51 protein-coding genes and 12 pseudogenes (1 of these 63 running past the window's edge) are annotated in these 57671 nt (G+C 43.6%); 28 read left to right on the forward strand and 35 right to left on the reverse strand.

The window, feature by feature from the left end; translation table 11 throughout:
• Positions 1-152: 152 nt before the first annotated feature.
• The 3 genes and pseudogenes from JCM15907_RS08255 to JCM15907_RS08265 all read right to left on the reverse strand — a co-directional run bounded on the left by JCM15907_RS08255 (position 153) and on the right by JCM15907_RS08265 (position 2761).
• Complete coding sequence (locus JCM15907_RS08255) at positions 153-1193, reverse strand: hypothetical protein (protein ID WP_025843443.1); 1041 nt, start codon at positions 1191-1193, stop codon at positions 153-155.
• Positions 1194-2066: 873 nt separating this feature from the next.
• Positions 2067-2456, reverse strand: a pseudogene (locus JCM15907_RS11495) (AAA family ATPase); the annotation flags it as partial.
• A complete protein-coding gene (locus tag JCM15907_RS08265; RefSeq protein WP_025843444.1) occupies positions 2453-2761 on the reverse strand; it encodes a DUF3853 family protein in 309 nt (102 codons plus the stop codon). The pseudogene JCM15907_RS11495 and the gene JCM15907_RS08265, both read right to left, overlap by 4 nt.
• 386 nt (positions 2762-3147) lie before the next feature.
• Here JCM15907_RS08265 and JCM15907_RS08270 point away from each other — a divergent pair, with 386 nt between their 5' ends.
• The 10 genes and pseudogenes from JCM15907_RS08270 (at position 3148) to JCM15907_RS11520 (ending at position 13297) form a co-directional block, all read left to right on the forward strand.
• Positions 3148-6408 (forward strand): N-6 DNA methylase, encoded by a 3261-nt coding sequence (locus JCM15907_RS08270; RefSeq protein WP_025843445.1) that lies wholly within the window; start codon positions 3148-3150, stop codon positions 6406-6408.
• A gap of 26 nt (positions 6409-6434) precedes the next feature.
• Positions 6435-6941, forward strand: a complete 507-nt coding sequence (locus tag JCM15907_RS11500; protein WP_025843446.1) for a restriction endonuclease subunit S — start codon at positions 6435-6437, stop codon at positions 6939-6941.
• Positions 6942-7005: 64 nt separating this feature from the next.
• Positions 7006-7868 (forward strand): annotated as a pseudogene (locus tag JCM15907_RS11505) (5'-nucleotidase).
• Between the two features lie 654 nt (positions 7869-8522).
• Positions 8523-8891 carry a hypothetical protein gene (locus JCM15907_RS12880; protein ID WP_148297500.1) on the forward strand — a complete coding sequence of 123 codons (369 nt, stop codon included), beginning with the start codon at positions 8523-8525 and terminating at the stop codon, positions 8889-8891.
• A complete protein-coding gene (locus JCM15907_RS08290) occupies positions 8878-9270 on the forward strand; it encodes a hypothetical protein (RefSeq protein ID WP_025843447.1) in 393 nt (130 codons plus the stop codon). The genes JCM15907_RS12880 and JCM15907_RS08290 overlap by 14 nt, the downstream gene beginning before the upstream one ends.
• Positions 9267-9570 (forward strand): annotated as a pseudogene (locus JCM15907_RS14005) (bifunctional DNA primase/helicase); the annotation flags it as partial. The gene JCM15907_RS08290 and the pseudogene JCM15907_RS14005, both read left to right, overlap by 4 nt.
• A gap of 143 nt (positions 9571-9713) precedes the next feature.
• Positions 9714-11318: a toprim domain-containing protein gene (locus JCM15907_RS11510; RefSeq protein WP_370664415.1), complete on the forward strand. Its 1605-nt coding sequence runs from the start codon at positions 9714-9716 to the stop codon at positions 11316-11318.
• Positions 11306-11671: a helix-turn-helix domain-containing protein gene (locus tag JCM15907_RS11515; protein WP_025843448.1), complete on the forward strand. Its 366-nt coding sequence runs from the start codon at positions 11306-11308 to the stop codon at positions 11669-11671. The genes JCM15907_RS11510 and JCM15907_RS11515 overlap by 13 nt, the downstream gene beginning before the upstream one ends.
• Before the next feature lie 65 nt (positions 11672-11736).
• The gene (locus JCM15907_RS08305; protein WP_018964971.1) at positions 11737-12510 is read left to right on the forward strand and encodes a type IV toxin-antitoxin system AbiEi family antitoxin domain-containing protein; all 774 of its coding nucleotides are present in this window, start codon (positions 11737-11739) and stop codon (positions 12508-12510) included.
• A pseudogene (locus tag JCM15907_RS11520) lies at positions 12507-13297 on the forward strand (nucleotidyl transferase AbiEii/AbiGii toxin family protein). The gene JCM15907_RS08305 and the pseudogene JCM15907_RS11520 overlap by 4 nt, the downstream one beginning before the upstream one ends.
• Before the next feature lie 173 nt (positions 13298-13470).
• On the opposite strand, the pseudogene JCM15907_RS08320 reads toward JCM15907_RS11520, so the two are convergent.
• The 3 genes and pseudogenes from JCM15907_RS08320 to JCM15907_RS08335 all read right to left on the reverse strand — a co-directional run.
• Positions 13471-14769: pseudogene (locus JCM15907_RS08320) on the reverse strand (helicase-related protein); the annotation flags it as partial.
• A gap of 239 nt (positions 14770-15008) precedes the next feature.
• Positions 15009-16265 (reverse strand): MobV family relaxase, encoded by a 1257-nt coding sequence (mobV, locus tag JCM15907_RS08325; RefSeq protein WP_025843450.1) that lies wholly within the window; start codon positions 16263-16265, stop codon positions 15009-15011.
• A gap of 329 nt (positions 16266-16594) precedes the next feature.
• The gene (locus JCM15907_RS08335; RefSeq protein ID WP_023939355.1) at positions 16595-17524 is read right to left on the reverse strand and encodes a DUF8464 domain-containing protein; all 930 of its coding nucleotides are present in this window, start codon (positions 17522-17524) and stop codon (positions 16595-16597) included.
• Positions 17525-17704: 180 nt separating this feature from the next.
• Between JCM15907_RS08335 and JCM15907_RS13050 the strand changes: the two genes are divergently transcribed.
• From JCM15907_RS13050 to JCM15907_RS08385, 9 genes are all read left to right on the forward strand, one after another.
• The gene (locus JCM15907_RS13050; protein WP_023939356.1) at positions 17705-18064 is read left to right on the forward strand and encodes a hypothetical protein; all 360 of its coding nucleotides are present in this window, start codon (positions 17705-17707) and stop codon (positions 18062-18064) included.
• Positions 18065-18215: 151 nt separating this feature from the next.
• Positions 18216-18494 (forward strand): helix-turn-helix domain-containing protein, encoded by a 279-nt coding sequence (locus JCM15907_RS08350; RefSeq protein WP_006948555.1) that lies wholly within the window; start codon positions 18216-18218, stop codon positions 18492-18494.
• A gap of 2 nt (positions 18495-18496) precedes the next feature.
• Positions 18497-18784, forward strand: a complete 288-nt coding sequence (locus tag JCM15907_RS08355) for a helix-turn-helix domain-containing protein (RefSeq protein ID WP_025843452.1) — start codon at positions 18497-18499, stop codon at positions 18782-18784.
• A gap of 90 nt (positions 18785-18874) precedes the next feature.
• A complete protein-coding gene (locus tag JCM15907_RS11530) occupies positions 18875-19267 on the forward strand; it encodes a VOC family protein (RefSeq protein WP_036885645.1) in 393 nt (130 codons plus the stop codon).
• A 38-nt stretch (positions 19268-19305) separates the two neighbouring features.
• Positions 19306-19575 carry a helix-hairpin-helix domain-containing protein gene (locus JCM15907_RS08365; protein WP_025843453.1) on the forward strand — a complete coding sequence of 90 codons (270 nt, stop codon included), beginning with the start codon at positions 19306-19308 and terminating at the stop codon, positions 19573-19575.
• A gap of 107 nt (positions 19576-19682) precedes the next feature.
• Positions 19683-20183: a hypothetical protein gene (locus JCM15907_RS08370; RefSeq protein WP_024990992.1), complete on the forward strand. Its 501-nt coding sequence runs from the start codon at positions 19683-19685 to the stop codon at positions 20181-20183.
• Positions 20184-20199: 16 nt separating this feature from the next.
• Positions 20200-20793, forward strand: coding sequence for a type 1 glutamine amidotransferase family protein (locus JCM15907_RS08375; RefSeq protein ID WP_370664417.1), 594 nt, complete (start codon positions 20200-20202; stop codon positions 20791-20793).
• Between the two features lie 26 nt (positions 20794-20819).
• The gene (locus JCM15907_RS08380; protein WP_006948561.1) at positions 20820-21221 is read left to right on the forward strand and encodes an SRPBCC family protein; all 402 of its coding nucleotides are present in this window, start codon (positions 20820-20822) and stop codon (positions 21219-21221) included.
• Positions 21218-21661 carry a GNAT family N-acetyltransferase gene (locus tag JCM15907_RS08385; protein WP_023939364.1) on the forward strand — a complete coding sequence of 148 codons (444 nt, stop codon included), beginning with the start codon at positions 21218-21220 and terminating at the stop codon, positions 21659-21661. Before JCM15907_RS08380 ends, JCM15907_RS08385 begins: the two co-directional genes overlap by 4 nt.
• A 51-nt stretch (positions 21662-21712) precedes the next feature.
• Here the strand turns inward: JCM15907_RS08385 and JCM15907_RS08390 are convergent, their stop codons facing one another.
• The 3 genes and pseudogenes from JCM15907_RS08390 to JCM15907_RS08400 all read right to left on the reverse strand — a co-directional run.
• Positions 21713-22888, reverse strand: coding sequence for a site-specific integrase (locus tag JCM15907_RS08390; RefSeq protein WP_025843454.1), 1176 nt, complete (start codon positions 22886-22888; stop codon positions 21713-21715).
• Positions 22889-22892: 4 nt separating this feature from the next.
• Positions 22893-24122, reverse strand: a complete 1230-nt coding sequence (locus tag JCM15907_RS08395) for a site-specific integrase (protein WP_025843455.1) — start codon at positions 24120-24122, stop codon at positions 22893-22895.
• A 296-nt stretch (positions 24123-24418) separates the two neighbouring features.
• A pseudogene (locus JCM15907_RS08400) lies at positions 24419-24625 on the reverse strand (hypothetical protein); the annotation flags it as partial.
• A 271-nt stretch (positions 24626-24896) separates the two neighbouring features.
• On the opposite strand from JCM15907_RS08400, the pseudogene JCM15907_RS11535 reads away from it, so the two are divergent.
• The 3 genes and pseudogenes from JCM15907_RS11535 (at position 24897) to JCM15907_RS12685 (ending at position 27086) form a co-directional block, all read left to right on the forward strand.
• A pseudogene (locus JCM15907_RS11535) lies at positions 24897-26115 on the forward strand (tyrosine-type recombinase/integrase).
• A gap of 35 nt (positions 26116-26150) precedes the next feature.
• Positions 26151-26621, forward strand: coding sequence for a DUF1896 domain-containing protein (locus tag JCM15907_RS08410; RefSeq protein WP_025843457.1), 471 nt, complete (start codon positions 26151-26153; stop codon positions 26619-26621).
• A 135-nt stretch (positions 26622-26756) separates the two neighbouring features.
• On the forward strand, positions 26757-27086 hold the full coding sequence (locus JCM15907_RS12685) for a hypothetical protein (RefSeq protein WP_081773840.1): 330 nt from the start codon (positions 26757-26759) through the stop codon (positions 27084-27086).
• A gap of 73 nt (positions 27087-27159) precedes the next feature.
• Here JCM15907_RS12685 and JCM15907_RS08420 read toward each other — a convergent pair whose 3' ends face one another.
• Complete coding sequence (locus tag JCM15907_RS08420; RefSeq protein ID WP_025843459.1) at positions 27160-27654, reverse strand: hypothetical protein; 495 nt, start codon at positions 27652-27654, stop codon at positions 27160-27162.
• A gap of 470 nt (positions 27655-28124) precedes the next feature.
• Here JCM15907_RS08420 and JCM15907_RS08425 point away from each other — a divergent pair, with 470 nt between their 5' ends.
• From JCM15907_RS08425 to JCM15907_RS08435, 3 genes are read left to right on the forward strand one after another with little or no spacing between them, the layout of a single operon-like run.
• Positions 28125-28556, forward strand: a complete 432-nt coding sequence (locus JCM15907_RS08425; protein ID WP_025843460.1) for a hypothetical protein — start codon at positions 28125-28127, stop codon at positions 28554-28556.
• A gap of 7 nt (positions 28557-28563) precedes the next feature.
• Entirely contained in the window at positions 28564-28863 is a 300-nt protein-coding gene (locus tag JCM15907_RS08430) for a hypothetical protein (protein ID WP_025843461.1), read from the forward strand.
• Positions 28864-28884: 21 nt separating this feature from the next.
• Complete coding sequence (locus JCM15907_RS08435; RefSeq protein WP_025843462.1) at positions 28885-29301, forward strand: PcfK-like family protein; 417 nt, start codon at positions 28885-28887, stop codon at positions 29299-29301.
• Positions 29302-29487: 186 nt separating this feature from the next.
• Here JCM15907_RS08435 and JCM15907_RS12885 read toward each other — a convergent pair whose 3' ends face one another.
• The 17 genes and pseudogenes from JCM15907_RS12885 to JCM15907_RS11560 all read right to left on the reverse strand — a co-directional run bounded on the left by JCM15907_RS12885 (position 29488) and on the right by JCM15907_RS11560 (position 44696).
• The gene (locus JCM15907_RS12885) at positions 29488-30939 is read right to left on the reverse strand and encodes an ATP synthase F0 subunit B (RefSeq protein ID WP_148297501.1); all 1452 of its coding nucleotides are present in this window, start codon (positions 30937-30939) and stop codon (positions 29488-29490) included.
• A 1266-nt stretch (positions 30940-32205) separates the two neighbouring features.
• Positions 32206-32727 carry a hypothetical protein gene (locus JCM15907_RS08445; protein ID WP_148297502.1) on the reverse strand — a complete coding sequence of 174 codons (522 nt, stop codon included), beginning with the start codon at positions 32725-32727 and terminating at the stop codon, positions 32206-32208.
• Between the two features lie 369 nt (positions 32728-33096).
• Positions 33097-33566 (reverse strand): annotated as a pseudogene (locus JCM15907_RS12690) (glycoside hydrolase family protein).
• Complete coding sequence (locus JCM15907_RS08455; RefSeq protein ID WP_025843466.1) at positions 33553-34035, reverse strand: DUF3872 domain-containing protein; 483 nt, start codon at positions 34033-34035, stop codon at positions 33553-33555. The pseudogene JCM15907_RS12690 and the gene JCM15907_RS08455 overlap by 14 nt, the downstream one beginning before the upstream one ends.
• 14 nt (positions 34036-34049) lie before the next feature.
• Positions 34050-34622, reverse strand: a pseudogene (locus tag JCM15907_RS11540) (conjugal transfer protein TraO).
• Complete coding sequence (gene traN / locus JCM15907_RS11545) at positions 34622-35563, reverse strand: conjugative transposon protein TraN (RefSeq protein ID WP_036885647.1); 942 nt, start codon at positions 35561-35563, stop codon at positions 34622-34624. The pseudogene JCM15907_RS11540 and the gene traN overlap by 1 nt, the downstream one beginning before the upstream one ends.
• A gap of 33 nt (positions 35564-35596) precedes the next feature.
• Positions 35597-36823 (reverse strand): annotated as a pseudogene (gene traM / locus JCM15907_RS11550) (conjugative transposon protein TraM).
• Positions 36795-37034, reverse strand: coding sequence for a hypothetical protein (locus tag JCM15907_RS12695; RefSeq protein ID WP_242396875.1), 240 nt, complete (start codon positions 37032-37034; stop codon positions 36795-36797). Before JCM15907_RS12695 ends, traM begins: the two are co-directional and overlap by 29 nt.
• A 60-nt stretch (positions 37035-37094) precedes the next feature.
• Entirely contained in the window at positions 37095-37718 is a 624-nt protein-coding gene (gene traK / locus JCM15907_RS08475; RefSeq protein WP_025843467.1) for a conjugative transposon protein TraK, read from the reverse strand.
• A gap of 24 nt (positions 37719-37742) precedes the next feature.
• Positions 37743-38786, reverse strand: coding sequence for a conjugative transposon protein TraJ (traJ, locus tag JCM15907_RS08480; RefSeq protein ID WP_025843468.1), 1044 nt, complete (start codon positions 38784-38786; stop codon positions 37743-37745).
• Between the two features lie 3 nt (positions 38787-38789).
• On the reverse strand, positions 38790-39419 hold the full coding sequence (locus JCM15907_RS08485; protein ID WP_025843469.1) for a DUF4141 domain-containing protein: 630 nt from the start codon (positions 39417-39419) through the stop codon (positions 38790-38792).
• A gap of 21 nt (positions 39420-39440) precedes the next feature.
• Positions 39441-41943, reverse strand: a pseudogene (locus JCM15907_RS11555) (TraG family conjugative transposon ATPase).
• Positions 41940-42272, reverse strand: coding sequence for a DUF4133 domain-containing protein (locus JCM15907_RS08495; RefSeq protein WP_025843470.1), 333 nt, complete (start codon positions 42270-42272; stop codon positions 41940-41942). The pseudogene JCM15907_RS11555 and the gene JCM15907_RS08495 overlap by 4 nt, the downstream one beginning before the upstream one ends.
• On the reverse strand, positions 42272-42574 hold the full coding sequence (locus JCM15907_RS08500; RefSeq protein WP_025843471.1) for a DUF4134 domain-containing protein: 303 nt from the start codon (positions 42572-42574) through the stop codon (positions 42272-42274). The genes JCM15907_RS08495 and JCM15907_RS08500 overlap by 1 nt, the downstream gene beginning before the upstream one ends.
• Positions 42575-42722: 148 nt before the next feature.
• A complete protein-coding gene (locus tag JCM15907_RS08505) occupies positions 42723-43448 on the reverse strand; it encodes a hypothetical protein (protein WP_051522455.1) in 726 nt (241 codons plus the stop codon).
• On the reverse strand, positions 43448-43909 hold the full coding sequence (locus JCM15907_RS08510) for a DUF3408 domain-containing protein (protein ID WP_025843473.1): 462 nt from the start codon (positions 43907-43909) through the stop codon (positions 43448-43450). The genes JCM15907_RS08505 and JCM15907_RS08510 overlap by 1 nt, the downstream gene beginning before the upstream one ends.
• Positions 43910-43958: 49 nt before the next feature.
• Positions 43959-44696: a ParA family protein gene (locus JCM15907_RS11560; RefSeq protein ID WP_370664416.1), complete on the reverse strand. Its 738-nt coding sequence runs from the start codon at positions 44694-44696 to the stop codon at positions 43959-43961.
• 548 nt (positions 44697-45244) lie between these two features.
• Between JCM15907_RS11560 and JCM15907_RS08520 the strand changes: the two genes are divergently transcribed.
• From JCM15907_RS08520 to mobC, 3 genes and pseudogenes are all read left to right on the forward strand, one after another.
• Positions 45245-45625 (forward strand): plasmid mobilization protein, encoded by a 381-nt coding sequence (locus tag JCM15907_RS08520; RefSeq protein WP_025843474.1) that lies wholly within the window; start codon positions 45245-45247, stop codon positions 45623-45625.
• Positions 45622-46905 carry a conjugal transfer protein MobB gene (gene mobB, locus JCM15907_RS08525; RefSeq protein ID WP_025843475.1) on the forward strand — a complete coding sequence of 428 codons (1284 nt, stop codon included), beginning with the start codon at positions 45622-45624 and terminating at the stop codon, positions 46903-46905. The genes JCM15907_RS08520 and mobB overlap by 4 nt, the downstream gene beginning before the upstream one ends.
• Before the next feature lie 48 nt (positions 46906-46953).
• Positions 46954-48866: pseudogene (gene mobC / locus JCM15907_RS11565) on the forward strand (conjugal transfer protein MobC).
• A 307-nt stretch (positions 48867-49173) separates the two neighbouring features.
• Here the strand turns inward: mobC and JCM15907_RS08535 are convergent.
• The 8 genes from JCM15907_RS08535 to JCM15907_RS08570 all read right to left on the reverse strand — a co-directional run.
• Positions 49174-50292: a hypothetical protein gene (locus JCM15907_RS08535; RefSeq protein WP_025843476.1), complete on the reverse strand. Its 1119-nt coding sequence runs from the start codon at positions 50290-50292 to the stop codon at positions 49174-49176.
• A gap of 77 nt (positions 50293-50369) precedes the next feature.
• Positions 50370-51848 carry a protein kinase domain-containing protein gene (locus JCM15907_RS08540; RefSeq protein ID WP_025843477.1) on the reverse strand — a complete coding sequence of 493 codons (1479 nt, stop codon included), beginning with the start codon at positions 51846-51848 and terminating at the stop codon, positions 50370-50372.
• The gene (locus JCM15907_RS08545; protein WP_159099935.1) at positions 51848-52906 is read right to left on the reverse strand and encodes a PP2C family serine/threonine-protein phosphatase; all 1059 of its coding nucleotides are present in this window, start codon (positions 52904-52906) and stop codon (positions 51848-51850) included. The genes JCM15907_RS08540 and JCM15907_RS08545 overlap by 1 nt, the downstream gene beginning before the upstream one ends.
• Before the next feature lie 467 nt (positions 52907-53373).
• The gene (locus tag JCM15907_RS08550) at positions 53374-54054 is read right to left on the reverse strand and encodes a vWA domain-containing protein (protein WP_025843479.1); all 681 of its coding nucleotides are present in this window, start codon (positions 54052-54054) and stop codon (positions 53374-53376) included.
• 75 nt (positions 54055-54129) lie between these two features.
• Positions 54130-55080 (reverse strand): hypothetical protein, encoded by a 951-nt coding sequence (locus tag JCM15907_RS08555; RefSeq protein ID WP_025843480.1) that lies wholly within the window; start codon positions 55078-55080, stop codon positions 54130-54132.
• Between the two features lie 19 nt (positions 55081-55099).
• Positions 55100-56305, reverse strand: a complete 1206-nt coding sequence (locus JCM15907_RS08560; protein ID WP_025843481.1) for a hypothetical protein — start codon at positions 56303-56305, stop codon at positions 55100-55102.
• On the reverse strand, positions 56302-57435 hold the full coding sequence (locus JCM15907_RS08565; protein WP_148297503.1) for a hypothetical protein: 1134 nt from the start codon (positions 57433-57435) through the stop codon (positions 56302-56304). The genes JCM15907_RS08560 and JCM15907_RS08565 overlap by 4 nt, the downstream gene beginning before the upstream one ends.
• Positions 57372-57671 carry the 3' end of an FtsK/SpoIIIE domain-containing protein gene (locus JCM15907_RS08570; protein ID WP_036885648.1) on the reverse strand. 1332 nt of this gene lie beyond the right edge of the window, so 300 of the gene's 1632 nt are visible here — the last part of the coding sequence; its start codon lies beyond the right edge, outside the window — the gene reads right to left on this strand; its stop codon occupies positions 57372-57374. Before JCM15907_RS08570 ends, JCM15907_RS08565 begins: the two co-directional genes overlap by 64 nt.

The following is a 57671-nucleotide window of genomic DNA, read 5'->3' on the forward strand; positions in this document are numbered from 1 at the left end:
GAGAGGAGCTATATTCTGCCATATTACCCCTAATAATGACAATGAGGGAGAACGAAAACATTTGAGCATAAAAAAGAGGCTCTCTTTATTTTAAGAGAGCCTCTTTTTCAATATTAGGAGTACGTGTTGTATACACCTAAAAATTATATAGGTTATTTGATAACCTCACGCTTTACGACGTAGACAGAGTGAGCTTCGCCATTTTTTGAACCATCGTTCAGATCAATAACTTCTCCATTTTTCCAGAGTTTGGATATTTCGTTTTCGCTTCCTGCGACATATGCATTTCCATCTATAGCAAATACGGAATAAGCTATAGCACTCTTTTCAGGATGACCAAGAGTGTTCGCAAGTTCTCCATTTTTCCAGAGTTTGGCTTCGAAACGATCTTCTTTAAGTTCAAATCCTGCTACATATACATCGTTTCCATCAACCGAGATTGAGTGGCTTCCTGCATATCCTGGAGCTTTGGTTAGATGGGTAACTTCACCATTTTTCCAAAATTTGGCTATGTAGCTTTTATTCTCTTCCTCACCCTCTTCCTCATATCCTGTAGCATAGGTATTGTTATTGGCAATAGATACAGAGAAGATTTCAGCATAGTTTGTGCCATTGGTTAGAGTAGTAGCTGTACCGTTTTTCCAAATTGTAGCTACTCTTTTATTATTACTATTATACTCGTACCCTCCTACATATACATCATTACCAGAAACAAATACAGAGTAAGCTTGGGCAACTTTTTCTCCATTAGTCAAGTTCGTAGCTGTGCCATTTTTCCAGAGCATCGCTTTCCTTCCATCCCACCCAGCTACATATACATCACTTCCAGAGATAAATACAGAAAAAGCTATAGCATCTTCGTTACCATTAGTTAGGTAAGAGGCTACGCCATTTTTCCATAATGTAGCAACTTGTTTATTTCCTTCTTTCTGATATCCAGCTACGTAGACATCATTGCCAGAAACAGATACCGAGACGCCTTGGGCGGACTTTGACCCATCGGTCAAAGGGATAGCTTCACCATTTTTCCAAAGCATAGCTATTTGGGATTGTTCGCTGATTACTTCATACCCAGTAGCATATACATCGTAGGTGTATTCCTTGTTCACTTCTTTGATATTCGGTTTGCAAGCAAATAGACCTATTGCTGCGGCTATCAATATTGCCGCTGTTTTTAAACTACTTCTTTTCATATTGCATTATCTTTTTTAATGAATAAATCGAATCTGTTTTTGATGTTCTAAACATGCTAAATTGCATCATAGTGAAAAGCTATTTTCCACAAGAGAAAAAGTTTTTTGTATAAAAGAGAGAGTGTGCAATGTCGATAAAAAGGTGCTTTTTCGACTTCTATATCTAATATTCTGTCCAACACTTATCTTTTGTATGAGTGCCATTTTATTAGTTGATTTTGTTGTTGTAGCAATAGTTTGTTTAATGCTTTTGTTATTTCAGTGACGAAGATAAAAAAATAAAAACAAATATTGGATATGGATATCTAATTATTGAGATAAAATCTATGTTCGTAGTACGATAAAATACTTATTGACTCTTTCAAATGTTAAAGTAAGATTGTCTTACTCCCACCTCTTTATTGCATTTTTTATGTGGTATAAGTCTCATTTGCTTATCTATTGTGATGATTTGTGTCAGATTTATTGATGGCTTTTCTGTTGTGAGATTTTATCAAAAAAGATGAAACGCATCGGTGTGCGAAACATTTTTCTTGAATTAATATGAAATTTTGATTGGCAGAGAGTATGTAGGGAGTGTTGAGTTTAGTGGGTGTTTTGTAAGCTCCTATTAATTGCTATGACTTGTTTACAAGCCTTTTCTATTGTAATTAGTCGTCCCTTAAAAAATCATCTAATCACTGATATTCAATATATTATATTGAAAAAACCTTTGTCAAATCTGCAAGCTTTCTTATCTTTATAGTGAGAAACTTGCAGATTTTAGATAGTGTCCTCAAAAAGTGTGTAAGCTCCATTGTTCTTAGTTTGTTTTTTTGTTCTTACCTCAAAGTTAAGAGCTACGGGGCTTACACACTTTTTGAGGACAGTATCTTGGTTGGGATCGGCGATGGCTCGGAGGTGGCTGAACTTCAATCGCTCGGGTTCTCGGTCGAGCGGTAGCCCTGCCAGCCTTAGGATGCGTTGCATCACCAGCTGGCAGTGGTAGGGGCTTTGCTCGGTGTCGAAGTAGAGGATATTGCGCTTGCTCTCGGGAAAGTACGCCCGATATTCCAACACCTGATGACCAGCGAGGGCTGAGGCAACCAAGGCACTCACATTGAAAGTTTTCTTTGCCTTGGCTTTCCCTGTCGAGACACTGAAGTTGCCCAGTGTACCGATGGTGGCATCGTCCACACGCAGTAGGATGGGCGGTAGGCTGAACTTGTCCGTCACCCGAATGAGCGACTGTTGCCAGATGCTTTCGTAGTCTGGTGCATTCATATTCGTCCTCCTGTTTTGCGACCTGCCAACTCAAGGGCAAGCTCAGCGTCCACGATAATCTTACGCCCTACCTGCGTGATGGCTCGGTCTATCTTGCCACTCTGCTTGATGCGATTGGCGGTGGGGAGGCTACAGCCGAAAAGGCGAGCGATGCCCGATAATCCATACACATAGCGTTTTTGTTCTTTGGAGGGGCTTGCCTCCGTGGTGGTATTGCTTGGCTGCGAGCCGTGGAGAGCAAGGAAGAGCAATTCCTCGCCAGTCATCTGCCATACGGGCTTGCCCAAAAGTTCTTCTAAAATCATACTTCATTGCAGTTTTATGGTGAATACTTTTGCCCTTGCGCTTCGGGCTATTCGTCAGCTCTGACACTGCGAAAGTATGAGCTAATTCGTTGTCTATGAAATGGTAGGGAGGTCGCAGGATATACAAGGAAAAGGTAGGAAATCAGAGCCCCTCACACATCCACCCTTAACACGCATTTTGACACAAAAAGAGGCTCGCAGAGCATCACAGCCCCCGAGCCTCTCGCCATGTTTCGCCTTCTCCGAACCCCACCTCTTGGTTTTCAGTGTTAAATAGGGAAATCCCCTCGCCCCTCTGCTCATAACTTCGTACCTTTGTAACAGCTTTGAAGTGTATAACGAGTGGTTTGGTTACTTTGTGAGCTACTCTAGAACGATAAGATAGAATGATAAGAATAGATAATCTCCGAGATCTACTCGGATATATAGGTTATAAGAAGTCTGCTGGCAAAAAAGAAGAGGTTTGGAGTATTGATTTCCCTCATATCAATAGCTCCATTTCTGTTGATTTTTCAGCAAAACACATTATCTATCCATCTGGATTGAAAGCATACCGAGAAACGACTACAAACTTTTCATCTCCCGAGAATTTTGTAGTATTAGAATGTATCACCAGATTGCTTTCATTGGGCTATACTCCCCATCAGATAGAGCTAGAAAAGCCAATGCCAGGGGGACACTCCGACACAGGAGGCTATTGTGATATTCTCATTAAAGACAATGACGGCAATGAGTTTCTTCTGATTGAGTGTAAAACAGCTGATGATGGTAGTTCTAAAGAATTTTCAAAGGCTTGGCATCGTATGAATGAAGATGGTGGACAGCTTTTTAATTATTTCAATAGCTATCGCAAAGCCAAAGCACTTTGTTTGTATGCTTCAGATTGGCAAGGTGAAGAGTGTATTTATCAGAGTTATATTGTCTCAATGGAAGATAATGAAGAATATCTGCGAGCAGACAACAAACTCAAGGGCTACAGTAAGGTTGCAGAGGAGAGAGGAGGAAAGGAAGAGTATTTCAAGATTTGGAAGAATACCTACGACAGAGATTATAGCACTGTAGGAATTTTTGAGGTCGGGATTTCTCCTTTTACAATAGGCAAGCGACAACTTTCTGTTGCCGATTTGAGGGATGCCGATGGTGTAGAAATTCAGAAGAAATACCACGAATATGCTACCATTATGCGTCAGCACAATGTTTCGGGGAGAGAAAACGCTTTCGATAAACTAGTGAATCTCTTTTTGGTAAAGATTGTGGACGAAGCACAACATGCTGACAATTTACAATTCTATTGGCGTGGTGCAGCTCATGACGACTATTACAACCTACAAGACCGCTTACAACTGATGTATAGCCGTGGTATGAAGGAGTTTTTGGGCGAAGAGGTGACTTATATTGACAACAAAACCATTGCTGATAGTTTTTATTTGTTCAAGAATGACCCCGATGCCACAAAAGAGAAGATTTTGGACTACTTTCAGCAACTCAAGTTTTATACAAACAATGATTTTGCCTTTCTAGATGTCCATAATCAGATACTCTTTCGGCAGAATGCAGAAATACTCAAAAAAGTGGTACGCATGCTTCAAGATATGCGTTTGCGTACAGACAAGCCCAATCAATTCTTAGGAGATCTTTTTGAGGGCTTCTTGGATCAGGGAGTCAAGCAAAGTGAAGGACAGTTCTTCACCCCAATGCCTATTGTACGCTTTATCATATCTTCTTTGCCTTTGGAGGCTATCAATGATTCTAAACAAGTGCCTCGGGTTATTGACTATGCTTGTGGGGCTGGACACTTTCTGAATGAATATGCCGAGCAGGTCAAGAATGTTGTGACTAAATCGGGGAAAGAAGCCAAGCCTTATTATTGTGAGATTTATGGGGTAGAAAAGGAGTATCGACTATCTAAGGTTGCCAAAGTCTCAGCGTTCATGTATGGGCAAGATGAAATTAATATCGTTTATCAGGACGCCCTACGCCCACACCCAGAGGTAAAAGAAGGGTCTTTTTTTGTCTTAGTAGCCAATCCACCGTATAGTGTCAAGGGATTTTTAGAGACGCTCAGTGAGGAAGAGCGGGCAAGTTTCAAACTTTCTCAATATGTCTCAGACATTAATGCTAACAATTCTATTGAAGTATTCTTCATAGAGCGTGCCGCACAGCTGCTAGCACCAGGAGGTGTTGCGGGTATTATCCTGCCTTCTTCTGTTCTTTCAAATGGAAATATCTACTCCAGAGCACGAGAAATTATTTTACAGGAGTTTGATGTCGTTGCTATCGTCGAGTTTGGTAGTGGCACATTTGGCAAGACTGGGACAAATACGCTTACTCTGTTTCTGCGGAAGAAAAATGATAAAGTGCGCATGGCGGAGCATTACCGCCATCGCGTGCAAACTTGGTGTCGGGGTGACTTTAGTAAAGATGGAGTGTTTGCTGATGCGCATCTATTGGACGACTATTGCAGGATGCAGGGAATAGAACGAGGAGTTTATACCTCCTTGTTTGAAACATCTCCACAAGAAGATCTTTGGGCGCACGAACTGTTTAGGGCTTATAGAAATAAATATGCTAATGATACAGAAGCCAAGAGGATAGCTAAAAAGAAAATCACCAAGAAATATACTGCAGAGCAGAAACAAGAAGAAATCGAAGCATATATCCTAAAGTCTATCCGCTCTATCGAGATGGAGAAGCTTTATTATTATCTTCTTGCTAAAAGCAATCCGCTCCCTACGCTCATTGTCAAAAGCCCCACAGACAAAGCGGAAATTAAACGCTTTCTCGGTTATGAGTGGAGCACCCGAAAGGGGGACGAAGGTATCAAGTATTTGAATACTTCGGTGCAGGGCGAAGACGAGGTGTTAACTCGAAAAGGACTGGACAGCATCCAAACACCACTCTTTAACCCCAAAGACTTAGACGACACGAGCCGCATCAATACTTTGGTGCGAAGCTACTACTTGGGAGAGCCTATACCTGTCTCGGAAAAGTTAAGTTCTTACTGCTCCACCATACGCATGGAGGAAATGATAGACTTTAAGAGAACGGAGTTTGATATGACAATATCAATCTCTCAAACAAAACATAAGGTTAGCATTTCAAGTAAGTATCCTATTGTTCGTATAGAAGACTTTCCTACTGTTATACGGAAAGGAACGTCTATAACGAAGAAAAAAGCAAAGGAAGGAGAATATAAAGTAGTTGCAGGTGGAATAGACTATGCTTATACTCATAGTGAGTACAATAGACCAGAACATACCATAACAATAAGTGCTTCTGGTGCAAATGCAGGATATGTGAATTATTGGAGTGAAAAGATTTTTGCTTCAGATTGTACTACTATAAATGTAGGTGAGATCGTATCAACTCTCTACATATACAATTACTTAAAGTCAAAGCAGAATGATATATTCTCATTAGCTCGAGGAGCAGCACAGCCTCATGTCTATCCCGATGACGTTAAAGATTTTCCAATTCCCCTTCCCCCTCCCGAAGTCCAACAGCAGATTGTAGATGAATGTGCTAAGGTGGATGCAGAATATGAAACCTCTCGCATGGCTATCGAAGACTATCGTCAGCGTATCTCTAAGATATTCACTGATTTAGAGGTAATTATCAACAATAAAATGGGGGGGGTAAATGGCTGATTATTAGTGATATAGGAGAAGTTAAGATGTGCAAGAGGATATTCAAAGAACAAACGTCTCCTTTTGGAGAGGTGCCGTTTTTCAAAATTGGAACTTTTGGAAATATCCCAGATGCCTATATATCAGTTTCTGTTTATGAAGAGTATAAGCAAAAGTATCCTTATCCCCAAAAAGGAGAAGTTTTGATTTCTGCAGCAGGTACTATTGGCAAGGCTGTCGTATATAAGGGAGAGGCTGCATACTATCAAGACTCCAATATTGTTTGGGTGAGCCATGATGAGAGCAAGGTCAAAAATTCATACCTCTATTATGTGTACCAGAATATCAAATGGGAACCGACAACAGGAGGAACAATACCTCGTCTCTATAATAAAGATTTAGGTGCAACAAAAATACCAGTTCCCCCTCTTCATATTCAAGACGATATAGTCTCGGAAATTGAGAATTATAAAGCCAAAATAGCCGAAGCGCAAGCTATTATGGATGGTTGTTCTGCTCGTAAAGCAGCCATTCTCAACAAATATCTGATGTGAGATTATGTCATACCCAATAGAGAAAAAACTTGTCATAGCCGTTTCATCAAGTGCTTTATTTGATATGCAAGCGTCTGATGCTATCTTCAGGCAAGACGGAGAAAAAGCTTATAGAGAGTATCAGCAGAAGAATATAGATATTCCCTTGGAAACAGGTGTCGCTTTCCCTTTTGTGAAAAGCTTTTGAGTCTAAATACCTCTTTTCCTGAGGAGCAACCAATAGAGGTGATTCTATTTTCTAAAAATAGTCCAGAAACAGGCTTAAGGGCATTTCGTTCGATTCAGCATTACGAACTAAATATATCTCGAGCATGCTTTTCCTCTGGCAACTCGAATCATCAATACCTTCCAGCGTTCAATTCTACGCTCTTCTTAACTACCAATATAAAAGATGCAAGAGAAGCACTAGCTAATGGAATTACTGCAGGAGTTGTAGGGAAACAAGAGGTACATGATTCGAATGAAGAAGGACTTTGTTTAGCATTTGACTTTGATGGAGTCATAGCAGATGATAGCTCAGAGAAGGTCTATAAAGAACGGGGATTGGAGACTTATCAAGAGTATGAGAAAGTATATGGAACTCACCCCTTAGGCTCTGGACCTATTGCAGATCTTCTAAAGAGAATTTCATCATTCCAGAAATTAGAACGTATCAAACAGCAAAACGATCCACACTACAATAGGTTATTGAGAACCGCTATTGTTACAGCTCGTAATGCTCCTGCTCATGAGAGAGTTGTTTTTACACTACTCAGTTTAGGGGTCGAGGTTGACGAAGTCTTTTTTATGGGTGGAGTAGAGAAAGCAAGATTGCTGAATATTCTAAAGCCGCATATTTTCTTTGATGACCAGACTACTCATCTTGAAAATATAAAAAACATTGCAGGGGTACACATCCCTTTTGGGATAGCAAATGCCAATGTTTAGCTATCGGTCCCAATGATAGTATTGAACTCAACTCGCAAGCATTTCTTGTAAGTTGGTTGTGCGAAGAAATAGGATACTCCTAAACAACAACTCCACCCAAGGTTGCTGTCTTGGATGGAGGTTTTTATTGCTTGCAAGTTTTTGGGTGTAGAAAAGGGTGTAAATTGCGCAACTCACTGATTTACACCCTTATTTGCGGAGAGAGAGGATAATGAACTATATTCTTCAACTCCTTGTATCGTAATCTTTTAGTCCTTTTTTCTTCTTTTGGTGTAGCCAAATTGTAGCCACCAGAGAGTTCTTAGAGAGTACTCATAGATACTGCTATTGGAAATACTCACTTGTATTTCTTTGGCTCAAAAGTACTCAAAACAGGAACACTTTCCAAACTATTTGATAGGAAATATTTTATCAGCCTCTTGGCTACAATTTTCAGTGCACGGTGCAAGCCTTATATATATTTGCAAAAACGTTGCACTTGATGCTGGAATCTGCATGAGCTTTTCTCTATGGAACTTTGCAGTAAAAAATATAAATACTTGTACGATGCCCAAAAAGAAATGCCCCAAAATGGAAGAACAAGGATGCCTGTTTATTGTCTGTCCAACTTTAGAAATGAGACTTCGAGCTTCATCTAACCTCAAGAGAGTTGCAATGAATGCAAACATGGAATACTCCAATTTTATCAAAGCTTGTAAGTTAGAGAGCAATCTCAATCTTCGCACCTATCTAAAGTGTGCAAAGGCATTTGACAAGGAGGTTGTTTTACTTCATCTCCCTTCAGGCTTTGTGGAATCTATTACGACTCCTCAGAAACATCAATGGTTCTCTACTATCGAACAAAGAGATCTCATGGAGATTGTACGCAAGCTATTCCAAATAGACACAGAAGTTATACTTTTTCATATTGAGCACTTTGTGCATCAAATGAAAGAGCAAGGAGATGATGAGAGCATGAAGCAACTATTCGCATCATTGTTTGAAGTTGTACAGAAACTTTTGAAGAATTATGGACACAAATAACCCACTATCGTTGCTTGATGAAGTCAGAGCTCTTAGTGAAGACATCAGACAGGTGACAGGCTTCATTCTGGAACTCAAACGTGATTACTCGGTCCTGGAGGATAAAATAGAATTGAATAGTTCTGATGTTCTTCGCCTTTTGGGCATCTCGAAAGCATCATTGGCGCGTTGGCGAGAAGCTAAAGTTATTCCCTATCGCTACCTGTCGAGCAATCATGTGGTTTATCCTTTTAAGGGCTTATATCTTGCTATCAAGACGGGACGAGCAACTTTCAAGGGCTTTCGCAGGTTAGAAGCTTTGCAGAGAATGAATGCTTACAAAGATGGTATCATTAAAGGCTATATGGAAGAGGATACGGTAATATTTGAAGAACTATGAATCTGAAAGAAGAAATCTTAGCTCGCACCAATCGAGGGTTAGAAGTTTTCTGCTTTTATATGCCGATTGACTTCGTGCCCAAACGTAACTTTAGAAATCCTCTGTACGACGATAGGCGTGCCTCCTGCAATATATATTTGGATGCTAAAACGCAGTGTTACCGTATGAAAGACTTTGGTAATGATATGTATTCGGGAGACTGTTTTTGGTTTGCTGCTACTATTTTGGGATTAGATGTAAAAACAGATTTTCGTAAGGTCTTGGAGTGTATTATTGAAGATCTACATTTGAATATCTCAGATGATAGTAGTGAAAGGAAGAGATATTTGCCACGTCCCTCTCCCCCTGTTATCAAGCCTAAGCGACCTATAACAAGCACAGAGCACCTCAAGCGATTCAAGTTATACGAACAAGCTTTTACAAATGAAGAACTAAAATCCTGAATGCGTTATGGCATCAACAATAAGACCCTTGAACGCTTCCATGTTCGCTCCTTGGCTCGTTATGAGTCCATTTCATCTCAAGGGAAGCCCTACTTCCTACAATCCTCTCTGGAGGAGCCGATGTTTGCCTATATATTGGGAGATTTTGTAAAACTCTATCGCCCCAAGAGTAAAGTACGCTTTCTTTATGGAGGAGAGAAAACAGAGGATTATATTTTTGGATTTGAGCAGCTCCCCAGTAAGGGAGATGTACTCTTCATTACGGGAGGAGAGAAAGATGTACTCACTCTTGCTGCTCATCATTTTCATGCTATTTGCTTTAACAGTGAAACGGCTCTTATTCCTGAGCCCACTATCGAAAGTTTACAACTCAGATTTCGACACATTATCCTCCTTTATGACACGGATGAAACAGGACAAAGAGAAGCCGAACGCCAGGCAGAATTACTCTCTCATCGCAACGTGTTGAGCTTGACTCTACCTTTGGCAGGGAGCAAAAATGAGAAAGATATATCAGACTTTTTCGCTTCGGGTAAAACTGAGGCAGAGCTTAGAGCCCTGATAACTCATAGGCTATCGGAAATATATACACAAACAATGATGATGCTACGTTCTTGTGAGATAGATTATGACAACCCGCCGGATGCTTCCAAAGCCATAGTGTCCGTAAAAGGTGTCCCCCTTGGAACACAAGATAATCTTCTCTGTGTTACGGGAGGTGAGGGCACAGGGAAAAGCAATTATATCTCGGCTATTCTTTCCGGAGCCCTTGGCATAGAGCGTTTGAATCCCGAACAAACCTTGGTCTTGGAGATTACAGCTAACCCCAAAGGTTTGGCTGTATTGCATTACGACACAGAACAATCGGAAGCTCAGCTGTATAAGAATTTAGGCAAGACCTTACGAAGGGCTTCTTTATCAACTGTACCTGAATTTTATCACTCGTTATACCTTGCCTCCTTCTCTCGAAAAGATCGTCTCAAACTGATTCGCGAGAGTATGGATTTGTTTCACCACAAACATGGAGGTATTCATCTGGTTGTAATTGATGGTATTGCAGATCTCATACGCTCGGCCAATGACGAAAGTGAGAGTATTGCCATAGTAGATGACCTCTATCGTTTAGCCGGGGTTTATAATACTTGCATTATTTGTGTGCTTCACTTCGTTCCCAATGGTATCAAACTCCGCGGTCATATCGGCTCAGAATTACAACGTAAGGCAGCTGGCATTTTATCTATTGAGAAAGATGATGACCCAGAATATTCGGTGGTAAAGGCTCTGAAGGTAAGAGATGGAAGTCCTTTGGATGTGCCGATGATACTTTTTGGCTGGGACAAGGATTTAGATATGCACGTTTATCGAGGGGAGAAATCAAAGGAGGAGAAGGAGAAGCGTAAGGCCGATGAACTTATTGCTGTTGTGCGAGAAGCGTTTAAGCATAGCCACAGACTTTCATATCAAGAACTCTGTGAGGTGCTGATGCGAGAGATGGAAATCAAGGAACGTACTGCCAAGAAGTATATTGCTTATATGAGGGAGCAGGAAATTCTGACTCAGGATACAAGTGGGTATTATCAAAGAGGAGAGTTATGTCGAATTTAGAGAATCAAACCGAAGAACTCTGGCAAAAACGCTTGTTTGAACGTATTTTATCTCTGGAAGAAAAAGTCGACCATCTGCTCGTTCTACAAGAGCAATGGGTCGACACAAAGATTCACCCTCCCTTAAAGCCCGAGTATCTTGACATTATCGATGTATCTAAACTTCTTAAAGTGGAACAGAAGACTGTCTACAACTGGGTTTGGTCTGGTAAAATACCCTATCTTAAGGCTAATGGACGATTACTCTTTAAGCGAAATGAGATTGATGAGATGCTAGAAAACGATAGAATATTGGGGAAGATGTTGCAACAAATAGAATATCAGAAGTTTGCATGCTCGGACTTAATTGTCTAAATTTGCAAATGGGGACGAAAAGTGTCCCTATTTGCAAATTTGAACAATAGGTGGATTGCCTGAAGATGGTTTACGGAACTTTTATTGAAAGTGTGCTTGCAGAGGGACGACTAACATTCTCTCGCGAGGAACTAATTAGTCGTGGAGTATCTCCTGAGTTAGTAAAGAGAACTATCTCTAGATATACTCAGCTGGGTAAACTATATTCTATCAGACAAGGTTTTTATGCAATTGTTACTCCAGAGTTTAGTACTCAGAATAGAGTACCAGAGGTGTTATTCATTGATGACTTAATGAAATATCTACATACTCCCTACTATGTTTCTCTATTATCTGCCGCAGCTTTACATGGTGCCGGTCATCAACAACCAATGAGTTTCTTTGTAACACAATCAGGCACAAAAATTAGGAATATTGAGACAGGAAAGCATTTGATAGATTTTACTTTATCCCAACATTGGGAAAGTGAGTCCGTTATGTCATTAAAAACAAGAACGGGATATATCCAAGTTTCCACACCAGAAGCAACAATCTTCGATTTGGTTATATCTCAAAAGAAAATCGGTTTAGGGAGAAGTATTGAGGTTATTCAAGAACTGACTGATATTATACAAAAGTCTAAAATGAGATCACTAGTTCGTTTCTACCCTGTTGCGATACGACAAAGAGTAGGGTACATCTTGGACTTCATTGGTGTAGATTCAACAATAATAGAATCTTCTCTAAAATCTGAAATCCTACATAAGGTGCCTTTTTCTCTGTCTAAACCAAGAGTTGGTACAGCTGACGAAAAGTGGAAGGTTATAATGAATGAGACAATAACAACGGATATCCTATGATTCCTCAAAGATATATTATAGAGTGGCGACATATAGCTCCGTGGACAAATGATGCCAGGTAGAGCAGGATTTGGTAATTAGTCGAGCTTTAGTTGAGATGTTTCAATCTGAGCTGTTGCGCAATGCTTTGGCTTTCCGAGGAGGAACAGCCTTGCATAAGCTATTTATTGCTCCCCAAGTGAGATACTCTGAGGACATTGATTTAGTTCAAATCTCATCAGAGCCCATAAAGCCAATCCTTATGGAAATCCGTAAGCGGTTAGCATTCTTAGGGACAAAACGTGTCGTTAAGCAACACATTCATAACAACACGATATTGTATCGATTTGAATCAGAGATGCCTCCTATTGTCAATCTCAGACTTAAAATAGAAATCAATACACGAGAGCACTTCAGTGTTCTGGGACTACAAGACTTCCCTTTTCGTGTTGAGAATTCATGGTTTTCAGGAGAGACCACCATCAATACATACAAATTAGAAGAGTTATTAGGAACAAAGTTGCGTGCATTGTATCAACGTCGCAAAGGTCGAGATCTCTTTGATTTGTATTGGTCTCTCAAGCAAGGAAATGTTGATTTAGAACAAGTATTGGCTTGTTACCAAAAGTATATGGAGTTTGTCGTAGACAAAGTCCCTTCTAAAAAACAGTTCTTAGCGAATATGGAAGATAAGATGCAGGACGAGGAGTTCCTCTCAGATATGAGAGCTATTATTCGTCCAGGGATAAATTACTCTCCGCAGGAGGCTTGGACACTGGTAAAAGAGAAACTAGTTGATTTGTTATAATGAATCTTGGCACAATCATTAGTAAAACAAATTGTGGCAAGCCTTTACTATTAGGCTTGCCACAATTTATTTTTATATTTTCCACTTGGGCTTAGAGATTACCACACGACTCATGATGCCCGGGTTTTCTGGCTCGCTCTTCTTAGGAGCATGCATAGAGGACTGCGGCGTTGTCATGTGTTGGGCAAAGTGTGAGTAGACTCTTGCGTTGCCCCTTGAGAGGTCGTGTTTTGTACTCCTCCTTGTCCTTGCCTCTTCTTCTCTCCATCTTTGATTTCTTCCTTCTCAGGCTCAGGCGGAGCAAGCTCTAAGGCAATTTTTCGGTCGAGTTCGGCAGCTTGTCCTTTGAGCAAACGCAGTTCGTTCTCCTTCTTCCACGATCCATTGGCAATTGTCGTGTACACCCCAATATCTGCCGTCGCCTTGGCAAGTTCCTTCTCATGTGTCTCAATGACCTTAGGGATACGTTCGAGGGCATTGACAAAGTTAGCACAGGCAAGTTTAGGATCACTGGCGAGCTTACCATTGTTATAGGTGTAATAGATACCTTCCTGCCCTTTGACAAAAAATCGATTGGACGACATCTGAAAGAGGTCTTTCATGGAGCTTTCTGTCTTTACCATGATAGAGAAACCGTAAATCTCTCCGATTTTGTGGTGTTCACCGTTGGTGCGGGCTTTCTCTTCAATCTCCCGCAAGCGTGCTACCATCGTCTTGATGTCGGCACCCTCTTCTATGCCTTTGAGGACAAGTTTATTGATGGGATTGCCTTCTTCATCACGCTGTACTCGGCTCTCAAATGTCACCATATCGGCTTTTGCCTCTTCAACACGCCCCGTGTGATACTCCACTGAGTGCTGCATCTCAGCCAATTTACCGCTGGCGGCATCACGCTCTTTGAGAAAGGTCTTACGCTCTGACTCAAGAGCTGTTATCTTCTTATCAAGCTTGGCTTTCTCCAAAAGGTCTGTATTACCCGAGAGTACGGCCACATATTCCGAGAAGTTCATACCGCTATCCTCGTCCATAGAACCCTCGTCAATCGTACGAGAGCCGAGCGTATTTGTCTTGAGCTGATTGATGAAGAGCTGCTTGTTGTGCAGGAGATTGAACTTATAGCTATCTAATGAACGCTCAACGGCATAGATAATGACATCAACCTTATTGTCGGCAAACTCTTTGGCCACAAGGTTCCCCTTACGGATAGCCCGTCCGTTGCGCTGCTCAAGGTCTGAAGGACGCCAAGGCGTATCGAGATGATGAATCGCTACCGCTCGCTGTTGGGCATTAACTCCCGTTCCAAGCATTTCGGTGGACCCGAACAGGATGCGTATACTTCCCTTATTCATACCCTCAATTACTACTTTTTTAGTCTTCTCATTTTTGCATTCTTGAATGAAACGGATCTCTGATGAGGGTATGCCATAGTCTTCAGTGAGCTTACGCTTGATTTCGGAATAAAAGTTCTGCTCGGAGTTAATTGCCTGAAATTCAATGCAATTTTGCATTATTTGGCTTGTATGGGTAACGATTTAGAAATGAGCGGAGTGCATTGAGGTACATTGTTTTGAATAGCCAAAGAACGCTCACTATTTCACTTGCAAAGGTACATATTTGCGAGGGAAAGTGAGCGTTCTTTCTTGAATTTCTTCTTAAAAAGTTTTTATGGGACAGAAACACAACGATGAAAGGAAAAAGCGTGTCTATTCAATTACAGCCGTTGCGAGCGGTTGCGATTGATGAGTTGTTTCCATTTCTGCTCGCACCAATCAGTTATGGGAAGCCCGTTGATGGTGAGGAGCGGTCGTTTCTTCTCATCCTTGATGATACAGATTTCGCTATCCTCTTCCGTAAACTCTCTCTTGTACAGCCCCGAATAGGTTTTAGCCGTTCCTCGCTGGGGAGTTTCCGTGCGATACATCTCCGCTATCCTGTCGTCAGAGAAACCCATCTTTCGGAGCATCAGACGGATATTCAAAAGCTGGTAGAAACCACTGAAGAAGCGTTTTATCCAATTCCGCTCTTCCTCGTAAACTTGCACAGTCTCTTTCAATTCGGCAATGGCTCTGTCCCTTCCCTTGACCGTGTCTTGCAAGAGAACGATCTCCTTTCGGATTTCATTCTTCTCCTTTTCTGAAAGATACTGCTGCCGTTCGGCTTCCTGCTCTAAGTCTTCTATGCGTTTCTCTGCCTTGTCGAGTTCGGAGTTGCCAAAGAGGGAGTACAGCGTGCCTTTCATACGGAGCTTGCCTGCCTGCTTCTCCAGCTCCTTTATCTTGGCTGTGAGTTCTGCTTCTTGGACTTTCTTCTCTTTCGTGGATTTGAGAATTTCATTGTAATACTCCATCGTAGTGCGGTGCTTGGCTTCCGAGCCGTGCACTCCCCGTTCCAATCCGAACCGTTGCACTCGCTTGGCATAGTCCGTCTGATACTGCTCCAGTTTCTTGGGCGTAAGCACATCATCGGCACAAAGTCGGACTTTGTTCTTCTTCGTCTTGTACTTCCGCTTCCCATTCTCGGCTTCCTCTTTGGCTTTCCGTCTTTCACCCGTGACAATCGGAACGACTGTGGCGTGAATATGGGGAGTATCCTCGTCTGCGTGCAGAGTGGCAACGACTACGTTGTCCGCCCCAAAAGTGGAACGAAGCCAATCCATCGATTCATCACACCATTCGTACAGGCGTCCTTCCTGCTCTATACGAGCCATATCCTCCAGTGAACTCGACAGGATAAAGCGCAGGGCTTTGACTTGGTTCTTTGCAACCTTTCGGTAGATACCGGCCGTGGCGATACGATGCTCTATCGCTTCGCTACGGTTGGTCACATTTGCAGGGAATTGCACCAATTCCCTGTTCAGGTGTGTGCGAGAAGGATCGACGTTACTCGGGGTATATGTCCGTGCTATATGAGCGGTATTTCCCGAGTCGTTGCTTCTCGCCTTGTCTATATGTAATACGGCGTAGCCCATTGTTTGAAGATTGATTTAGGGGTATCCAAAGGGGCGAAGTCCCTTGGCTCAGGAGGGTATTTTTAGCGATAACGGAGTGCAGCGTGAAGAAAATACCCTAATGAGCTATGGCATTTCTTGAAATGACCTTTCCGCAGCATCTCTTTCACTTTCGTTACCTGCTGCATTCTGTGAATGCCTGCACGCTTTGTTTCTAAGTTGGCTCTGCAAACTTGCGGTTCTGAGGAACTGCCGTAGCTATCGAAACAAAGCCGTTTATTCGCATACATTTTATTTCCTGCATCTTTGAATACCTGATGATAGAATAATGTTGTTTGCTCTGTTTTGCCTTATCGTCCAAGTCCTCGTTTACGAGGTGGTATCACCTGTTTTTGCCCTGTTCTTTGGGCGACGTGGTACTCATTGAGGTCTTTGTATCGAGCATAGTGTCGGCTCATATCCTCCACGTTGATACCTGCCGATTGGATAACTTGAAGAGCCTGTCGTCCTGCTTGGTCGTTGTCGAAGAAAGCCCGAACGGAATCGATACCTTTCTCGTGGAGGTAGGCGATGGCTCTATGGATATTGCTCACGGAGTTCAGAACGATGGAAGGCGAAATGGGTTCTTCCCTTTTCATCGTGAGATGGGAAAGAAAGTCCATAAAGCCCTCGAAGAGACAGGGCGTTTCAGAAGTACTCTCTTGAATGAGGCTTATATCCTTTGGTGCTATTGTGCCTTTGAACTTCTTGTCATCTCGGAGTTCGTACCCTCCTGCACGATTGGCAAAGCCGATGGCGGAGTATTCACGTCCTCCTACTTCGTAGCGAACGTGACGGAGATAAGGGCTTGCCGTGACAAGGTCTATCCCCCGTACCTCTCGGAGATAGCTTTGTAGAGGCAGGGGTAATTCTTCGCTGATGGAGAGAATGCTCCTTGTACTTGTAGAATTGGTCGTGAAAGCGGTTGTTTCACGATGAAAGGACGAGGAAATAAAACATTCCTCTTTACCTTCGGCAAGATGTGCCATTGCTTCGTAGGCATTGCATCCTTGCATCCGCACCACGAGGTCGATGATGCTTCCGCCTTGGCTTGTCCCATAGTCGTGCCACAAGTTTTGCCGAAAGTCCACTTTCAAGCTGGCGTTGGGGTCTTCTCGGTAGGGGGCGTGATAGAGGGCGTATCCGTTGTAACGCTTGGCAGGCTCGATACCGCAGGCGTGCAGATAGTCGGCTATCGGTATTGCCTTGATAGTGGGGAGGTCGTAATATCTTGATTTCATAAGTTGATTCGATGATTATTGTGTGAATAAAAAGTGGATTCAAACGGTGAAAGGGAAAGGCTGTCGACTCATGGAGGACGAGCCTTGTCGCACTTCTCGGTAGAGAAATAGCAAAAAGCCATTCCTCGCTTTTTCTCTTTCACTGTATATCTCCTTTCACAGTGAAAGAAGAAAGTATCTATGGCATTTTTCGTTTGCTTGTTTCTTTTCATTGTTCGTACTTCTTCTGTTTGCTTGATTTTGGACTTTCACCCGAAAAAGGATGCTGAAACCAAGTTAGAAAGCCGAACCTATACCGCCAAGGTTTACGAGGCTGTTGCTTCGAGGTACAGAAGAATGCTCCGAAAATGGACGGCACAAACGGGAAAAATTGGGACAAAAACGCTCAAAAGAAGAGAACCAAAAGTAGGACGGCTCGGAAAGCGACTTCTTCGGATTGCCAAAGCCTGCATACTTTTTCTTCGAGGGAGAAAGGAGCGTCTGTTTTCACTGATAAGAGAGCCACTTCATACCGTATCGAAGCCACAAGTACGCACTTAGAGATAAGTGGGTGAATTAGGCAATTCATGCTTGTATATTTGCCTGCGACTTCCTTGTATTTCCCTTGATTTCATCAGGTCTGGTAACAAGGATTTCGCCTGCGTACATTTGCATCCAACGAAGTAGAAATGACAATTAAAACGATATTGATATGAGATTTACCGCTATCGACACCTCCGCTTGGGAGGAACTAAAAAAGAGCATCGAAGAGTTGGCTCTTTGTATGAGAGAACAATTCGGCACGAAGCCCGAAGTCCTCGACCTGTTGCACAACGGGGACGTTTGCCGAATCCTGAACATCAGCAAACGAACGCTCCAGCATTATCGGGATACTTCCGTATTGCCCTTCATTCAAATCGGGCATAAGTGCTACTACAAACGAGAGGATGTGGAAGCACTCCTCGAAAAGTCGAACCGAAAAATACAATGACTATGGAACACGAAATCATAAATAAAGAAACGCCCGAAATAAAACAACTCATCTCAGGCATTAAGGAAGTAAGCAAACGCCTTCGGGAGATTGCCCAAACGCACCGTCCGCTCTTCGGGGGAGAAATCTATCTCACGGGGCGAGAGGTCTGCGAACGGCTTTTCATCAGCCCCCGCACCTTACAGGACTATCGGGACAAGGGCATTATCCCCTACACCCAAATCGCAGGGAAAATCCTCTATCGACTATCCGACATCAATCGACTGCTACAAGAGAACTATCGGAAATAAAGCATTTGTAAGAGATATTTTCTTACTGTTCTATTCGTCTTTCTCGCTATGAATGAGTAACTTTGTGGCGGATTAAATAATGTACAACTTATGAGACAGAAACTCACTTTAATCACATTGGGAGTAAAAGACTTTCAAAAGGCATTGGCTTTCTACGAGGGCTTAGGCTGGAAGAAATCGCAACAAAGCCAGGAAGCCTACGCATTGTGCCCTTTGGGTGGGATAGTTTTAGGATTATATCCACTGCAAGAATTGGAAAAAGACACAACGCTGAATTATCAGCAGGCGTCCTTTTCGGGCATGACAATCAGCTATAATGCCACATCGGAGGAAGAAGTCAATGCAGTGATGCAGGAAGCCGAACGGTTCGGGGCAACCATTGTGAAGCCTGCGCAGAAAGTGTTTTGGGGCGGTTACAGTGGCTATTTTAAGGATTTAGACGGCTATGTGTTCGAGGTTGCCTACAATCCTTTGGCAGATTGACAACGAGGGAAACCTTGTTATATAGTTCGTCAGATGCAATGACCAAAGAGCAGACCATTAAGGAATTAACGGTAATTCCCGGAATAGGAAAATCGCTTGCCACCGACTTGTGGAATATAGGTATAACTTCCATTGACGACTTGAAAGGCAAAGACCCCGAAGTCCTCTTTACCTTATCCAACGACTATGCTGGAGTGGTGCAAGACCGTTGTGTATTGTACGCTTTCAGATGTGCGGTTTATTTTGCACAGACGCCACCAGAGCATCGGGAAAAAGAAAAACTGAACTGGTGGTTTTGGAAAGACTGATAAAACAGTTGTCATATTCCGCCAAATATGACGACATATTTTAACCATACCAACCGACAATCGAATAACGACTAAAACAAGAAGATATGGCACGAATCACATTTAGGATGAATGAATTTATAACAGCATTGTGTAGCAATACAAGGAATGGGCGAATCCCCGAAGAATATGATTTCTTCGGAGGTCTTATAGGCGAATGGGACATTGTGTGGAACGACCATTTGGAAGATGCCGAACCACGAAAGGTAAAGGGCGAATGGATATTTTCCCGAGTATTGGACGGTACGGCAGTGCAAGACCTTTTTATCGTCCCGTCTCGTGAGGAACGCCTGATAAATAAACAACCCGATGCCGAATACGGAACGACACTCCGTATTTTTAATCCCGAGACAATGGCATGGGATATTTTCTATGGTTGTATGGGCGAGGCTATCCGACTGACCGCCCGAAAGGTTGGCAAAGAAATTATCCTGACTGAAAACACGACAGAGAAGATGAGGTATGTATTCTCTGATATAGCGACTTCTTCTTTTCTGTGGAGAAAAGAGCGAATGACCGAAAACGACGAGTGGCAAACCGTGGCGAAAGTAATGGCAGAGAGAAAATAAAATAAATGAACTGATGATGAAACAGAAAGTATTATTTATCTTATTGAATGAATATACCGATTGGGAGGGGGCTTTTCTCTCTACGGCTCTTCACGTGGGCGTGATACCGGGAGGTGAAATCAAGTATGAAGTGCATACCGTTGCCCCAACATCGGACGCTGTCCGTTCCATCGGAGGTTTCAGAACCTTGCCCGATTACTCTTTCGAGAATATGCCGAAAGATTATGCAGCCTTGGTACTTATCGGTGGCAACCGCTGGGATTCGTCCGAAGCGAAACTTGTCGCACCATTGGTGCAAGAGGCTTTAGATAAAGGTAAAATCGTCGGGGCAATATGTAACGGTGCTTCATTCCTCTGTTCTCACGGTTTCCTGAACAATGTAAAGCACACAGGCAACGGTCTCGACCAACTCAAAAAATGGGGTGGTGAGAAATATACGAATGAAGCTGGATATGTGGAAGCACAAGCCGTTAGTAACAAGAATATTGTTACGGCAAATGGTGTAGGACATTTGGAATTCACTCGTGAGATGCTTCTATTGCTGAAAGCCAATATCCCCGAACAGATTGCCCAATGGTATGATTTCTACAAAAACGGATTTGTGAGATAACGACATTTTCTGAAATCCTAAACTTTATGGTCGTAACATCAAACATAAAAGCTACGTTTCCATGCGATTTACAGAGAGTTTGGGAAATCGTAACATCGCTTACAGATTACTCATGGAGAAGTGATATTGAAAGGATAGAAGTCGTATCAGATACGCAATTTGTAGAGATTGCGAAAGGTGGGTGCAGAACTGTTTTTACAATAACAAAACAAGACCCTAACTGCCTTTGGGAGTTTGATATGGAGAATAAAAATATGAAAGGCCATTGGAGCGGTGTTTTCAGTGGAAACGAAAAGACTGCCACAATTGATTTCACGGAGTACATAGAGCCTAAGAAATGGTTTCCCAAACCGCTTGTAAAGATATATTTGAAGTACATGCAAGTCGGATATGTCCGAGATTTAAGGCAGGCATTGAAAATAAAATGACCATAGAATTTTACCCTATCAATAAACCAAGAGCAGTCGAACTTCTCGATTCTCTTATAAACGTATGGGAGAGAGCTGTTCGAGCAACTCATCTTTTTCTAACGGAACAAGATATTCAGAATCTTATTCCTCACGGTCGAAGAGCATTGAGTGTGGTTGATTTGTTTGTCGTGAATGACAATGAATGCCCCATTGCGTTTATGGGCATCTCAGACGACAAGATAGAAATGCTGTTTGTTTCGCCTGATTATTTCAGAAAAGGCATAGGAAAAAGACTTATTCGACTCGCCATTGACGAATGCAAAATACGCTATATTGATGTAAACGAACAAAATCCCAATGCTCTCGCATTCTATAAGAAAATGGGATTTCAAGTTTTCGAGAGAACAGAAACGGACGAACTTGGTAATCTTTTCCCGATATTAAAAATGAAACAATAAAGAGAAAGAGCTTGCTCCATTAATGAGGAACAAGCTCTTTTCATTTTAAGCCTATATATTCCTTTGTTGTATCAGCCTGTCCATATCCGAGGAAATCTTTTGATCAGTGATTTGGGCGTAGATTTGTGTGCTGGCAATGGACGAATGTCCCATCATTTTAGCAATGCTCTCTATCGGAATACCAGCCTCCAAGGTCAGCGTGCCGAACGAATGGCGAGCAAGATGGAATGAAAGAGACTGGCGGATACCGCAAGCCAAACCGATGGCTTTGAGGTGCGCCCAAACCTGTTTCTTGCTCTGTGTCGTGGGAAAGATTGGGGCTTCTTGATTGTTTTCTTTGGGAGGGTAAGCCGTTAGTATCTGCTCCGCTATCGGATGCAGGGGTATCAGGGCTTCCACGTCCGTTTTCTGTCGCTTCCTGCGTATGTAGCGTTTTCCCTCGCTGTTCGTTTCTATCTGACCATAGGAGAGCGAGCGGACATCAGAATACGCCAAGCCTGTGAATATGGAGAAAATGAATATCCGTCGGCTGAACTCCGCCTCCTCGTTCTGCAACGGAAGAGCGAGCAACCGTGCAACCTCCATTCTGTTGAGGAATCGAGATTTGCACACGACTCTTTCGTATTTTGCCCCCTCAAAAGGATTGCTGCGGATGGTCTGCTGACTTACTGCACGAGACATCAGCCGACTGAGCCAATAGACGAACTTGTTTGTAGAAAGTGGTGCATACCCTCTCTTAATGAGAAAATGTCGGTAGGCATCAAAGAAGTCCATCGTCAAGGTTACTATGGGTATATCCTCCTTGCCCAAAGCCCCAACAAACTCCCTAAGGTGAATATCACAACTCCGATAACTGTTGTAGGTATTCGTTCGCTTACCGACCTGCCGTTTGAGTTCCTCTGCACTTAGAGCAAGCAATGTCGTTGGATGGCTTCCAATGCCCTGTAAATGAATTTTGAGCAATTCTGCACTGACCGCCCCATATTGGAAGAGAAGAGCATTGTAGCCTTGTGTTATCCGTTCTCGAAAGAGTTGTAGGCGTTGATTTGTCTTCTTGTCGTTTGTCTCGCCAAGTTTGACACTCCATAAGGAGGGAACGATACTCTCGCCTGTGGTCATCGCTACGTTTGAGCCGTCAATGGTGATACGACAGAGGATAGCTGTTGTACCGTCTGCTTTCGTCTTGCTTCTGTTGATATAGAATAGAATTTTGAATGTACTGCGCATGGTCTTAAAGTGTAAGGGTCAAATCTTTGGTGAAGGAAATGAAACGCTCAAACTCATCGAAGAGTTTCGTTGGGGTAACGTGGGCGTATCGCTCGGTGGTCTCTATCCGCCTATGCCCCAGCATACGACTGACGGTTTCTATTGGCACCCCATTCTCAAGTGTTATCAGTGTTGCGAAAGTGTGCCGCCCTACGTGTGCGGTAATGGGAATTGTTATTCCTGCCCGATGTTGCAGCCCTTTCAGAAGATAGCGGTAAGTGGTATAAGGGATGTTCGGGAAAAGCGTATCTCGTTCTTCCGAGCTGTACTTTTCAATAATATGTTCTGCTTCGGGCAGTAATTTAACCCGACTTAAAGAATCAGTCTTCTGTCTCTGAAACTTCAACCAACTTTTGCCCTCATCGTCAAGAAAAAGATGTTCCTGATTGAGACACATCATATCACAATAGGATACTCCTGTATAGCACGAGAAGAGAAAGAGATTGCGTGCAGTCTCCAATTCCTTTTCATATTCATTCAGCTTCAGGCTCTGCAATTTCTCAAACGAAGCCTTATCTAATGCTCGTGGCATCTTTGCATCGCCTTTCTCTATTTTCACAAAGTCCAATATGGGGCGTTCCGTTATTCCCTCATTGAAAGCCATCTTGCAGGTCTTCTTGACCAATTGGGCTAACCTGCAAAAGTAAGCCTGCGAATAGCCCAGCTTGCTTTTCGCATAATGTTGGAAGTTGTCCAAGAAATCATCCTCGATTTGCGTAAAGGTCAAATCCTTGACTTTGTAATGGTTGAGAATGAAACGGCTTAACTGCTTTCGTGTATTGCGATAGATAGCAAACGATTGCCTCTTGATGTCTGTCCCGATACGTTTTTCCGCCTCTTCCACCATTCTGTCGTATTGTTGCAACAGGGTAACACGTCCTTGCATACAGCCTTGGAATGCTTCCTTGATGTCTGTGGCTGTAAATTCCACACCTCGCTCACAGAGGACTTGATACGCTTCCTGTATCGAGAGTAGAAGCCGTTCCAAATTAGCATTGGTTTCCACCGCCTCTTGGCTCTTGCCATTCAGTCGGCTTTCACGCACGTTCCACAACTTGGGATTGCACGACAGCTTACTGCTGAATTGTGCCATCGTGCGGTCGTAAGTAATACGCCCCATTATCGGAGCCAGCCCCGCCTTGTTCAATCCGCCCTTTTTGAGGTAGAGCAACACCTTCATTTTGTCTTTTTTCATACGCTTCTTTTTTATGGGCAAAGTTACCCGATTTTGAAGCGTTTTTAGCTACGCAAAACATTGTTATTCAGCGCGTAAGCGTCAATTTGCGAGATATTATAACCGCTGTGGTAATCGCTTTCCGTTACCTCGTACTAACGATATGGTTTAGACTAACGATTTGGTAACGCATCTTCTGCGCAAATCCACATTTTCTGCACTTTTCACCTCCAAGCAAACCACTGCATCAAATCGCATTTCTCACACATTTCCAAACACTTAACACTCATCTGCAACTTTCAGGACTTTACGCATATAATCTCCGAATAGACATTCCACTCTCCGGGCTTGTAAGTCCCGAGGTCAGAGAAGACAAATTGCGTTCCTTTTTGTGCCTTGTACTTTTGATAGTAGTCGTTAAGCATTTTGGCGCAGTGGGAAGCCTTATTGTCGATGTGGTCTTCGTAGGCAGGATCAATCATGCGTAGGTCAAGACTCATCTTCCGTGCGTAGTCGGCAGGCAGAAATCAAGGGATAAGTAGGGAAACGGAGAAATAGATAATCGTTTGTTTATCATAGTATTGTCGTTTTTCTGCGTTGAAAGGGGAAGGCAAAAGGGGGCGATTTTCGGCAGGAGTTCCGTGGGTAAATCGTAACCCCTTGCCGCCCGAAGCAAAAAGGGGTTACGATTTGAGTCTAAATATCTGTTGATTAGATTTTTATTCACTCCCTCTCCGCCTTTTGCATAGCTCATAAGCACTGAGTCAAAAGTAACTTTGTAACAAAGAAAAAGCTATGCAAACAGAACAACTTAAAGTCTCGTTTTTCGTGCAAGCGAAGCGAGCCGACCAGCATGGCAATGCCCCCATCTTTGGGCGTATTGCTCTCGGCAGGAGCAGTGCAGACTTCGCCGTCAAACTCAAAGCCCCTCTTGCCCTCTGGGATAGTCGTAAGCAACGACTTCTCGGCAAGAGCTATATAGCCGTAAGCCTTAATCAGCGACTGAATGAGTGTATAGCACTCATTCATACACGCTACCGTAAACTCAGTGAAAGAGGAGAAGCCGTAACAGCCCACGAAGTACGAGATGCCTACCAAGGGCAAATATAAGAGGAGGGCTTTCTATTGAAAAGCTACGAAGCCTACCTTAATCAGATGCAATCACGTATCGGTGTAGACAGAGCCTTGAAAACATTCAAGCTCCGCACCTATCAGCTCTCTCTACTTCGTGAATATGTGCGAAAGCGTTATAAGCTCAAGGATATTACCCTAAACCAGCTCGACAAAGCCTTCATTGAGGGCTTTGAGTATTACCTCACGATAGACCGAGCTTAAAGCCAAGTACTATTGCAAGCACGCTCTCTAGCTTGCAGACCATCGTCCTGCAAGCCGTAAGACGAGGCAACTTAGACCTCAATCCCTTCATCGGTTACAGCTACGACCGCCCCAAGGGCGAGCCACGAAGCATGACAAGGGCAGAATTGCAAGCTCTCATCGCCTTGGAGATAGCGTGGGAGAACTACCGCATCGTGCGAGACCTCTTCGTTTTTCCTGCTTTACAGGCTTGGCGATTTCCGATGTACGTAATCTTAGAGAGGAGCAGCTTGTAACCGAGGAGGGCGAACTATGGATTAAGGGCAGACGACAAAAGACGAAAAGCCCTTATCGTGTGCAGGTGCTACCGCCAGCCCTCACGATGATAGAGCGGTATCGAGGCAAGCGAGCAGGCTTTGTCTTTGATGTACCAAGCGTGGATGTCGTACTCAATGGCATGCACTACCTCCGAAAACAACTCCAGATGGACAGACCGCTGACCTTTCACATGGCTCGCCACACCTTTGCAACGATGTCGCTCTCTAAAGGTGTACCTATCGAAAGCGTATCGAAGATGCTAGGGCATACCAACATAAAGACCACGCAAATCTATGCTCGTATCACTAACAAAAAAATAGAGCATGATATGGAGCAACTCGCTGAAAAACTTGATAAATTCAATACCGCCATGGGCATCTAACAAAGACTTGTTTCATCTAAAATCAGAATGATATTATGAATCAGACTAAGAAAGAGCTTTCTTACTTCCGTTTGAAGTTGGAAACTTACCTCAATGATTATCACTCCGAGTTAATGACAGACACAGCCTTTATTTCAGCTCGTGTCGATGCAACACTCACCGCTTACTGCGATGCCATATCGCAGGGCTTCTCCCACCTCGAAGCTGAGGCGATGTCGAGCGAAGTCCTTTACCAAGGATTACACTTCTCTAAGCACAATACCCTTGTGTCTATTTTAGAGAATGAGTTCAGCAAAGAATTGCCCGAACCACTACCAGAAAAATTTGCTCCCATTCTACTTGGCAATCAATTCATTCAAGCAGTCTTCGCGAAGTATGACCTCACAGACGACTTCGACGGAAGCACTGAGTACCAGGCTCTCTACACCGAACTCACAGGCACGATTGTCGAGCTTATCGAGAATAACAACTTGCCTACGATGGAGAAGGCTGAAGCATCGAAGTAACTTAATCCTATCGGGAGCATTGGAGCATCAAGAGCCAAGATATACACTCCGTCCCACACGCCAAGGCGCAAGACCTTGTCTTTGGAGGTCGGAGTATCTTGGGCTCGCTCTTGAAACTCTAAAATGCTCCCAGATATGAATACTTCAGTTATGAATCACGATGTACACAGCCCCATCTTCATTCGGGCAAAGTCTACTAACGATAAACCACAGACAGCCAAGCCTGTCCGTAGCATCGACTGGCGACGGTTCATCGAGCTGACGCTCCTTCTCTCTGTCGTGGTCGCAGCTGTCTATTTCATCGCCAAGCTCGTTACTCCTCAAGTCGTAACCGTCATTGGCATCTTCGTGGGCTTCCTGGTACTGCGGTTCGTGGTAAGGACCATTCTGCAAATCACTTTCACCATTCTCGGCTATCTCTTCTGGTTAGCCATCTTGGCGGCAATACTGATTTGCATCTTCTAATGATTTTGAGTCAAAAGGAAACGGCTGACCTTTCTTCGACAAGGTCAGCCGTTTTTGTAAGTGTTCTTGAAATTCACCTGAACACAGCTTTTAATGCTCTAGTCACAGCCTGCTTTACATCTTCTGCTTCTGTGCTCCCACAACCTTCTGCTGTTGTTGTACATAATAACTCTCCTGTTGCAGCCGAGATAAACTGAAGTGTTACTTCTATCGTATATCCTCCTAGACCTACATTCCGTCTATCACTTTCTCCATAGTTTACAATGATAGTTTCTTCTCGAAATCGTTCATCTAACTCATTTATTATTATATACCCTTTTTTAGACAACATCCCAGCTATCACATCCCGAGGATTCACAGATTGGCTATAGGGTAGTACCATACCAGAAATAACGACAGCAGTAGACCCGTGTACGGTTTGAGTCGATGGAATATAAACACGAGTAAATTGACTTATATCCCTTTTCAAAGTTACATTTGCAGGACGCAAAGTAACACAACTTGAAAAAATGCCCAATGAGATTATAAAAAGAGCAAGTACCTTATATACGGACCGAAGAAACTTCATGCTTATAGGATTTATACTGACAAAGATACAATTATAACATCATATAAGGATGTTTATTTGAACTTTTTTGCTGGCGGGCTCTTCGGAGCTTGCCACCTTTTTTGTTTTCGTGGTTGTCGGCTTTGCATTTCTATTTCTTTTACCATTCGCTGATTTTATCTTCGTTTGTCCGCTTCGGCAGAACTCGAACAAGTTCGCTTCTGCTCTCAGCTATCCAGAACGTTCCACCCTATGCGTGACAGATGGATGCTGTTTCTTTTTCTTCACAAAGGTAGTATGGGGCTTGGGCTACCTCAAGGTCAAGCCTATGGTTGGTCTGGAAAATCTCCACACTTGCGCTTCGCGGTGCTTCTCTTCAGGTCGTATTTTCCACCCAAACCTTGTGTTCGCTTTCGCCCCACTACCTCTGTTTTGCTCGAAAAAAGGAATCAGCATACTCCGATCTTTGGATGCATAAAAAAAATGTCACTATGGATAAGCAGAAAATAATTACAACATCTTCGATGAGCAGAAAAGGATATAGCTCCTCCTCTCATTACCGCATAAGTTCGGGGATTGGGGAGCGTGAGCGTGCAGTGGCGACTAAGTTCGTGCAGTGGGTGGCACAACCTTTGGAAACCCTCCGTGAGTGTAAAGCTTACCTCTTGCGCGAAAAACTCAATCGTGGCGAAGCGATGAGCCGTGAGGAAAAGGATTGGCTATGCGAAGCCGTGAATAACAATACTTACTTCCGTACCGCCATCCCCGTGATGGGCTACCGATTTGACTTCTTTGATGTGCTGAAAAAATACTTGGTCAATCAATACGGACAATGGGCTGAGTACTATGCCCCCGACCGCACCAGCCTACGCAAACACCTATGTGGGCACATCAATCAGATAGTAGAAATCCCTAAACATTAAGACGATTATGGCAAATATATGTACCAACCTATTCTACGCATCAAGCGAGAAGGCAGAAACGATAGACGCAATTAGAGCATTTATAGAGGAACATTTCCCCAATGATTGGCATGAGCAAAGCGATAATTTCCAGATTGAAGCCGAGCTATACAGCCGTTGGGACTTCCCTAAAAGCCTATTTGAGGACTTGGGCAAGAGCCTAAGTCACGACGGCACTCTCTATATGCGTTGCCTATCCCACGAGCTATGTAACGAATATGCCTGCCTCTTTGTCTATCGAAATGGAGAATGGACAATCGGGAAATAAAGCACCAAAGAGAGCAAGACAATGAAAGAAACAGAACAATTCACACGCACCATAACCGAGTATCTTAATAGGAGAGCAATGACAGACCCTCTATTTGCTCCTAACTTGGCGAAGCCTGGCAAGAACATCGAGGACTGCATCACCTATATCTTACAGCAGGTGCAACAGAGCGGTTACAATGGCTTTGAGGACGATGAAATCTACTCTATGGCGGTACATTACTATGACGAGGACGATTTAGAAGTGGGTAGCCGTATTGTCTGCAATGTAGTGGTCAATCATACCATAATCCTCACTGAGGAAGAGAAAGTAGAAGCCCCGCAGGAAGCCATCAAGCAGTGCCAACGTGAGGAACTTGCCAAGATACAGAGCGGGACGAACGGCCGAAAGTACAGCTTCCTAAGGCATTGGACTCGAGTTTGGCGGTGTAGATGGTGATATGAGGTACTTGAATGGGAGAGTCGGCGCTCAAGGGAAGAGGAGGGGGGACGTGGGGTTGTTGGAGAGGTGTTCAGCTTGATGTTCCCTACTCCGTAGTTTATCTCAGGACTGCCGTTGTCCTCTCCAGTCTTCCTCTTGTGCATTTGAAATATAGACCTTCTGTGATGACTATTGAATCAAATCTTATGGAGAGTCACATGGATTTTCTTGATTTGTCTCTTGATTCTCTTGTTTGTTGTCCGTGCTACTGTCGGTCTTGCCCTGCTTCTCGTTTGTGGATGCATTAAATCCCACCGAGTCGAAGGGAAAAGGAAAGGCTATTGTTCGGTCTCCAGAGAGAAAGATCTGCCTGATGTTTTCTACCCCATAGTTTATCTCAGGACTACCGCTGTCCTCACTAGTCTTCTTTCCTGTACATTTGAGAACTATACCTGCTACAATGACTCCTACTGCAAATCCTATAGAGTACTTTAGAGCTTTTGGGGATTTGTCTCTTTTTTGATTCTGATCCGTGTTATTGCTAGACAAATTCCCTATCGAAGTTCCCTCTATAGCCTTGAAGTATAGGAAGCTGATGATGGAGGCAATGAAGATGTAGAGCGTTCCTGTCAGTATGAGGTAATCAGCTAGGCTGTTTGTCCCTTTAAGAATCGAGATCCCTCCAGAGATGAAAGTGATCAATGCAACAAATATAGAGAGGATACTGATCGCCTCCTTTCTTGCCTCCTGTGCCTCCTTTCTTGCCTCCTGTGCCTCCTGTGTTGCCTTTCTTGCCTCCTGTGTTGTGTTCTGTGCCTCCTGTGTTGTGCTCTGTGCTTCCTTTTTTAGTTTGACAGCCTCATCCATAGCCTCTTCTTGAGCCTCAGAAAGCCACTCTCTGTAAGTCTGGTTGTACTTGTGGTAGGCTTCATCCTGCAGAGCTTGGGTATGGAGTAGTTTACATCCAAAAGAGGAGATGAAGATCTTTAGATCTGTCTCTTTTAGTTTGTAGAAAGAGTTGGCATATGTGTCTTTTTTTTGCTCGGCAGCTACAAAGTCCTTATAAATCAGAAGTCGTTCGTAGAAGCATTTGAGAAGGAACCCCATGGCCTTGGCATATCTGCTATTATTGTACCTCGGCCCTTCTCCCTTTTTCTTGTGATCAAGTTCCTTCATCCTCCTTAGCTCTTTCATGAAGCTAAGAAGAACGTCTAGAGGAAGGTGGTGTATCTGTTCTTTTTGTTGATCTTTATCTGGATTTTGCAGTAGATTTTCGAAGAATTTAGTCCGATCTTTTTCGTACTTGTCCGCATCCTGCCTCCCGACCTCCCCTCGTCGGATATAGTTGTCATATTTGAGTATATCGCTTTGAGGGCACTCCTCAGAGAGAGCATCAAAACTTAAACTCTCAAACCCTTTGATTTGCTCATGGAGCAACTTTATCTCTGATGATTCTTCCGTATCCATCAGTTGGTATCTCTCCCCCTCATAGAGAATTTCGAAGCTTTTTGCCCTTTGATAGGGGTCTGCAATACTCTTTGCTATGCCTATTTTGCAGGTTTTTGAGGTAACGTGGGGCTTGTAGAAGGACTGGAAGAGAAGTAATGAGGTCTTGGCTCTGATAGCTTCAAATATTTTCTTTATCTCCTTATCCATAGGAAAGTCAAGCAGGTTTGACTCTTCATTATTCAGAAGTAGGTTACACTGCTTGTATAGAAGAAATAGGTGTGAGACAGCCTGATCATCAATTACTCCGGAGAGATCTACTCGGGTCATCTCTATGAGTTTTGTTCCAAGATCATGAAAGAGGTTTGCCTTGAGCATTTCCCCCGAATTTACGCCTCCTGCATAGGGTTTACGAGCTAAGTAAGAGACCGGAGCATGGAAGACTCTGTGCTTATTATGGGGTTCTTCTCGTTCCTCTATCTGTATCCGAATACATTGACACACATACGAGAGTTCTTGGCAAAGCTCGTGGATGCGAGAAAGAATAGGGTGTAAGTAGATGACATCCTCTGAGAGAGTGCTGTCATAAGTGTTTCTAATCTTTTCAACAATCTCTTGGAGCTTTTGAGAGTATTCAATGTCCTTTAAGAATTCCCCTTCCAAAAGAGACTTAGATAAGGGAATCCAGAGATTTCCTATGATCTTGTCCAGTTGAGCACACCTCTTCTCAAGTGGACGTTTTGTATCCTTAGGAGAGAGTAGTGCCCAGTGGCTTCGTATTGATTCTTGTTCGCCCTCGTTGGTTTCTCCCTTTTCTGGATTTTCTTGTGTTATCTCATCTTCTCTATTGATTTCTTCTCTATTGATTATAGACCGTATGAATTCTTTTTTCAGATTCCTATATTCATTGAAACAGTCTTTCAGCTTCCCTCTTAATTTCTCAATAGACTCTTTCTCAATAGGCTCTATAGAAGGATCCGTTGAAGTCAATAGATCTGCAAGGGTAGTAAGCAGTTTTTTTTCTAGAGTCGTTAGCTCTTCTGGTGATGGTTGTTTTGATAGTGTTGCATTCTCTGATGAGCCCTCTTGCTTTTCCCCGAGAATGGAGGCGATTTTTTTCTTAAGGTCTTCCTTAAGATTGAAGACCTGCGTTGAGGTGTTTTTCCCGTTACTCGATGAGGGCTGGTGGTTATTGATAACTGTATTTAATGCTTCTCTAAGTCCTTCTAGTAGGGGCTTTTCAAAATCACTGAGCAGATTCAGGTATATAGGGTGCGTATAAGTGTCACAGAGACGAGTTATCTCTTCCTTGAAAATCCCTATGTATAGAGATTCCTCAGTTTTTGATTTCTCCATGGTAGTTGGGTAATGTGGTATGTTAAGTCATAAATAAATTAGGAGGATGAGACTTTATCCTTGACATCCTCCTATTTTCGAGTGATGAAGCCTAAGAGGCTTCTATTCCTCTATTTTTATTTACATTAATTGCTTCTCGAATTCTAGTACTTCAGCCTCAAGCAGGGCTCTATTTCTTTGAAATAGCTGACTGATGTTTCCCCCTAGTTTATCGTAGTAGAAGCATGCCGGCCAAACGTCAGGGGTGAGATTGTGTGAGAGCTCTACTACGGCTGTAGTATCTTGCTCTAGAATGCTTTTATTTGGAACGATCTTTGACCCCCTACCTCTAAGTTCTGAAAGAGCACTTTCGATAGCTTCTTGGACTTCCGAGTTTGTTTCCTCTAAGATGTTTTTGGCTCTACTAGCGAGTCCTTCCGTCCGAAGTTTTAGCCTTCCGCTCTCGAAGGTGAAGAGAGAAAACTCCCCTTCGTCAAGACGATTTTCGTAGATGTCAACCTCTACAGGCCCATTGCGATATGCTACGAAATTGTCAAAAGTGTTGAGCAAACAATCCTTAGGGGCAGCTCCTGCTGGTTGCTTGGCGATCCTCTCTCTCTCTTGTTTCGCGTCTGTTAAGCAGAGGAAGTAGAGGAGCTTCATATAGCGTGTCATGGGATACTCGGAGAGTTTGTTATTGAGTCCCTCCACGTCACTTGGGCCCTTTTCCAAATCTAAGCCTACTAGTTTACTTACAAAGCATTCGAAGGCGGCCGTTTTTTTTAGATTACACATTTCCAGCCTTATGGCATTTTTTATTACTATTCAAACTATTCTTTCTTAATATGAATTACCTTCTCTTTTCTGCGTGATTATGACGGAGAAGACATTTACATTTGCGCAAATGTACGACAAAAGTTTCAAACAAACAAGTGCTTGATCTTCTGAATTTTGCTTGCAAACTGATAAAATTTGCGAAGGGCGTAGCTTGTGAAATCAAGGAATATAGAACAGGGAGAACTCTACCTTTCGTCATTTGACCAGTCCTCGCAGGACTTTGCCTTTGTATCGGCAGAAAGAGACAAATTCGCGGTAAAAAATTCTGTCGTCCAACTCTATCTCCCGTGGCAATCGGTTCTTGGGATGCTTCCCATATCCGAGCAACCTGCCCGTTCCGACATTGTAGGAGAAGACGGAAAGCAGCAGGGCATCTTTTCGTAGTCCTTGAACACCATCAAACGCTTCATCAGGTCTGCCCGAAGAAGAGAATTCGCCTGCCATCCCGTCATCGTCGCCGTGAAGTGTTTGCCCGGTTGCAACTTATGACCATATCCAACGTATGGATAGTGCTTCTAGCTGTGCAGTACCTTGAAATATTTCACAAAAAGCACGGCACGTTCAAAAGGAGGCAAGTCTGCCAACCACATCTTGCTCTACGCAAGGTGTAGCTGAAAGACTATACACAACATACAGAGTCCAATCAAACGCTTAGTCATCGACATCGTTTATTCCATGTACGGTGGGTGCAGAGGATTTCTCCTTCTCCTCCTTTTCCTTATTGAAAGTAAAGGTCAGTTGTTGCACTTTGCCAAAGTTATCCTCGATGTACACATCTATGGTCTGGCGGTCTGCCGACTGCGAAGCGTAGTACAAGCGAAACTCTTCCCTCGTCAAAGGGTAGCGGTCGTTGGGCTTGAATACCCAACCATCGTCCATTCTTAGGACACCCTTGCCCTCGGGTTGGAAGTAGCGGAGGGTGTATTTTGTGTCGGCAAAGTTGCCCCCTCGTCTGAGAGAGCAACGGATTTCGACTGTTTCGCCTTTCTTGATGTCCTTTTGAACGGGCATCGTTTGCAAAGCGAAGTCGTAAGACTGCTGCACATCCAGCTCCCGATGACAAGCAGGTAGACAAAACCCCGCAAAAGTGAGTACCCCCAAGACCCACAGTGTATTAAAGATTTTCCTCTTCATTCTTTTCTTGTTGCTTAAAGATTAAACTTAATGCCTGCCGAGAGTGCAGGACGAAAACGATGTACATCCGAGCCGAGGAGCAGTCGTCCCTGAGCCTTGAGGACGAGGAGCAGCCTATCCGAGAGGAAACACTCCACCGAACTATGCACCGCACCGCCATAAACAAAGCGAGAGCGGTCGAGAAGCGTTGCCCCATCGGGTAATAGCTCTTTGCCCTTATTCAGCTCTTCATAGCCACCCAAAGCCGATATACCGCAATAGGTAAAGATATTTTTCTCCCTATCGGAGAGCATGGGATGCATATATCCTACTTGCAGTAGGGCATCCTGCATCAAGACATCGTAGGTTCGGTAAGGCAGTGCCTGCTGTTCATATTCGGTTGAAAGGAATAGATAGTTCGCTTGCTTGAGATAGCGAGTGAAGGCGACTCACAATCCGAACCTCTCAGGTTGAAAGAGTTTCTCTCCTCGAATAAGGAGAATACTCCCCACTATTTCCACTCCTTGCTGTTTAGGGATGAGACGCTGAGCGTATGAGGGAAATATCATAGCTCCTGCGATGAGTAGTAAAAACAGTATTCTTTTCATCACCACTTCAGTTTAAGGTTATCGATACGTCGAGCCAACAGAAGATCCTCATTCTGCACATAGAAAGAGAGCGTGCGCCCTCCATTTCTCTCATAGAGCGTAACTTCGAGTTGTTTATCTTCCGGTAGCGCAAACTGTTCTAAGGCAAAGATGCTTCGGTCGCTACTCTGTCCTTTCACCCACATTATCTGATGATAGGCACGCAAGGGTTGCAGAATATGCTCTTGAATCGCAGTACGCTTAGCAACCTTCTTGTCTACGACCTTAAAGGTGATGAAGTCCACTGAGTAGGGCATATTGGTATCATTGTCTATGCGTGTGTGAAAATAGAGCAACCCATTGTGCGCATAAAGCCCACGAAGTAGAAACCTCATTCCGAACTGTCGTATCCCGATATGCTTAATGGTACGCTTGTTACTTTTGTAGATACTCTCCATCATCAGTTTTACAAGTATGGGAGATTCGTTGCCCAACTCTTTGAAATAGATGTCTGCACGATTAGAGGGTAGGCGTCCGTCTGTCGGAGAGAGAAAGTCTTTCATCTCAACGTTGAGCTTCTCGGGCTCTTCGGCATATTTTACGTTGTATGAGTAAAAAGAACCATCCTCACAGATGACACTCATATTTGTTTCGGTCTTTAAGTCTCGAACGGCAGCCTTGACACGTAGTACATTCTCGGCATCCTCCGCCTTGCCTGCAATCAGGTTATTGCTTCCCAAGTCCACATATCGAATGGCCGATGGAAAGATAAGGTGCACCGTTTTGTCGAAGGTAACTTCCAAGCCATAAGGTAGTACGACTCTCCCGTCGGGAATCGCCCTGCTCATTCCTTGAAAGAGTTCTCCTGAAGAGGGTAAAAGAGCAGGCGTTGTTTCTCTACATTCTTTTTGAGCAAAAGCCGTTAGCCCGAATGAGCAGAGTATCAGGCTGATAAAATCCATTTTTTCATTGTCTTTATAATATCTGATTTGATGTTATTGAGTTGGTAGCAGATAGAGGCGATAGCCCCCTTTAAGTGTCACCTTAACGGTACGCAGTTTCTTTTGCAAAAGCTGTGAAGCCCCCTGCATCACGCCACGAGCCGCCTCGGAGATAATTTGGTCTTTGGCAGAGCTGGCAAAGGTGAAGGACGTCCCCATCGAACCTCCGATATTCGCCCCCATCTCCTTGATAGCAGACACATTCTCAGAGCCGGGGATGTAGATACCCTCCTGTCCGTCTGTGTCGTAGGCTGAGAGCTTGACGGAGGAGATGTAACCTCCGATCTCAATGCTTTGAACGAGCAGTCGCATACGGTTGCCCTCAATTTTAGCTTGAGCCACGACACGGCTGTAGCGAGGCAGAGAGAGATTGTGGAGCCGAGCTCCCTCCATCAGACGAAGGACAATAAAGTCTCCCTCTTGGAGTGTCGTTGTTCTATCCACCACACATCGAAGAGTGTTACGAAGGGGTTCGGGACGTTGTGCCGAGAGCGAGTGAAACCCAAGGTTACGTTCTCTTCCTGCATATTCGGCAATGAAGGCAGAGTCTGTCATTGGTTGCTCAAGGGAAGAGACCAAATGCTTCCGTTCGGGCATCAACTCCACTTCAGGTAGGGGCGTTGAAGCTGAGGTAACCGAAATTTCTTCCTTTGCATTGGCAGCCGAAAGGGAATTACTTGGAGGAGTCGCTTGAGTCATGTACTTGGCTGCCATTTGGTAGCTTTTTTCCATTAAAGCAAGCTGTTTCTCTTCTTCATCCTGCTCGCTCTCTTGCGCCTCTAATCGAGCTCGGAGTTCTTCTATCTCGGCCTGCATCGCTTCTCGCTCTTCATCTCTTGGGTCATAATCGTAAAAAGAGGAAAGAAGACGACTGTTTTCCTCGTAGCGTTCCATCGAAGAGGCAACTTTGGAGACCGGAGGTGTATGTTCGGAGTCGTCCGTCTCTCCTCTTTGTTGCTCGAAGTAATCGGAGAGTTGTCCCATTTCACTGCGGGAGGTCTCCTCTTGTTCCAAATGCTCTCCCATTTCATAGACCTTGAGTTTATTCTCGGGGAGCTGCTCCACGGAGGCTTAAGGCAACTCTTTATTCAGCCCCCTTTCTACCTCTGTTCCGCTCTTTTCAGAGGGACGGAAGATAAACCACATCGAGAGCGTAAAGAGTAAGCCGATACCACTATAGGTGAGTATCTTCTTAAGTTGTTCTTTCTGTTTCTTTTCCATTGTTACAAGCTAATTGGTACATAATCATATCGGGGCGTACGCTATCTCGTAGGATAGGGCTATCGACGACTTCTTCCACGATGATATTAGAGGAGGACTTCTCCGCCTTGGGTAAAAATAGGTTGGCTATCATGACACAAGAGGTAATGAGGTAGAGCAGACTTAACGTGTAGACAAAAATCTTCCGTCTGCGAGGCTCATTCTGTCGCATCGCCGGCGCAACCAAAGATGGAGACGGAGATAAGCTCGTGTAAATGTCTGTCCCATGGCATCAACGTTTATAGGTTTGAAGGTCTCTATTCTCCCTTACAAGGAAGTGCTCCATCAGAAAGCCCCGCGGATTATTATCCGAGCGGACGGAGTTCTGAAGCGTGCAGGTCGTAATGAGACTACGCTCCGTAACGTTACTCTGACGCAGGATGAACTGGCGAGCATAGGTTGTTACCTCATAGGGGTAGCTGTCAAAATTGCAGTGGATAGAGTCAATCTCTATACGTTGGTTGACATTTCCCGAGATGGCTCGATTGTAGTAGCCCTTTTCTGCCAAGTCTTTGTAGTAGTTGAATGCGGACTTGTCACAGAGCAGAAAGGCTCGCTCCATATTCCCTTCGATTGCAGCCTTGTCGGGTGCAATCGTAAAGAAGAGTTCATGAAAGCGTCTGATATGTTCACGTGCCTCGACGGGACAATTCATTGCCGCATCCTGACTGAGAGCCAGAATAAGCGATTTACCTTCGTCCAGAACATAGATCTTCTTCCTCTGTTGAGAGGCAAAAGAGTAGGAGGCATAGAGCGCATAACCGCAGACAGCAATGCAGAGCAGTACAAAAAGCAGGGCATAAAGCCGTATCTGCTTGAATGAGGTTTCGATATTGGTGAGTGATTTGAATTCCATAAAAATGCTGTTTGTTCTTCTTTATTAGTTTCCTTTCCTTCTCAGTAGAGCACCTTTGATACGACCTCCGATGTTACCGATAGAAGCACCTGCCCCTGCAGCAGCGGCTTTCCCTCCGAGATAAGCTCCCTGAGCTCCTCGTTGAGCCGTCTGATTCACGTTACGTCCATAAGAACCGATACCTCCTCCTGCTTCGATAATCCATCCCGAAACGGTCGGAACAGAGAAGTAGCCGATGATACCGATAAGGAAAAAGACCATATAGTACCAACTGCCCACTTCGGGAATGTCGTTGGGGTCACTTAACAGGGCGATGTCTTTCTGAATCATCAAGATTTGAATCTTTGTCAGAAGGGCTGTCAAGATGGAGCTGACAGGCAACCAGAGATAGACCGAGATGTAGCGTGAAAACCACGCGGTCAGTGACCCCGAAAGACCATCCCACACGGCAATGCCGAAAACAACCGGACCGAGGATGGAGAGAACAATCAAGATGAAAGTGCGGAGTGTGTCGATGACAAGACCGGCAGCATGAAAGATAAGCTCCAAAAGGTCTTGCACCTTTTTCATGAACCATCGCTTGGTTTGGTAGGCAGCACGTTCTGCATACATTCCTGCAATAGTTACGGCATCTTCGGGACCGATAATCCCCATCTCTTCTATCTTTTGGTCGAACTTCTCATTCGAGACGAGATAAGCGGTTTCGGGATTACGCAGGTAGGCCTCCTCCTGCAGTTTGTTACGTTCTGCAGTCAGTTTGTCAAGTGTTCCCTCCTGCTTGTGTACCATCTGTTCTGTGCCTTTCACCACGGGAGAGAGAACAGCATTCATCGTACCAAGTACCACCGTAGGGAAAAACATGATACAGAAGCCCAAAACAAAGGGGCGAAGCAAAGGATAGACATCTATCGGCTCGGCTCTTGCCAGTGACGACCAAACACGTATGGCAATGTAAAACAGGGCACCCAAGCCCGCTATCCCCTTGGCAATACCTGTCATCTCCGAGGCCAAGGGCATCATCTCCTGATAGGTGGAACGAAGCAGTTCGTGTAAACTTGAAAAATCCATGGCTTACCAGTAACGTATGTCTGAACTTCCATATAGGGATCGTACCTGCTCAAGCTCTCCCTTTTGTCGTGCTCTCACATAGCTCACGGAGATATTCTTTCGAGTGTAGTACGATACCAAAGAGCGATACTCTCGAACGGTGTTATAGATGCGGTCTATCATTTGCATCCGCTCGCTATCATTCATGGAGAAGACATTGCTCTTAGCAACGGATTTCAACTCCTTCAGACTCTCTCCGCTCAGTTCCAGAAGTTTGCTGTAGCCCGAAGCCATGGCAGCCAGCTCGGTAGGACGGAAATTCGTATCACTGAGCATCTTTTTATAGGAGGAGACATAATTCTCTGAAATGTCTCCCACCATCAAGATGGTCTCCCTCACTTTGTAGGCATCACCGATGAGGTTATTCACCTTCTTGAGAGCATCGTAATATTTCTTAGTGTCATTGTAGAGTTTCTCCACCTCCTTGAAACCGTTCAAGGTGTTCTTGACGGTCTTGGAGGCTGTGGCAATCTCTTTGACCGTATTGGCAATGTTGCCCGCAAAGTTCATAGGGTCACTTACGACCCACTGAGCGTGAGCTTGCGTAGTAAAGAGGCTCAATCCAAGGAGAGCCATAAGGATGTACTTTTTCATGGGTTCTGTTGTTTAAGGGTTTTACTTCTGTCGTTTCTCCATAGCCAAGCGACGGATAGCTGTTTCGATGTCTCCGCCTAACTCTTCCGAGAGGCGCATCACTTCGAGCTTTTCGGTCTCTTCGGTCGTGTAGGCGAGGTATTCCTCGAGCGACACCTCTGTAGCATAGACCGCAGATTGCATACCGCCCAAGCCTATCCACACCTCTTTGTAGAGTCGCTTCGGGTCATTGCTCTGGTTGATAGAGAGGATTTGGCTCTTCTCCTTCTCCGACAAGCCCAGCATCGCCTGTATGCCGTCAAACTTGGTCATGTACTTGCGCTGGTCGAGCAGGATCTTGCAGTCGGAGTTGTTGATGATACTCTCCTTGACGATGGGCGACTGAATGATGTCGTCTACCTCTTGCGTCACGACTATCGCCTCGCCAAAGAACTTTCTGACGGTTTTATAGAGGTACTTGATGTAGTCTGCCATATTCGCCGAAGCAATCGCCTTCCACGCTTCTTCAATGAGAATCATCTTGCGAATGCCCTTGAGGCGACGTATCTTGTTGATGAAGGCTTCCATAATGATGATGGTCACCACGGGGAAGAGGTCTTTATTATCCTTCACAGCATCAATCTCAAAGACGATGAAGCGTTTGCTGAGCAGGTCGATATTCTTATCCGAGTTCAAAAGGAAGTCATAGCGCCCACCTTTATAATACTGCTTCAGTGTGGTTAAGAGGTTGTTGATATTGAAGTCCGAGAGCGTTACCTCAATCTCTCGCTTACCCATATCCTCTCGGTACACATCACGCAGATACTCGTAGAAGGTATTGAAGCAGGGAGTAATGCTTCTATCCGAACGAATGAGTTCGATATAGGCATTGACAGCCGAACCAAGCTCCCCCGCCTCGGTCTTGGTAATCTGTTCCTCCGCACTCTTCCAAAGAGTCAAAAGCAGGGTGCAGATACTCTCTCGTTTCTCCACGTCAAAGAGATAATCATCCGTATAGAAGGGGTTGAAAGAGATGGGATTCTCATCCGTATAGGTGAAGTAGACTCCATCCTCGCCCTTCGTCTTGCCATGGATGAGTTCGCACAAGCCTTGATAGGAGTTACCCGTATCGACTAGGAGGACGTGTGCCCCCTGCTCGTAGTACTGGCGTACCATGTGGTTGGTAAAAAAGCTCTTGCCACTGCCCGACGGACCGAGAATGAACTTATTCCGGTTGGTGATGATACCTTCTTCATCGGGAGGTCAGAGATGTCCAAATATATGGCTTGCCTGATAAGCGGTCTGCCATCTTGATGCCAAAGGGAGAAAGAGAGTCCTTGTAATTTGTCTCTGCTGTGAAGAAGCAGAGCGCAGGCTCGAAGAAGGTGTAAAAGCTCTCTTCCGAGGGGAAGTCAGCGGCATTGCCGGGGATGCCAGCCCAGTAGAGTGTAGCCACATCAATCGTATTGTGTCGGGGCTTGCATTCCATAAGAGCCAAGGCACTACCCACATCGTTTTTGATTTGCCGCAGTTGCTCACTGTCACTACTCCATGCCAATACATTGAAGTGAGCACGGATAGAGGTTAATCCCTGAGAGTGGGCGACATTGAGGTACTCTTGTATCCACTCCTCGTTGATTTGGTTACTACGGCTATAGCGTGCCAAGGAGTGCATATTCCTCGCTTGCTTCTCAAAGCGTTGTAGATTGGCATCGCTATCCTCAATAAAGAGGTATTGGTTGTAGATATGGTTACAGGAGAGCATCAGCCCCACGGGAGAAGCAAAGGAGAGGCGGCAGTCACTGCGGTCGGTGGATAGTCGCTCGTAACGGCTATCCGTGCTGACAGTCGTTGGCAGGTCGTCCGTGTCGCTGAGAGTGTGCAAGCAAAGCCTATTGTCGCCCACACGTACAAGGTCGGCACCCAATCGGATGTCCTCCAGCGAAGCATGATGCTCATCGGAAAGAGAGAAATAACGGTCAAGTAAACCGCTTTTCTCCTTTGTCCCCACAAGCTCCTCTTCCGTCATACGCTCTAAACGAATGAGCATCGTGTCGTTGATGATACGCTCGAACTGGTCTACCGCCTCCATGAACTTGATGACGGCTTCTTTGTCCTCTATCTCCTTCGGCACAAGATGACCACGACAGAGGGCAGAGAAATTGCTCTGCTGTGCCATACGCTTCTTATTGCTTTTGGTAAGGAAGAGATAGACCGAGTGGTGCAGATAAGGACGCTCATTAAAGTGTCGCTCCGAAGAGCGAGCGAGAAAACTCAATCCTCCCTCCGAGAGTTTTCCTTGGTACTCCTCCACAATAAACCAATCCTGCTTATGCACGATGCTGAAGTTAGGCAGCACCTTAACCGCCTTATGCCAAGCCGAGTGCATTGCCTCGTATTCGGCCGAAGTCACCGTGAAGAGCTCGGGTAGTTCCACCCGAAAAGCGACGGTGATGTCGGCTTCCTTGCTGACGATGCACCCCTGCTCAATAGCGAGCAGGGGGAACTTCGCCTCCAAAGAACTGATTTTGCTGGTGTTTCTCATTTTGTAGCTTCTGATTTGAGATTACGAAAGAGGTGGTAAACGATACGCCGGTTCAAAAGGTAACGAGGGTGGGAGCGTACTGCTCCGAGCTTCATCAGCCCATGTTCACCATACTTGCGGTTCATAGCGAATGTTTGCCACACCACCAGCGTGGCACCCAATACGCCTATGCCAAGGCAAACGAGCTGACTAATGCCCAAGAGATACAGCACGACCACGACAATGAAAGTCCCCAGAAGCCCTCCTGCAAAGAGAAAGAGGTATTGAGCTTTCAAGCCCTTGAACTCCACTGTGTGTCCTACACCTTTATTGATTTCCCAAGATGCCATTAGAGGAAGAAACTTCTAAGGATGGTGGCAGCCACGATAAGGAAGATACATGCCCCAAACCAAGAGGCTGCCGTCTTGCTTGTATCAGGGTCTCCCGAGCTGAACTTATTGTATACCTTGATTTCCCCAATCAAGCCGACCACGGCTCCAACGGCATAAATCAATTTGGTACCGGGATCGAAATAGCTCGTGACCATTTTGGTGGCTTCGTTGATACCGGCCATACCGTTGCCCTGTGCATAAGCTCCTGCGGTCGCAGTGGCGATAAGGAGCAACATCAATGCGATTTTCTTTCTGTTCATGTTATTGGATTTATTGTTATTGATTATGAATAGGTTGTTCTCTGTTGTGTGGGAAGGTCAGGATGGGGAGCACCTCTGTAGCTCGTTTTCATGGTACTACTTGCGTGTAACCTTCATGTGCTACCCCATCCATTACTCCGCTTGTGTTTTAGAGGTAATAGTCTAAGGTTCTTTCGTTGCCTCCTTGAAGTTCTTGTCTTGGGAGGTGTTCAGTTTTTACCATATCGCTTTGTATTTGAGCTTCCTCTGCACGACGCATGGCTTCCAAGAACTTGGTATGCTTCGATTCTTGTGCCTTGAGGTTTTCTTTGTACTTCTCGATCAAGTCAGTGCCTTGCACTTTACTGAGGGTTGCCTGAACTTCTGCTTCATCCTCTTCATCGAGGGCATCGTCATGTTTGCTCCAGCATCCCATGCGCACAAGGTCACGGGCAAGAATTGCCGATGGAGAAACCTCCGGAGTCGGATCGGGAGTGAGTAGCAGCTCCTCTCTCAAGACCTCATCCTCATCGACGTTTTCCATGGTATAAGCGACATGGAGTTCGTTCTCTGCCTCACTAATCGTGGGCACTTCTTCAGTTTTCTCTTGCTGCTCCGACACCTCGGACTCCGCAAAGTTATTGACATTTTCAAGTGCTTTTTCGGAGGAGGAAGTCTTGGGAACTTTAGGGAAATCTGAGGGACCAAGCCCCTTGCTTTTCCCCACCAAAACATGTAGTTTTTCCTCTCTATTCTGCTTCTCCTTAGAAGTTGCTTGCCCCTGCTCCTGCTTACCCATTCGAGAGAATTTGGAGCAGTAAGTATAGAGAATGAGGAGTAGCACCCAAATGATAACCAAGAGAAGCAGGACATTCAATAGTATCGTTTGCATCATTACAAGTCTAAATTGATGGTTGGATTGCGTTTGTATTGTGCCGCTGCTTTATTAAGCATCGCCTGATGTTCTTTGAGATGCTCCAAGAGGATGTTCTCTATATAAGCTGTAAGTGTCGCTTTGGAGCGGACGTCACGAAGGACATCTCGGAGTGTTTGCAGAATCTCCCCATGGATGGTGAAACCTGATTTCCCGATACCATCACGAGAGGGGGCAAAGAAGCGTTTTTGGTACTCTTGAAAAGAGCATCCGCTCTCCTTGTTGCCCTTAGATTTTGCCATCGTAGGTATAGCATCCTCCGATGTTTCCTCTGTCGGTATCGGAGCCTCTTGTGACTCTAACTCCATGGGTTGGTCGAAAAAGGGAGACTCCTCTGCACTACGCTTCGTAACCCCGATATCGCCCATCTCTTGGAGTTTGGCACTCAATATCTTTTGGCGTTTTTCTTGGATGGAAGGCATGATTTATTCATGGATAAGGTGAAAACGTTGGAGAACTTCTTCTACCCATTCATCTACCCTGTGGATAGACGAAGGCAGGTACGGGTGGTAAATAAGAACTGCGGAAGACGCCTTTGACGCCTCCCTGACCTAATTCTCGAGAAAACTTCACCGAATGGTAGATACGGGTATCAAAGAGGTTGATCTCCTCCTCTTGGGCATATTTCGTATAGTGGTCGACAACCACAGGACTGGCACTGCGATTGATTTTATTCCAAAGAAGCAGGAGGTCTCGAATGCGTGCGTCTTCAAAACTGAGACCCAAGTCCCGAACGGTTTGAGCATAGGCAAAACCGGATACCAGAGACTGAGGATCGGCTTCTATGGGGGAGATGATATAATCCATCTCTATGGAGAGCTGTAAAAGGGCTTCTGTACCGGCATGCCTCGGAAAGTCAAAGATGACCAACCGTTCCTTTCGTTCCGAGCTTTCCAGATACTTTTGAACATCTTTCAAGGCCGCATCAGGGGTGGAACGTAAAATGGGATAAGCCGGATGCCCAAACTTGGTAAAATAGACTTTGAGCTGTTCGCTCAGCTCCTTCGAAGCTTGGATGAGATTGCGTTCTCGCTCTCGAAGCTTATAGAACGATTCCTGCGTACCGTCACAATCGACCACTACGAGAGGGAGATGCTTCTCATAGTAAAGTATGGAGGCAAGGATTTCGGCAAGAGAACTCTTGCCGATACCTCCTTTTTGTGAGGCGAAGCCCAAATAAATGTGAGCTTGCGTAGGGCATGTTTTCATGTCAGATAACTGTTTATGGAAATGACTGATTCTTGGATTTAGTGACCGACTGATGCTCATAGGTTGGTTCGTTAGTGAATAGATAATTCAGTCTCAACTAAGCGACTGAAATCTTGATTAACTGACGGATTCAATAACCGCTCTACATCGTGACTTTCCTACTTTTGAACCGACTTACAAACGGAGGTCGGTTGGTCTATTCTGAGTTAGGTCGGTCAGTTGGTTCTGACCTAAATCCTCTGCAAAATAAGTTGGTAAATCAGTCGCTTTCAACCCCTCGGGAAGCATCGGGAAATAGTAGGATATTCTCGGAATATCCCTTATGATGAGACTGTTACAACAAGCCTCTAACTTTGCAGAGGGATAGAAAATGGAGAACTATCTTCATCGAAGTAGACACCCCGAAGAGTGGATGCTTCATCAGCATCATCTCTTGATACCGGCAAGGTGTGTCTTTGTCCGACAAACTCCGTTTCTGCCGACAAAGCCCCCTTGCTCGGTGCGAGGAGAAAATGATTCCAAAGTCGTCATTAACCAACAATACAGCCATGAATGAAAAGATAGAACGTTGGGATAGGTGGGATACCCGCCTACCCAATCCCAAAGACCAGCAAAAGGTCATTACCCTCTTCCATAAATCGGGTGCAGAAACAAAGTCAGACTTTGTGCGTGCCCGTCTTTTGGAAGAGAGTTTTAAGGTCATTACCGTAGACAAATCAGCCGTGGAATACTATCGTAAACTCTCCGAACTCACGGCACAAGTTCATAAAATCGGCATCCTCTACAATCAAGTTGTGAAGGCAATCAACAGCTACCATTCAGTGAAAACAGCTCAACTTTTGCTACAAAGGTTAGAGCAATATGCTTCACAGATTGTCGCCCTACAAGAGCAGGCAATAGCCCTTACCATAGACTACCGCAAGCGATGATTGCGAAGATTTCCGGCACAGCCAATCTCGGAGGAGCACTCGGCTACAACTTCAAAAAAGTGGAGGCTAAAGAGGCGACAATACTCTTGGCTCATGGGTTGTATCAGAATACTAGTGGTAAGTACACAATGAGCGAAGTTCTTGCCGATATGCAAGCACTTATTCCCCAAAAATGCAGGACGAAGAATGTGGTCTTTCACTGCTCTCTCAATCCACATCCCGATGAGAAACTATCGGACGATATTCTTGCTCGGATAGCCCAAGAGTACATGCAGGCACTCGGCTATGGCAAGCAGCCCTATATCATCTTTAAGCATAACGACATTGCACGCGAACATATTCATATCGTATCACTACGCATAGATGGAAAGGGGCGCAAACTGAATGACCAATTTGAGAAGAGACGAAGTAAGAAGATAACCGATGCTTTGGAGCACAAGTATGGCTTGCGTCCAAGTACAACTCAAAGAAAAGATCAGATAGCAACGATTCAAGATGTAAAACAGGGGAAAGGAAATATAAAGGAACAGATCGCCTCTGTAGCCCGCTCCGTCATTTCTCACTACCATTTCTGCTCTTTGGGAGAATTCAATGCAATTCTTACTAAGTATAAGCTTACCGTAGAGGAGGTGAAAACGGAGTATAGAGGAAAGAGATACAACGGACTGGTCTATGTCCCGACAGATGGTAAGGGGTGTAAGATCGGTACACCTATCCATGCCTCAGAAATTGGACGAGGGGTAGGCTATTCTGCTGTTCAACATAAGATGCACCAATCCAAACAGAACATCAAACCGCTTGTGGCAAACATACGACAAAGGGTCTTACAGGTGATGAGAACTTCTCCCCAAACGGAGGAGGAGCTGCATCGTAGACTGGAGAACGAAGGGCTACGAGCAATCATCAGGAAGAACAACAATGGTCGTATCTACGGCATCACTTTCATTGACGATAAGTCAGGTGTGGCTCTCAATGGCTCTCGATTAGGAAAGGGCTATGGAGCCAATCAATTTGAAGCCTATTTCTCTGACTTGACGCACAACCACTTCTTAAACGAAGAGCTTTATGGCCAAATAGCAGCCTCAGAACAAGTCAACAAGCAACTTACACAGAGCCTGCCAATACAAGAAAAAGCGGGCGATAATCTCATTGATGAAGTCCTTGAAGAGCTGGTAGGTGACACATCTCTACCAATAGGCAACGACGATTGGAAAGAGGTAGCTTGGCAACGCAAACTTCGCAGACAAAACAAGATCAGACTAAAGCGAAGAAAACGGTAAACGAACATTCAAACACGATTATAACAGCATTCAAACGACAATACAGCTATGGCACAAGAAGATGATTTGAGAGCTCTTGGCAAGATTATGGACTTTATGAGAGGACTATCCGTGATATTCCTCCTTATCAACTGTTATTGGTTCTGCTATGAAGCCTTCCATTCCTGGAGCTTCACACTCGGCATTGTAGATAAAATCCTGATGAACTTTCAACGAACGACAGGATTATTCTCCTCTATCCTTTGGACAAAGCTCTTTTGTGTGGTCTTCCTCGCCCTCTCTTGTCTCGGCACTAAGGGTGTCAAGGAGGAGAAAATCACTTGGCCAAAGATTTGGGTAGTCCTCGCTGTGGGGTATATATGCCTACTCATGGCTGGAGTATGGATGAGTCGATTGCTCAAGAACAACTTGATGGACGATGTTTTCAATGTCGAGAACGAGAGCTTTATGCAGGAGACACGGCTAATGACCAACGAATACTCGGTCAATCTGCCGACACGCTTTTACTACAAAAAGCGATGGAACAAGGGCTGGATTAACATCGTCAATCCCTTTCGTGCCTCGATGGTACTCGGTACGCCTGGCTCGGGTAAGTCCTTCGCCATTGTGAACAACTATATCAAGCAGCAGATTGAAAAGGGCTTTGCCATGTACATCTACGACTATAAGTTCCCCGACCTTTCGGAGATAGCCTACAACCACCTGCGTCATCATATCGATGCCTATGATGTCAAGCCCCAATTCTACGTCATCAATTTTGACGATCCTCGCAAGAGCCACCGCTGTAACCCTATCAACCCCGCCTTTATGACGGACATCTCCGATGCCTATGAATCTGCCTACACCATCATGCTGAACCTCAACCGCACATGGATACAAAAGCAGGGGGACTTCTTTGTCGAGTCACCTATCATCCTCTTGGCTGCCATCATCTGGTATCTCAAGATTTATGAAAATGGTAAGTACTGTACCTTCCCCCACGCTATTGAGTTTCTCAATCGCCCCTATGCTCAAATATTCCCCATCCTGACTTCCTATGATGAACTGGCCAACTATCTCTCTCCTTTTATGGACGCTTGGGAAGGCGGGGCTCAAGACCAGTTACAAGGGCAGATTGCTTCAGCTAAAATTCCACTCTCTCGTATGATTTCGCCTGCCCTCTACTGGGTGATGACAGGCGATGACTTCTCCCTCGATATCAATAATCCCAAAGATCCGAAGGTCTTGGTCGTAGGAAATAACCCTGACCGTCAAAACATTTACTCAGCAGCCCTTGGCCTATACAATAGCCGTATTGTGAAGCTCATCAACAAGAAGAAGCAACTCAAGTCTTCGGTTATCATTGACGAGCTACCAACCATCTACTTCCGTGGGCTCGATAACCTCATTGCTACGGCTCGCTCTAATAAGGTAGCGGTATGTTTGGGCTTTCAAGACTTCTCTCAGCTTACTCGTGACTACGGTGACAAGGAGAGCAAGGTGATTCAGAATACTGTGGGTAATGTCTTCTCTGGTCAGGTCGTGGGCGAAACAGCCAAGACTCTCAGCGAACGTTTCGGTAAGGTACTACAGCAACGACAATCGATGACCATCAACCGCAACGACAAGTCCACCTCCATCTCTACGCAAATGGATAGCCTTATTCCTGCATCAAAAATCAGCAACCTTACGCAGGGTATGTTTGTTGGAGCGGTATCCGATAACTTTGACGAACGCATCGAGCAGAAAATCTTCCACGCAGAGATTGTCGTCGATGTCGCCAAGGTGTCCGCCGAGACCAAAGCCTACGAGCTATCCCCGTCATTGCCGAGTTCACAAACGAAGATGGCTCCGATAATCTCAACGAGACTATCGAAGCCAACTATAAGCGTGTCAAACAAGAGGTACTAAGCCTTGTCAATACCGAGATTGAGCGGATTAAGGCAGACTCAAAACTCTGTCATCTAATCAAGGAGAAGTAGAGCTCGCTAAATGAAAAATTAGAAATACAACTAAAGCGCGAAGAAGTTGATTCAAACTATATAGCCACCAATAGGGCTTACTATGCATGTCTGCAAAAAAACAGGATAACACTTCGTAATACACCCTTTGCCTAATCAAACTCTCCATTAACTAGTCGCCTCTTAAAAAATTTCAATGGATAACGAGCTATTCATCCATCCTCAATAATAGGTCTTACAAGCATAGTTGCACGCCCACAGACAGAACAAACATTCTCTACTCGTATTACAAAAACATATTGGTGTTATTTCTGTATTACTTATACCCCTATTTCTCAATAAATTCACTAATATACTCGGCTATCTTGACTAGTGATTTATTCCCTTTATCGTAAGAATAGAGAAAGCATCGCATATAGTTTTGATAATCTTCACCCTCTGGTAAATACTCTTCGAAGTAGTAATAATGTAACCCTAGAATACCATTAGCAAAAGATCGATCAAACTTATAGTCTGAATACCTAATGTAATGTGTCAAATCTTCAATTGAATACTTTATTAACTTGCGATATTCTTCATCCTCTCGTGCTTTAATTAGAATTTTTTTATACTCCACATATGCTTTCTCATAGTTTGATGTAAGCAATAGAGCTAATGAAAAATTAAAATCGCATATAGGACTACCTAGAGAGCTATCCTCTTGAATCTCCTCTGCTACTCTGAGAGCCTCGTCAAAGAGACCTAATAGCAGATTTGCGTTAACAATGTTTATTTTATCATCTAGCGCAAGAGCGATTTCTTTACTTAAATTATATTGTCTTTTTTTTATTAGCAAGGGGATCGCACTATAAAGATCTTTGCCACCATATCGAATATCAATGTTAAGAAGTTTTGCTCTCTCACGTAGAAGAATTTTATATAGTTTTTCAATTTGATCGTTGGACATGACAGGGTATAAGTTAAACCAATTTTGAACTTCATCATTTTTGGTAAGACTTCTAGACTGCAATATTAGATGAACCAAGTATGGATCGTACTCTATCATACTTGGCGGACAATCAAAATCATCATTCAAGAGTGTTCTCTCTTGTGCTGTAAAATTTTCCGAAGAATAACCTCGTTTGGCATAGTCCACATCTTCTGGGTCTTCTCCAAACGTGAGAAGTTCAGCCTTTTTTTTCTTATAGAGAGCTAATTTTTTTTGAATATCTTCTACCAAACCAACTTCTGCAGAAGGCAAAGATTCAAATGGGCCTAGATAAGTTTCTATAAATTTGCTTTTCTCTTGGTAGTTTTGATAGAACCAAATTGAGCCAATCCCTATGCAGACAAATAAAGGAAGAAGAACATAGATAAATTTTTTAGAGGACTTTGGCTTCTTTAGGATAGGCTTTTTATCTCCTGATGATTCCATCGCATAATGACGACCTTGTTGTTTGATGATCATATGGCTTACTATTTTATTTATAATATGAGTATTATTGACACTTAATTTCTTGTTTATAAGTTTACAACTCTATCTTTTTATGATAAGTTAAATATTCTTCGCCAGAATGATATTTGGTTGACAATCTCTAAAGATCCAACCTCTAATTTAGGAAGCTCAGAAAAAACTTCCGAATATTCGGGCATTCCAACTACAAGTTCTTTTCTTTTGTATATTTTGGGCCTTATAACGAGATAGAGTGGATATTTTCCCTTCTTCTCTGAACACATATGGGTGGCTCTAAAATTAAAGACAGATGCTATTCGAGGTTTGATGGTTACATCCACTTCTTGCAGTATTGTAAACTCATCAACAGCCGTCCTCATTAGCAAAACAGCAATGCCTGTAGCTGGGACACTAGCATTGTGTGTTAATATACATGAAAATTCTAGCTGGGCTTGTTCATGGCGTCTCTCCTTGAGGTTATTAAATGTCTGACACCTCCAACTAATCTGTTTGAAATAATCCATGTCGATTGGAGATATTGGGGACTGCTCAATCTTTTTAACCTCAGTGGCTAGCATACGCCCCCAGTCTTCTGCCGAAGGCCGTTTATGAGGATTATCCCAGCCTTCCCCTTTGTTGAAAGCTCTTAGAAACAGAATTCTTACAACCTGTGGACAAGCCTTAAGATTCTCGTGAAAATTACTTATCACTTCAAAATACTTCGACATTACCCCATGAGGGTAGAGTCCTGCCTCAATCATAGCGCGTGTTGTCTCGCAATGATCGTAAGGGGGAGAACAGGTGCCAGTAAAGGGGTGTATTAGAAATAGCGATTTGTAAATAATCACAGCAAGAGAGAAGTTATCCCAGGAAACATTGAAAAGCGAGTCCTGTGGTTTCTCTATTGGACTATAGTCTGGTGTACAGGCCGTCGCTGAAAATAGAAGCTTTTTACCCTCCGATATTTGTATGCTATCAATATCACAAATGGATACCTGTCCACTCGCATTCACAAGAATATTGTCGGGTTTCAGGTCCACAAAAACATAGGTTCCTAAACGATGCACTTGGTATAAAGGATAACAAACATTAGCAATTAACTTCAATCTTCCTAATAGACCTCTAGGGTGGCGTACATCGAACTTATCCCAGTCTTCTGCAGTCCAATTCTGCCAATAGCTTTTAATACTCTTACTTGGGAGTTTAGTATTGATAATTAATTGGGAGAGTTTGATGCTACGTTCAAATGCTAAGGGCATTAGAATCCCGACGAAGTACTTTTGTTTGTTATATAATACAGCGACAGGCCACGAAAGCATCCACATAGAATCCTCCACTCTATCTGGCTGATGCTCTACCATATAAAGCATCTTCTTCTCCAACAGGAACAAATCTCTCTGCTTTTGAGAGGCTAGCTCCAAGTCGATAGCCTTATGGTAAAGCTTGGCACAGTAGCCTCTAGAAAAGGTTTTCGAGGATTTTATGTTATAGATAGATCCCTCTCCTCCCTTGCTAAGGACTTTACTTTCTAACGTAACAGTCTCACCTGTTTGTGTGTAGTATGTCTCCATTAGTGATTACGTACAGCTAATAGCATGGTCTTATCATCTGCTTCGTTGGCGATGGTCTTATTTCCCTCACGTAGATAATTTTGCCACATCTGCTGTATAGTTTCGTCTGTTTTTCCAGAAGCCTTCGCTTCACGTACTACTTGAAGAAATTGAGAGAATATCTTGGAAGAGGGACGGTTGAGGTCTTCATAACGTCCTAACTCCTCGTTATAAACTGAACATTCATAGGTTGCTTTCTCCATCCCATCTGAAAGCAAGCAGAGTGCGTCAATATCACCTAAATAGACATGACTTTCAGGGACAACGACGTCTCCCAATTTACCTAAGTTTTCCCAGGCACTCATTACAAAAAGAGTTTGGTTTGCTTCTTCTCCCTTATGTGGAGAAAAAAGCGCTAGCCACTCACCCTTAGTCTTGTCATGATATCCACCACGACCATCGCCTATATGTGTAGAGAGTAAACCGTGTGGCGAATAAACAGCTATCATACAGGTAGTAGAAAACTCCTTGGGCTCTTTGTCAAGACTCACTGCAATGGTATTTAGGTCACGTTTGATTATACGCATAATGCGCTCTGCAGCTTGTTCCCATAAGTACGATTCTGGCAGTTTGTCATGCTCTATATACTTGCCAAGACGAATGAATTCAGTGGTTTCTCTAATGGCAATACGGCAAGCCATTTTAGAACCAATATGTGAATGGCTAGCTGATCCTGCTCCATCTGAGACAACACAGATGCCCCAGTCAGAGGAGAGAGCCTTGTGCATACTATAATCTTGACAAGGAAGACCTGCAGCTGTGTGTGATGCTCCTATCTGAGAAGCATGGAGAGTCGTCCAAGAAGTAGTAACACTAGAATCTTTAATATCGGATTGCGGTGCATCACTACTTACACCAGGAACTACTGTCGTATTTTCTGGCACATTACTTTTTTCTCTATTTCTGATACTATCGTCAGATTTAGTATCGCCTATTTCATGTCCTGAGCCTTCCCCTATTGATTGTTTTACATCATCCACAGCCTTAATTTCATCTATGGTTACATCTTTGCTGTCCATAGGATATGGTTCTCTCTTCAACTTTACTTTATTCTTGCGGTAGTAAGCATATCCTACTAGAGAGATAAGCAATGCAGGAAGGAGAAATAGTAGAAAGGAAGATTTTAAATCTTTTTCTTCTGTTTTTTTCTCTTTTTGTGACGTCGGAACCTCACTTCCCATTTGAGTCTGGGACGATTTATCACTCTTTTTCTGATTGTTGAGTTTAGTCAAACTGTCTAACTTTACCTCCACCTTCGCTAGTTTGTTTTCTAAATTCTTCACCCTTTCTTCAAGTGTTTTTTTCCCCTCCATTTTATTAGAGTTTGTTGTACCGGAATTTGCGTAAAGACTCCCCATGCAAAGAAGCAGACATACAATGCATATTGCTCTCATAGATTTCATTACGAAGTTTTATTATAACAATACTCTCTGTCTGTCAAATCAATTCTATCTCTTGACTTAACTGGCAGAAAATAAAAAAAACATTAGAAGCTAAAAGCTTCCCAGCTATCGGTACTCTCGAATTTAGTAGGTCCTCCGCCTGGTTCATTTTCTGTAATAGCTCCGATACTGTTAGAGAGCCAGCGAAAGAAGTTTACAAAATTAGTCCCTTGAAGCTTTTTTGCAGACATTCCACCCTGTGCAAGAGTTTCAAGGACAGACATGTTCACATCACTCCCCACACCAATGGCTGAAAAAGCAAGAGCCTTTTTTTCATGGAGTTTCTTTATACGTTCTCCCATAGCAGCAACAGGGCTAATATCATCGGGCTCTCCGTCAGTCATCAAGATTATCCAAGGACGATAATACTTGATTCCTTTACTTTTATACCAATCTTTTCGGTCTGAAGTAAGTGTGATTCCTTCTTCAATAGCCTCAAGCATAGGTGTTGTACTATTGGCTGTAAGCGTAGGCATCTCAAAGTCTGTCAACAACGCAGGTGCCTGTATCTGTTGAACTATACCGCCAAAAGTTATGATTGCTACCTCAAGACGAGAAGCAGCAGTCTCATCTTCCAGTGTTTGTTCTTGGAACTGCTGCAACCCCTTGTTTAGTTCTCTGATAGGTTCTCCAGACATAGAACCAGAAGTGTCTAATAGAAGCACGCAAAGGCATTTGTCTTCTCCATTGTTTAGCTCTTCGTGAGCAAAATCATTTTTTGCCATAATATTATTTATTAGTTTGAAATAATTGATTGGAATTACTTCCCATAGTGACTTAATACTATAAGTGGAGGAGTTCTATATACTTCTGTTGTAAGCTCCTCCGAGAGAATTAATTGAGGAGGTGATCTGAACAAATACCTTCTTTAGATAAGGAATATCCTCATGTTCTATTCTACCCATAATTTTGTGAATCAGTTGTGCATCAACAGACGCATATTGTTGAAGGTAATCTTCATACATTTGCTTTGGCACCCCAGCGTCAAGAAGGCTATTACAATAGCGTTCATATTCTTGCAAACTATTGCATAGAGATTCCACTGTTCCCTTTAAGAAGTCTGAAAAATCGCAGATAGCATCGGCTTGTATCACTAAATCGGCGATCCCTCCTTGGCGCTCGATTATGTTTCGAGGACGTGCAGGTCTAGCAGAGGTGTCAGGATGTGAAAGATGGAAACTACCTGCAGACATCGATGTTGCAGCCTGCATATGTCGATTAATCTCTTCCATATAGAACTGGATTCTTGGCAGGTCAGCATCTGTAATGTGACATAATAATTCGGCATATAGAGCTTTGTCTGCTTCGAAGTGTGTAGTAATATATGTTTCGCATTGTTGCCTAGGTACTCCCGAATCAATCAGCATCTGTATAGCTCCATAGTATTCATTGAGTCTATTCATAATTTGCCAATCCGTGAACTGGACCAAAAATTGATGCAAATCTTTAAGAGCTTGAAGCTCTCTAACAAAATCGTGAGAAGTGTACGTCATACTGTATTCTTGTTTATTTTTATGATCTTGATTCCTTTCTAAAGCACACTCTACCGAAACTCTGTGTACAACATGACGCTCTGAAATACCTTTAGCATATCCCTCGTGGTACCCTTGTGTGTAGGTGTCTAATGCGGGTCGTCCCCAAAGGAAGAATTTGACAGACAACCCCATACGGAGAGTATCTTTGTCCTTGCTAGAAAGAGCATCTCTGTGCCCATCCTCCCAACCACGTTTATAATCATTTCCATTCCACATGATCTAGTTTCACCAAGACTTATCTATACTTAGAATAAAACTTATACGCAATAAATATTAATACAACAACTCCAATCCCAAATGGAATAGGATACGCTTTTGCCAGTTTGTATATCCCGTAGAATAGTAGTGATACTCCTACACTCCCTGCAATCCATTTCACAATTGTAATATAGCGTTGACGGCGTACAAGAGATTCGTACTGAGTCATTTTCTTTATGAGAAGGTTAAGCTCATCTGAAGGGCAACAGGTCGTTTCCAAAGATTGAATCTCGGATTGAAAATGGGTTCGAGTATTTTCTTTAAATAATGTTATAGCGTCTTTGATGTCTGAGTATTTTCGTTTGATAGCTACAGAAACCTCTCCTCCTATTTCAGATAAGCGGCTCGGAGAAGTGTATATATCCTGACAAATCTGATTTTGTAGGTTTTTAATACGTAAAGCATCGTCTCTCCATACTCTTCCCCAATCTGGAGAGTAGTTTTGAATTTCGTTGAGTTCAATCTGAAATTGCTCTAAACAGTGATTGATTTCGTTTTTATGAAATAATAGTTCTTGAGCCTCAGAGTCTAGATTAATCATATCAGGAGCAGCTAATAATCTATCAACAAAATGAATTGCTGCTTCATAAGCTTGGGCAAAATTATATCTATCAATGGTATTTTTGTGAGATGATAAAAGAGCCTTGAAATCAAGAGCATCCTGTTGAAGAGCGAACCACTGATTTTTCTCGGTATTCACCGCTTGCTCTAGGCTACTAATAGCATTAAAAGCCTGAGGCAACAAAGTATTAGCAACATACTCTAAATTCTGTAAGGATAACGAAGGGAGCTTGTCCAAAAAAGATCTTATTTTTTCTATAGTATCCAGCCAACTATTACGATTTGGAACATGCTTAAGGATATCGTATTTGGCACTCAAATCATCTATTCCAGAATCTATGATTCGAATATTCTCAATGTGTTCTTTTAGCTTTGGAAGCAATAGATTAGGGGTCTCAAACTCACTAAAATTTTGTATTAGAGAGTTGAGTTCTATGTTTAACTGAGGAAAGTCATGATTTATCTTTATCTCCTCCAAAAAGACTTTAACCTGTGAGTATTCTTTGGTAAGGCATTCTTTATATTCTTTCAATGCCTCAAACTCTACATAGAGGTCTCTAATATCCTTCTGTAAACTCTGATATCTCGCAATGTTTAACATAGCAACTCCTCTTATATTCATATTGACATCACTGCCCTCCACACCTCGAGATGAGGCATTGTGGCCTTATCTCGAATCGTATTATATGGAATCAAAAGATCTCCATCTGGGTAGTTTAGCCCCATTTCAGCAGGGGTGATTAACTTTGCCTGTCCAGTGGCACTAACAGCATCCCCTTGTCCATACCCAGTAAGCAGCCTTGTAGAGTCCCCCCCTCGTAGGGCTATTTTGATTTCAGCATAACCACTAGAGATTTGCTCATGTACACCTTGCAGGTTCGTCATACTATGAGAGTAAATTATGGTATGGATTCCTAATTCAGGTCCAAACTCTAAAATATCCAAGAGCCTTTGCAAAGCTGTTGGCTCAGCAGAACTACTCCCGAATACCGAGTGTTTGATTCTCAGGACTGGATTAGGTCTCAGATCAACAATGGAAAATAGAAATTCAGGAGCCTTGTATACTTCTGAATAGTTTGTTTTTCGTTCTTCTAACTCTTTGTGTACAGCTACAAGAGTCTCTTCAAATTCTGTGTCTGAATGTATCCGAATCTCCTGGAGAGAATTAAGTGGAGCTAGACAATTATAGGTTGGGGCACTCTGAGATTGCATGTCACTAATTATCGAGAGGGAATTAGGATATGAATTTATAAATTGCAATGTGATAGAGCCAATGAGACGCATTGCAGTTTGACGATCATTTCCTACGATGATGACATTACTCTTACTATCTCTGTGAAAGCTAAAACTACAGTGCTCTTTTCTACAAAACATCGGCATGCCGACATACATCTGATGAGTAGACTGTGCAGATTTTTGTGTAGCCTCCGACAAGCATGTTGTTAAATCTTGTTCGTTAAAGAGAAGGCTAGAGATGGGAGAACCTCCTTGTTTTTCATAACACTGTTTGATTTGTTGTATATAACGAGGCAGATCTTTCGTCTCGTCAATATACGCCACCTGGAAAATCTCGTTATATCTTTCCTCTCCAGCTTCTGATATATTGAGAATAGCACGTCCTTTCTTGCCCCCCAGCTTTGAAGCAGCCTCATTGCCTAACAATTTTAAGCTGTCTCCTGCATTCGTTATTAGGGAAAGTTTCGCACCGACTTGGCTAATATCCGTCTGCACTCCTCCAAACTTTGGGTACACAATACCAGAAATACCCCCTGTGATCGTCCTTTTTTATGAATCTTTTCTATGATTTTGGTGGCTTCAGTGGCAATCGTATCAGTTCCCTTAACTAGTTCCTGAAACTCATCAATCACCACTATTATAATAGGTAGCAACTCTTGCTTTAACTGAGATAAAATCTTATTAGCTTCAGAAATGTTAGTGACTCCTAGTTGTTTAAAGATTCCTCCTCGCTGCTCAGACTCTTGAATTGA

Source organism: Porphyromonas gingivicanis JCM 15907, from assembly GCF_000614585.1.
Classification (GTDB): domain Bacteria; phylum Bacteroidota; class Bacteroidia; order Bacteroidales; family Porphyromonadaceae; genus Porphyromonas; species Porphyromonas gingivicanis.

Excerpts from the sequence above, each read along its gene's own strand:
- JCM15907_RS08510 (WP_025843473.1), bottom strand. The coding sequence starts at position 43,909 with ATGCCTTCCATCCAAGAAAAACGCCAAAAGATATTGAGTGCCAAACTC.
- JCM15907_RS08385 (WP_023939364.1), top strand. The coding sequence starts at position 21,218 with ATGACCATAGAATTTTACCCTATCAATAAACCAAGAGCAGTCGAACTT.
- traN (WP_036885647.1), bottom strand. The coding sequence starts at position 35,563 with ATGGATTTTATCAGCCTGATACTCTGCTCATTCGGGCTAACGGCTTTT.
- JCM15907_RS08495 (WP_025843470.1), bottom strand. The coding sequence starts at position 42,272 with ATGGCATCTTGGGAAATCAATAAAGGTGTAGGACACACAGTGGAGTTC.
- JCM15907_RS08435 (WP_025843462.1), top strand. The coding sequence starts at position 28,885 with ATGAAAGAAACAGAACAATTCACACGCACCATAACCGAGTATCTTAAT.
- traJ (WP_025843468.1), bottom strand. The coding sequence starts at position 38,786 with ATGGATTTTTCAAGTTTACACGAACTGCTTCGTTCCACCTATCAGGAG.
- JCM15907_RS08430 (WP_025843461.1), top strand. The coding sequence starts at position 28,564 with ATGGCAAATATATGTACCAACCTATTCTACGCATCAAGCGAGAAGGCA.
- mobV (WP_025843450.1), bottom strand. The coding sequence starts at position 16,265 with ATGGGCTACGCCGTATTACATATAGACAAGGCGAGAAGCAACGACTCG.
- traK (WP_025843467.1), bottom strand. The coding sequence starts at position 37,718 with ATGGAATTCAAATCACTCACCAATATCGAAACCTCATTCAAGCAGATA.
- mobB (WP_025843475.1), top strand. The coding sequence starts at position 45,622 with ATGATTGCGAAGATTTCCGGCACAGCCAATCTCGGAGGAGCACTCGGC.
- JCM15907_RS08270 (WP_025843445.1), top strand. The coding sequence starts at position 3,148 with ATGATAAGAATAGATAATCTCCGAGATCTACTCGGATATATAGGTTAT.
- JCM15907_RS08290 (WP_025843447.1), top strand. The coding sequence starts at position 8,878 with ATGGACACAAATAACCCACTATCGTTGCTTGATGAAGTCAGAGCTCTT.
- JCM15907_RS12885 (WP_148297501.1), bottom strand. The coding sequence starts at position 30,939 with ATGGATAAGGAGATAAAGAAAATATTTGAAGCTATCAGAGCCAAGACC.
- JCM15907_RS11500 (WP_025843446.1), top strand. The coding sequence starts at position 6,435 with ATGTGCAAGAGGATATTCAAAGAACAAACGTCTCCTTTTGGAGAGGTG.
- JCM15907_RS12880 (WP_148297500.1), top strand. The coding sequence starts at position 8,523 with ATGAATGCAAACATGGAATACTCCAATTTTATCAAAGCTTGTAAGTTA.
- JCM15907_RS08505 (WP_051522455.1), bottom strand. The coding sequence starts at position 43,448 with ATGATGCAAACGATACTATTGAATGTCCTGCTTCTCTTGGTTATCATT.
- JCM15907_RS08520 (WP_025843474.1), top strand. The coding sequence starts at position 45,245 with ATGAATGAAAAGATAGAACGTTGGGATAGGTGGGATACCCGCCTACCC.
- JCM15907_RS08410 (WP_025843457.1), top strand. The coding sequence starts at position 26,151 with ATGAATCAGACTAAGAAAGAGCTTTCTTACTTCCGTTTGAAGTTGGAA.
- JCM15907_RS08445 (WP_148297502.1), bottom strand. The coding sequence starts at position 32,727 with ATGAAGCTCCTCTACTTCCTCTGCTTAACAGACGCGAAACAAGAGAGA.
- JCM15907_RS08555 (WP_025843480.1), bottom strand. The coding sequence starts at position 55,080 with ATGTGGAATGGAAATGATTATAAACGTGGTTGGGAGGATGGGCACAGA.
- JCM15907_RS08550 (WP_025843479.1), bottom strand. The coding sequence starts at position 54,054 with ATGGCAAAAAATGATTTTGCTCACGAAGAGCTAAACAATGGAGAAGAC.
- JCM15907_RS08365 (WP_025843453.1), top strand. The coding sequence starts at position 19,306 with ATGACCAAAGAGCAGACCATTAAGGAATTAACGGTAATTCCCGGAATA.
- JCM15907_RS08535 (WP_025843476.1), bottom strand. The coding sequence starts at position 50,292 with ATGATCATCAAACAACAAGGTCGTCATTATGCGATGGAATCATCAGGA.
- JCM15907_RS12695 (WP_242396875.1), bottom strand. The coding sequence starts at position 37,034 with ATGCGACAGAATGAGCCTCGCAGACGGAAGATTTTTGTCTACACGTTA.
- JCM15907_RS08265 (WP_025843444.1), bottom strand. The coding sequence starts at position 2,761 with ATGATTTTAGAAGAACTTTTGGGCAAGCCCGTATGGCAGATGACTGGC.
- JCM15907_RS08370 (WP_024990992.1), top strand. The coding sequence starts at position 19,683 with ATGAATGAATTTATAACAGCATTGTGTAGCAATACAAGGAATGGGCGA.
- JCM15907_RS08485 (WP_025843469.1), bottom strand. The coding sequence starts at position 39,419 with ATGAAAAAGTACATCCTTATGGCTCTCCTTGGATTGAGCCTCTTTACT.
- JCM15907_RS08425 (WP_025843460.1), top strand. The coding sequence starts at position 28,125 with ATGGATAAGCAGAAAATAATTACAACATCTTCGATGAGCAGAAAAGGA.
- JCM15907_RS08545 (WP_159099935.1), bottom strand. The coding sequence starts at position 52,906 with ATGGACAGCAAAGATGTAACCATAGATGAAATTAAGGCTGTGGATGAT.
- JCM15907_RS08455 (WP_025843466.1), bottom strand. The coding sequence starts at position 34,035 with ATGAAGAGGAAAATCTTTAATACACTGTGGGTCTTGGGGGTACTCACT.
- JCM15907_RS08540 (WP_025843477.1), bottom strand. The coding sequence starts at position 51,848 with ATGGAGACATACTACACACAAACAGGTGAGACTGTTACGTTAGAAAGT.
- JCM15907_RS11515 (WP_025843448.1), top strand. The coding sequence starts at position 11,306 with ATGTCGAATTTAGAGAATCAAACCGAAGAACTCTGGCAAAAACGCTTG.
- JCM15907_RS08395 (WP_025843455.1), bottom strand. The coding sequence starts at position 24,122 with ATGAAAAAAGACAAAATGAAGGTGTTGCTCTACCTCAAAAAGGGCGGA.
- JCM15907_RS08420 (WP_025843459.1), bottom strand. The coding sequence starts at position 27,654 with ATGAAGTTTCTTCGGTCCGTATATAAGGTACTTGCTCTTTTTATAATC.
- JCM15907_RS08305 (WP_018964971.1), top strand. The coding sequence starts at position 11,737 with ATGGTTTACGGAACTTTTATTGAAAGTGTGCTTGCAGAGGGACGACTA.
- JCM15907_RS08255 (WP_025843443.1), bottom strand. The coding sequence starts at position 1,193 with ATGAAAAGAAGTAGTTTAAAAACAGCGGCAATATTGATAGCCGCAGCA.
- JCM15907_RS12685 (WP_081773840.1), top strand. The coding sequence starts at position 26,757 with ATGAATACTTCAGTTATGAATCACGATGTACACAGCCCCATCTTCATT.
- JCM15907_RS13050 (WP_023939356.1), top strand. The coding sequence starts at position 17,705 with ATGGCATTTTTCGTTTGCTTGTTTCTTTTCATTGTTCGTACTTCTTCT.
- JCM15907_RS08390 (WP_025843454.1), bottom strand. The coding sequence starts at position 22,888 with ATGCGCAGTACATTCAAAATTCTATTCTATATCAACAGAAGCAAGACG.
- JCM15907_RS08350 (WP_006948555.1), top strand. The coding sequence starts at position 18,216 with ATGAGATTTACCGCTATCGACACCTCCGCTTGGGAGGAACTAAAAAAG.
- JCM15907_RS08560 (WP_025843481.1), bottom strand. The coding sequence starts at position 56,305 with ATGAATATAAGAGGAGTTGCTATGTTAAACATTGCGAGATATCAGAGT.
- JCM15907_RS11530 (WP_036885645.1), top strand. The coding sequence starts at position 18,875 with ATGAGACAGAAACTCACTTTAATCACATTGGGAGTAAAAGACTTTCAA.
- JCM15907_RS08380 (WP_006948561.1), top strand. The coding sequence starts at position 20,820 with ATGGTCGTAACATCAAACATAAAAGCTACGTTTCCATGCGATTTACAG.
- JCM15907_RS08500 (WP_025843471.1), bottom strand. The coding sequence starts at position 42,574 with ATGAACAGAAAGAAAATCGCATTGATGTTGCTCCTTATCGCCACTGCG.
- JCM15907_RS08375 (WP_370664417.1), top strand. The coding sequence starts at position 20,200 with ATGAAACAGAAAGTATTATTTATCTTATTGAATGAATATACCGATTGG.
- JCM15907_RS08355 (WP_025843452.1), top strand. The coding sequence starts at position 18,497 with ATGGAACACGAAATCATAAATAAAGAAACGCCCGAAATAAAACAACTC.
- JCM15907_RS11510 (WP_370664415.1), top strand. The coding sequence starts at position 9,714 with ATGCGTTATGGCATCAACAATAAGACCCTTGAACGCTTCCATGTTCGC.
- JCM15907_RS08335 (WP_023939355.1), bottom strand. The coding sequence starts at position 17,524 with ATGAAATCAAGATATTACGACCTCCCCACTATCAAGGCAATACCGATA.
- JCM15907_RS11560 (WP_370664416.1), bottom strand. The coding sequence starts at position 44,696 with ATGAAAACATGCCCTACGCAAGCTCACATTTATTTGGGCTTCGCCTCA.